Source organism: Microbispora sp. NBC_01389, from assembly GCF_045040095.1.
Lineage (GTDB): Bacteria > Actinomycetota > Actinomycetes > Streptosporangiales > Streptosporangiaceae > Microbispora.
In genome coordinates this window covers 1,615,858-1,672,202 of record NZ_CP109552.1, presented here as the reverse complement: position 1 = coordinate 1,672,202, position 56,345 = coordinate 1,615,858, and the positions used below count along the sequence as shown (strand labels likewise).

The following is a 56,345-nucleotide window of genomic DNA, read 5'->3' as shown; positions in this document are numbered from 1 at the left end:
CGGTGGCACCGACCTCAAGGCGTTCAGCCGCCTCGGGATCAGCGGGTACGGCTTCGCGCCGCTGCGGCTTCCCGAGGACTTGGACTTCTCCGGGATGTTCCATGGCATCGACGAGCGGGTTCCGGTGGATTCGCTCCAGTTTGGCGTCCGGGTCCTTGACCGTTTCCTCGAATACTGCTGAGAAAGCTGTTGCGATCACGTGCCGTGCCGCTACAGTAACTCTCCGTTGAGGGTTGATCCGCTCCGGGTCGAGTCGGCCGGATGTCGGCTCAGCGGTATGGGGAGGTCGCGTGACGAGCACGTCGCAGGAGCAGTGGGGGGCGTCTTCGCCCTTCGCCGTTCGCGGCGTGCTCGTCACGTCTCCCGGCCGCCACGAGCGGAGCCGGATGGCGCGGTTCGCGGCCGGCTCCCGTTCGGGCCGCCTTCTGGTCGTCGGCGGGCTGATCGCCGCCGCATGGCTGCTCGGTGTGCTTCTCGGCGTCTTCGGTACGGCGACCTCCGCCGCCGGGGCCGCACCCTCACCTGACGTCGCCGGGTCGGTTCTTCCCGACCGTCTCTCCGGTCCGGACCTCGGCCTGCCGCCCTCACCGGGTGCGGCGGGTGCGGCGAGGTCTCATGGGAAGAGTGCCGACGGTTTCCCCACGGCGGCTGACGACACCTCGGTGAACGCCGAGGCGATGGCGGGGCGCACGGTCGACGGGCTCACCAGCCAGTCGAAGCCCATGCTCCCTCCGCCGTCCACCGCGGACCACGCGCCCGCAGACCAGGGCCTGGTCCCGCAGACAAGCGGTGGAAGCATCCTGTTCGGGGATGTCGCGCGGCCTGTGTTCGAGCCGCGTCTCACCACCCTGCCCGCCCCACTGGCGGCGGTTGTCCCCCCGGTGGTCCGCACAGCGGCGGACGACCCGTCTTTCTCTCCTGACTGATCCCGCCTTCGCGCCGGTCCGTCTCCAGTACGGCGACCGGTGCCATCGTCTGCCCTGACCTGTGGTGCCCAGGCGGCAGGCTCCCGCGCGGGTGACGCGGAATCTCCCATCCTCGTGATCGTCCACTGCTCCGCTGTGCTCATTCGGCGTGGACAGAAGTCGCGAGCTGTCAGGTAACCCCCTATGAAGAACCACTAGGAGCATTCATTATGCGAACGTGGGCGAAGGGCTCGGCCTCGGCGGCGTTTCTCGCCGTCGGCGTCATGGCCCTTGGCAGTGGTACGGCTTTCGCCGACACCGACGGCAGCCACTCGGTCCTCGGCGGCAACCAGGTCGACATCCCGGTGACCCTGCCGATCGACATCAGCGGCAACGCGGTGGCGGTCGTGGGAGAGTCCCACGGCTCGTCCCTGGGCGGCGCGGCCGTGCAGGGCGCGGGCCAGGGAGCCGGGCGGAACCGCACCTCCGGTGCGGGGAGCATCCTCGGCGGCAACCAGGTGGTCGCTCCGATCACCGCCCCGATCGACGTCTGCGGCAACGCGGTCGCCGTCCTCGGCGAGGCCGACGCGGGCTGCCGCGGCGGTGCGGCCGTCAAGGGCTCGGGTCGTCGTGGCGGCGCGGGCGGCAACGTCACCAGCGGCGCGCACAGCGTCGGCGGCGGCAACCAGGTGGTCGCCCCGATCACCGCGCCGATCAACCTGTGCGGCAACGCCGTCGCCATCTTCGGCGACGCCACGGCGGGGTGCCGCGGCGGCGCCTACGTGGGTGGCGCCCGTCCGGCCGTCCGGGCCGGCGGCAACCGCACCAGCGGCCGTTCCTCGATCCTCGGCGGCAACCAGGTGGTCGCGCCGATCACCGCGCCGATCAACCTGTGCGGCAACTCCGTCGCCGTGCTGGGTGACGCGTTCTCGGGCTGCCGCGGCGGTTCGTCCGTGGGCGGCCCCGGCGGTCACGGCGGGTACGGCCACCACGGTCACGGGGACCACCACCGGCCCCGTCCCGGATCGGGTGGTCACGACACCGACGGGCGCTACTCCGTGGGCGGGGGCACCCAGGTGGTCGCGCCCATCACCGCACCGGTCGAGGTGTGCGGCAACGGCTCGGGCAGCTGCCACGGCGGGTCCACCCCGGGCCACGGCGGTCACGGTCACGGGGGCCACGGCGGATGGTCCGGCGGCGCGGGCGGCAACGTCACCAGCGGGTCGCACAGCGTCGGCGGCGGCAACCAGGTGGTCGCGCCGGTCACCGTGCCGGTCAACGTCTGCGGCAACGCCGTCGCGGTCATCGGCGACGCCTTCGCGGGCTGCCGCGGTGGCGCGAGCGTGATCGGCGGCGGGCACGGCGGCCGCTGGGCTGCCGGCGGCAACGTCACCTCCGGCCGTTCCTCGATCCTGGGCGGCAACCAGGTGGTCGCGCCGGTCACCGCGCCGGTCAATGTCTGCGGCAACTCCGTCGCCGTCCTCGGCAAGGCCCACGCGGGCTGCCGGGGCGGCGCCGCGGTCCTCGGCGGCGGCGCCGGTGCGGGCGGCAACGTCACCTCCGGCCGCCACGGAATCCTCGCGGGCAACCAGGTGGTCGCGCCGATCACCGCGCCGATCAACGTCTGCGGCAACTCCGTCGCCGTGCTGGGCGACGCCGCCGCGGGCTGCCTGGGCGGGGCCAGGGTGGGCGGCTGGGGCCACGGCTTCCGGCCGCACCCGCAGCACAGCGCCGCGCGTGGCGCCATGATGCCCGCCACACCCGGCGTGCCGGTGCTGTCGGGCGCGCACGCCATGCAGCCGATGAGCGCCCCCGCCGCGCCCTCGGGACCGGTCATCGGCAACCTGCCGAACATGCTCGGCCTCCCGGAGGCGCCGAGTCTGCCGGCCGCCCCGCCCGTCCCGGCAAGCAGGGCCGGGAAGGGCGTGGCCCCCGTCGGCAACCCCGCCGCCGTCGTGTCCAAGGCCACCGGCTCGCTGCCGGCCGCGGGCTCGCTCGACGACACGGCCCGCACGCTGCCCGCCAAGCGGACGCTGGACGACGCCACCGCCTCGCTTCCCGTGGCCGACACCACGCGGAACCTGCCCACCGGCGACCTCGGCAGGACCACCGAGGTGCTCCCGCTGGGCAAGCTCGGCCTCATGAGCGCGGAGCAGCCCGTCGGTCTGACCGGCATGAACGCCGGCTCGTTCGCCGCGCTGGTCCTCGGCGCCATGTTCGCCGCCTCGGCGAGCCTGTTCGCCGTCACCCGCCGCTTCCGCTTCGGCCGCAGGTAGCCGGACGGCCGGGCGCGTGAACAACCACGCGCCCGGCTGAGGACGCGAGGGATATCACGCTCGCGCCGAGTGCGACGGCGGCGAACCAGCCGCTCGTCGTACGGGCCCGGCGCGGGCCACCAGGACGCCGCCTCCCAGCCAGTGGAGGAGGGCATCGACGCTTTGCCCGTTCCGGGGGCGCGGCCCGGGGCGGGCAAAGCTCTTTTTGACCGTGGCGTCGCCGCCTCGGCGGCTCACATCGTCCGAGCGGCCCGTATGATCTTCCGACGCAGCCGGACGCGCCTGCTGCCGTCGGGATAGAGGCGCAGCCGCTCCAGTTCCCAGTCTCCGTGCTCGGCATGCTCCGTCAGCATCTGTCGCGCCACCTCCCGAGGGGTGCCGCGCGGCAGGTACAGGTCCAGATAGGAGTAGTCGAGCACAGCCATTGGTCTCCGGGGCGTGCTAGGGAACTCGATGGGCTCTATTCTGCGTCCTCGTGGATAACAGCGCCAGACGAGTTACATTCCCGGACAGAACCGGGTAGCCCGAGGGGGAGGAACGTGCGGCGGCAGGTACCTTCAAAGCGGTGCCTCCACGGCGCCCGGAGGGGGTAGGCTCCCCCGCCCCGGGCGGCGAGGGTGTCAGTGAGCCGGGGCGCATGAAACCCGGAAACACCCGAAACACCCGGAAATGCCCGGAAATACGGGGAACGACAGCGGACAGCGAGGTAGGAAGCAGCGTGCCAGCCAACAACGGCAACGCCGGCGGAACCCGCCTGGTGATCGTGGAATCGCCCGCGAAGGCGAAGACGATCGCCGGGTACCTCGGGCGCGGCTACATCGTCGAGTCGAGCATCGGCCACATCCGTGATCTCCCGGAGAAGGCCGACGACATCCCGGAGAAGTACAAGAGCGAGGCCTGGGCCCGCCTCGGGGTGAACGTCGACCACGAGTTCGAGCCACTCTATGTCGTCAACCCCGACAAGAAGGCACAGGTCTCCAAGCTCAAGCAGCTTCTCAAGGAGGCCGACGAGCTCTACCTCGCCACCGACGAGGACCGGGAGGGCGAGGCCATCGCCTGGCACCTGCGCGAGGTGCTGAAGCCCAAGATTCCGGTGCACCGCATGGTGTTCCACGAGATCACCCCGCACGCGATCCGGGACGCGGTGTCCAACCCCCGCGACCTCGACCTCCGCCTGGTCGACGCCCAGGAGACCCGGCGCATCCTCGACCGCCTGTACGGCTACGAGGTCAGCCCCGTCCTGTGGAAGAAGGTCAAGCCGCGGTTGTCGGCCGGGCGCGTGCAGTCGGTCGCGACCCGGCTGGTAGTGGAGCGCGAGCGGGAGCGCCTGGCGTTCACCGCGGCCGGCTACTGGGACCTCCAGGCGCTGTTCGACACCGGCCGGGCCGGGGACGACGCCCGGACGTTCTCCGCCACGCTGACCGGGGTGAACGGCAGGCGCGTGGCCCAGGGCCGCGACTTCGCCTCCACCGGGCGGCTCAAGAGCCCCGACATCCTGCACCTCGACGAGGCCGCCGCGACCGCCCTCGCCGGACGGCTCGCCGGCGCCTTGTACGCCGTGCGTTCGGTGGAGCGCAAGCCGTACACGCGCAAGCCGTATGCGCCGTTCCGGACGACCACCCTGCAGCAGGAGGCGAGCCGCAAGCTGGGCTTCTCCGCGAAGTACACGATGCAGGTGGCCCAGCGGCTCTACGAGAACGGCTTCATCACCTACATGCGTACCGACAGCGTCACGCTGTCGGAGACCGCCGTCGCCGCCGCCCGCAGCCAGGCGATCAAGCTGTACGGCGCGGCGTACGTGCCGGACAAGCCGCGCGCCTACACGAGCAAGGTCAAGAACGCCCAGGAGGCGCACGAGGCGATCCGGCCGTCGGGGGAGGAGTTCCGCACGCCGGGCGAGACCGGGCTCTCCGGGGACACGTTCCGGCTCTACGAGCTGATCTGGCAGCGTACGGTCGCCTCCCAGATGAAGGACGCGGTCGGCGAGTCGGTGTCGGTCAAGGTCGCCGGCACGTCCGGCGCGGCAGGCTCCGCTGGGACGGCCGAGGACGCGGTGGAGGTCGAGTTCAGCGCCACCGGCCGGACGATCACCTTCCACGGCTTCCTGAGGGCGTACGTCGAGGGCGCCGACGACCCCGCGACCGACCGGGACGACTCGGAGAAGCGCCTGCCCACGCTGAGCGAGGGCGACCGGCTCACCGCGGCCGAGTTGACCGCGCTCGGGCACTCGACCAAGCCGCCCGCGCGGTACACCGAGGCGTCGCTGGTCAAGGAGCTGGAGGACCGGGAGATCGGCCGCCCGTCGACGTACGCGTCGATCATCGGAACGATCCTGGACCGGGGCTACGTGTTCAAGAAGGGCACCGCCCTGGTGCCGTCGTTCCTCGCGTTCGCCGTGGTCAACCTGCTGGAGCAGCACTTCGGCAACCTGGTCGACTACGACTTCACGGCCGAGATGGAGAAGGTCCTCGACGACATCGCCAACGACCGCGCCGAGCGGGTGCCCGAGCTGCGCCGGTTCTACTTCGGCGCGGGGGACGGCGACGAGGGCCTGAAGGAGATGGTCACCGACCTCGGGGAGATCGACGCCAAGGAGATCAGCTCGTTCCCGATCAGGGGGACGGACATCGTGATCAGGGTGGGCCGCTACGGGCCGTACCTCGACCGCGACGGCGCCCGGGTGAACATCCCCGAGGACATGGCGCCCGACGACCTGACCGCGGAGAAGGCCGAGGAGCTGTTCTCGCGGCCGAGCGGCGACCGCGATCTCGGCGTCGATCCGGCCACCGGCCGGAGGATCGTCGCCAAGGACGGCCGGTTCGGCCCGTACGTCACGGAGATCCTGCCCGAGGAGCCGGCCCCGGCGGACGGCAGGAAGCGGACGAAGAAGGCCGACGCTCCCAAGCCGCGTACGAGCTCGCTGTTCAAGACGATGGACCTGGACACGGTCACGCTGGAGCAGGCGCTGATGCTGCTCCAGCTGCCGCGTGTGGTGGGCCGGATCGACGGCGAGGAGGTGACGGCGCAGAACGGCAAGTTCGGGCCGTACATCAAGAAGGGCACCGACTCGCGGTCGCTCGCGTCGGAGGATGACCTGCTCGCGGTCACGATCGAGCAGGCCAAGGAGTTGTTCGCCCAGCCGAAGCCGCGGGGACGCGGCCGCGCCGCGGCCGCCCCGCCGCTGCGGGAGCTGGGCGAGGACCCGAACTCCAAGAAGCCGGTGGTGGTGAAGGAGGGCCGCTTCGGCCCCTACGTCACCGACGGCGAGACCAACGCGTCGCTGCGCAAGGGCGACACGGTCGAGGAGATCACGCTGGAGCGGGCGGCGGAGCTGCTGGCCGACCGGCGGGAGCGGGCGCCCGCGCCCAAGCGGACCACGACCCGGGCCAGGACCACCACGAAGAAGCCCGCCGCCAAGTCCTGATCGCTTGACCCCGGCGGCGGCCTGTCCGCCACCGGGGTCCCCGGGACTGGGTCAGGCCTTGGCGCAGGGCGCGCCGTTGAGCGAGAAGCTGCCCGGCGGGTCGGAGACGCCGGTGTGGGAGGCGTTGAAACCGATGCTCACGGACGCGCCGGGAGCAATGGTGGAGTTCCAGGCCAGGTTGGAGGCGGCGACGGCGTTGTCCGTCCCCTGGCTCCAGTCGGCCGACCAGCCCTGGGTGATCCGCTCACCCGCCGACGGGAAGGCGAACCGCAGCGTCCAGCCCGAGATCGGCGTGCTGCCCGTGTTCGTGATCGACACGCTGGCGGTGAGGCCCGTGCCCCAGGTCGTCTGGGTGTAGGCGACCTTGCAGGATTTCGGCGTCGGGGAGGGGCTCGGGGAAGGGCTTCCAGGGGGGCTCACCGAGGGGCTCGGAGAGGGGGTCGGCGTGGGGAACCCCGGCAGGGCCGTGGTGGTGATCGGGTCGGACGGCACGCTGACGTTGCTGGACGTGTCGATGGCGACGACGATGTAGGTGTACTTGTTGTACGTCGTCAGGTTGCCCTCCATGAAGTAGGTGGAGCTCCGGGTTCCGACCGCCAGCCAGCCGGTGGAGGTCAGCCGGTAGACGGCGTAGCCGGCCACGCCGACGTCGTCGGTCGAGGCCGTCCAGCAGAACGCCGTGCCGGGCCAGTCGTACACGCAGCTGTCGTACAGCCCGGACGGCTTGCTGGGTGGGGTGGTGTCTCCGGGGACCGGGCTCGGGCTGACCACCATGCCGGTCACGGCCCGCGTGTTGATCAGCGCCGTCGGCGGGCTCGTGTGGCCGTCGGCGTCCTTGGCCACGATGTAGAAGGTGTAGACCTGACCGTAGGCCAGCCCGCCCATCACGACGGTGGTGCCGGTGGTGGTCGTCGCCCTGACGAAGCCGTTGGCCGTGAGCCGGTAGACCTCGTAACCGGTGACGCCGACGTCGTCGGTGGACGCGCTCCAGCACAGGCCGACGTACCCCTGGGTGGTGCCGGCAGGCACCGGCGGCGGGCACAGCTGCACGTTGGGCGGGGTCGTCGGCGCGCCGGGTTCGGCGCTCGGCGACGGGGCCGCGGACGGCCTCGGGCTCGGGGTGGGCGTGGCGGCCATCGCTCCGGCGGGCGCGCCGGAGAGCGCGATCGCCGCGGCGACCGCCGCCCCTGCGGCCAGCCAGGCCAGGTAGCGGGGACTTCTCATGTGTCACCTCGTTGTCGTTCGGTGGGTGTCGGCACCCGGGGGAGTCGCCGGGGCCGCGTCTGAGGGACGCTTCTGCCGCGATCGTCCGCTCGCTCCTGGTCAGCGGCAAAGATCGCCGATGGTGGTACGGCATCGGGCCGACTCGGAGGTGAAACTTTCACCGGACGGGCCCGCCGGTGATCGCCCGGTGATCGTCCTCGCCGCGGCTCCCGGGACGAGGCTGTCGGTGGCTCCTCGTAGCATCGTCGTCAGCCGGCCCCTGATCGTCAGCCGGTCGAGGAGAGTTCTCGTGGGGTTCCTGGTCATGATCCTGACGGCGGTGGTCGTCGTGCACGTCTATCTGTGGCGGCGGCTGGTCCGGGCGTCGACCACGCCGGGTTCGCGCCTCCGCCGGGTGCTGACGTGGACGCTCGTGGTCCTGGCCGCCCTGATGGTGGTGACCATGGCCGGGAGCCGGATCTCCGGCGTGGAGGTCGTGCGCGTCGTCGCCTGGCCCGGCTACCTGTGGCTGGCTCTGATGTTCTACCTGTTCGTGTTCGGCCTGGTCGCGGAGGTGCCCAGGGCGATCGCGGCGTTCGCCCTGGCGAGGGGCCGCCGCACCGCCGCGGGCACGCCCCCGGAGGACCGCGCGCAGGACGGCCCGGCGACCGGCGCGCAGGACGGCCCGGACGGTGGTCCGGGAACCGGCGCCGTGGACGCGGTTCCGATGGATGCCGTTCCGGTGGACGCGTCGGTGCTCGCCCGGACGGCGGCGGGGGAGTCCCCCGCCGTTTCGCACTCCGCTGTCTCCGGGCCGGCCGCCTCGAGTTCAGCAGCGTCGGGTTCCGCGGCGTCCGAGATCGCCTCCGCCGGCACCGCCGCTCGGGGCTCGGCTTCCGCGGGCGGGCCGGCCGGGGAAGGACCCGGCGCGGGCGCACCGGCGATGGACCGGCGGCTGTTCGTCTCGCGTACGGCCTCCGCGGTCGTGGCGGCGGGAGCGCTCGCGACCGTGGGCTACGGCGTGACCCGGGCTCTCGGCGATCCCGTGATCGAGCGGGTGCCGGTCCGCCTGCCGCGGCTCGATCCGCGGATGAGCGGGCTGCGTATCGCGGCCGTCAGCGACATCCACCTCGGCCCGCTCACCGGCCGGGGCCACACCGAGCGGATCGTCCGCATGATCAACGGCCTGCGGGCCGACGTGGTGACGATCGTGGGCGACCTGGTCGACGGCACGGTGGCCGAGCTCGGCCGTCTCGCCACGCCGCTCAGGTCGCTGGAATCCCGCTACGGGGCGTACTTCGTGACCGGCAACCATGAGTACTACACGGCCGAGGGCCCCCAGGAGTGGATCGAGGAGCTGCGCTCGCTCGGCGTCCGGCCGCTGCGCAACGAGCGGGTCGAGATCACGCACGGGGGAGCCGTGCTCGACCTCGCGGGCGTCAACGACCTGGGCGGCGTGCCTTCCGGCGACGGCCCGGACTTGGACAAGGCGCTCGGTGGCCGCGACGCGAACCGGCCCGTCGTGCTCCTCGCCCACCAGCCCGTCCAGGTGGCGCAGGCCGCCGCGCACGGCGTCGATCTCCAGCTCTCGGGGCACACCCACGGCGGCCAGATGGCGCCGTTCAACCTGCTCGTGACGTTGCAGCAGCCCGTGGTGGCGGGGCTCGCGAGCGTGCCGCGCGCGGGCGGCGGCGACACCCAGGTCTACGTCACCCGGGGCGCCGGCTTCTGGGGCCCGCCCGTCCGTGTGGGCGCCCCGCCCGAGATCACCCTCATCGAGCTGCGAGCCTGAGCCGTCCCCCATCGATCCCGCCCTCACACCCGTCCCCTGAGCCGCGCAGGCCTCCTGAGCCGCCTCGCCGGGCTCGCGGCGGGAATCGGCGCAGAGCATTGCCGCCATCATGAGAGCGAGGACGAGGCGGACGTAATACCCTCAGGCGACGAGCAGGCCCGAGCGGTCCGCTCCGTCTCCCAGCCCAGCGAGCACCCTGGATACGCTGACATCATGAGCACCCCTGCCCGGGCCGCCGCGCGACGCAAGCAGCCGCACGTGCTGGCGAACGCGCCGTTCCGCAGGCTCTGGACGGCCATGGCGACGTGCAGCCTCGGCGACTGGCTCAACATCATCGCGCTGACCGCCCTCGCCGGTAACCTCACCGCGTCGTCCGGCTTCCAGACGCAGAGTCTCGCCATCGGCGGCGTCTTCGTCGCCAAGATGCTGCCCGCGATCCTGCTCGGCCCGCTCGCGGGAGCGGTGGCCGACCGGTTCGACCGCAGGCTGACGATGGTCGTCGCCGACGTCCTCAGGTTCGCGGTGGTGCTGTCGATCCCGCTGGTCGGCGGCTACCGGTGGCTGCTCGTCGCGACGCTCCTGGTCGAGTGCGTGAACCTGTTCTGGGTGCCGGCCAAGGACGCGACCGTGCCCAACCTGGTGCCCAAGGAGCGACTGGAGGAGGCGAACCAGCTCAACCTCCTCGTGACGTACGGCACCGCTCCCGTCGCCGCGGCCCTGTTCGCGGTGCTGTCGGGAGTCATCACCACGATCTCGGCGGCCGTACCGGCGTTCACGGTCGCGGCGACCAGCGTGGCGCTCTATCTCAACGCGCTGGCCTACCTCGCCTCCGCCGTAATGATCTTCACGCTGCGGGCCATCCCGAAGGACCACGTGGGCCACGTGGCCGCGCCGTCGGTGCTCAGGCAGATCACCGAGGGCTGGCGGTACGTCGGCGGCAACCGGGTGGTGCGGGGGCTGATCATCGGCATGCTCGGCGCGTTCGCCGCCGGGGGCGCGGTCATCGGCGTCGCCAAGGCGTACGTGCAGGTGATGGGGGGCGGCGACGCGGGCTACGGCACGGTGTTCTGCGCCGTCTTCCTCGGCATGGCGTTCGGCATGTTCTTCGGCCCCCGGCTGCTGGGCGGCCTGTCGCGGCGGCGGATGTTCGGGCTGTCGATCCTGTGCGCGGGCGTGACGCTGGCCGCGATCGCGCTCATCCAGAACCTGGTCGTCGTCGTGGTGCTGACGGTGGTGCTGGGCGCCTGCGCCGGCATCGCCTGGATCATCGGTTACACCACGATCGGCCTGGAGGTCGAGGACGGGCTGCGCGGCCGTACGTTCGCCTTCCTGCAGTCACTGGGCCGGGTAGTGCTGCTCCTGGTCGTCGCGGTGGCCTCGGCGCTGGCCGCGCTCTTCGGCCGGCACTACCTGCGGATCTCCGAGCTGACCTACCGCTTCGACGGGGCCAACCTCGTGCTGCTCCTCGGCGCGCTGCTGGCGGTGGCCGTGGGCGTGCTGGCGCTGCGCCACATGGACGACCGGCCGGGCGTGCCGATCGGGGCCGACCTGCTGGCCGCCCTGCGGGGACGGCGGTTCGTCCCCGACGAGGCCGAGCCCGCGCGCGGGCTGTTCATCGCGTTCGAGGGCGGCGAGGGCTCGGGCAAGACGACCCAGTCGCGACTGCTCGCCATCTGGCTGCGCGACCAGGGTTTCGACGTCGTGCAGACCCGCGAGCCGGGCTCGACCAAGGTCGGCATGCGGCTGCGGGCGATCCTGCTCGACGCCGCCCACCAGGGACTCTCCGCCCGCGCCGAGGCGATGCTGTACGCCGCCGACCGGGCCGAGCACGTGGAGAAGGTGATCGTGCCCGCGCTGCGGCGGGGTTCGACCGTGATCACCGACAGGTACGTGGACTCGTCGCTGGCCTACCAGGGCGCGGGGCGGTCGCTCGACCCGGAGGACGTCGCGAAGATCAACAAGTGGGCGACGGGCGGGCTCGTCCCCGACCTCACCGTGCTCATCGACGTGCCGCCGTCGGTCGGGCTGCGGCGGATGGCCTCGCCGGCCGACCGCATCGAGGCCGAGCCGCTGGAGTTCCACGAGCGGGTGCGCCGGGAGTTCCGCGCGCTGGCCGCCGCCGACCCCGACCGGTATCTCCTGGTGGACGGCACGCTGGAGCAGCGCGAGGTGACGCTCCTGATCCAGGACCGGGTGCGGGACATCCTGCCCGATCCGGTGCCGTACGAGGCCGAGGAGGCCACCGGCACGATGCCCGCCATCCGCGACTTCGGATAGCGAATGACCGTCTACGGGGATCTGATCGGGCAGGACCGGGCGATCGGCGTGCTGCGGCGGGCGGCCTCCGCCGCCGCCGAGGCCGTCGCCGGGGGTCGCGGCGCGGGCATGACCCACGCCTGGCTGTTCACCGGCCCGCCCGGCTCCGGGCGGTCCACGGCCGCCAAAGCCTTCGCCGCCGCGCTGCTCTGCCCCGAGCAGGGCTGCGGCCACTGCGACGCCTGCCATCAGGTCGAGGTCGGCTCGCACCCGGACGTCACCTTCGTACGGCCCGAGGGCCTGTCGTACGGCGTGCGGCAGACGCGGGAGCTCGTGCTCAAGTCGGCGGGGGCGCCCACGCTCGGCCGCTGGCGGGTCGTGCTGTTCGAGGACGCCGACCGGGTCACGGAGCAGGCGGCCAACGCGCTGCTCAAGGCGATCGAGGAGCCGCCGCCGCGGACGGTGTGGCTGCTGTGCGCGCCGTCCGCGGACGACATGATCATCACGATCCGGTCGCGCTGCCGGGTCGTGACGCTCGGCACGCCCTCCACCGAGGCCGTGGCGAACGTGCTGGCGACCCGTGACGGGGTGCCCCACGACGTGGCGCTCGACGCCGCGCGGGCGGCGCAGGGGGACATCGGCCGGGCCCGCCGCCTCGCCCTGGACGAGGAGACGCGGCGCCGCCGCGCCGAGGTGCTGTCGATCCCCCGCTCGCTGACGGGCGTGGCGGAGTGCATCACCGCCGCCGAGCGCCTGGTGAAGACCTCCACCGAGGACGCCGACGCCGCCACGACCGCGCTGAACGAGGTCGAGACCGCCGAGTTGCGCAGGGTCTACGGCGAGGGATCCACCGGCAAGGGGCTCAACAAGGGCCTGGTGCGGGGTGGCGCGGGGGCGATCAAGGAACTCGAGACCATGCAGAAGTCACGCGCGACCCGTATCAAGCGCGACTCGCTCGACTTCGCGCTGCTCGAACTGATGGCGTTCTACCGCGACGTGCTGGCCGTGCAGTTCGGCGCCTCGGTGGAACTCGCCAACGAGGATCGCAGGCACGAGGTGGAGACCGTCGCGCGGGCGTCCTCGCCCGAGGACACGCTCCGCCGTACGGACGCGATCATGAAGTGCCGGGAGCGGCTCGCGGCCAACGTCCACCCGCAGATCGCGGTCGAGGCCATGACCCTCGCCCTCCGCTCACCCGGAGTTGTCCACAGGGGATGATTGCCGGTCCCGGACGGGACGTATGGTGGTTCCGGGCGCTCGGCGCGAGACTGCCGTAAACAACCGAGGAGGGCCGGCTCTTTGGGCATGATGATGGCCGTGAGCTTCACACGCTACGGACGGCTCTACTACCTCGATCCCGGTGCTCACTCGCCGAAGGTGGGTGACAAGGTCCTGGTGCCGACGGACTCCGGCCCGGAGGTCGCCGAGTGCGTGTGGGCGCCGCAGTACGTGAGCGAGGACGTCGAGGGACTGCCCGTGTGCGAGGGCGTCGCGGGCGACGAGCACCTGGCCAGGGACGAGGTCAACCGCCGCCGCCGGGCGGAGGCCCGCAGCGTCTCCAAACGCCTGATCAAGCGGCACGAGCTGCCGATGAAGGTGATCGGCGTCGACTACCTGGACGCCGAGAACGTCTACACCGTCTACTTCTCCGCCCCCCACCGGGTGGACTTCCGCGCGCTCGTGCGCGACCTCGCCCGCAACCTGCGGGCGCGGGTCGAGCTGCGGCAGATCGGCCCGCGCGACGAGGCCAGGATCCAGGGCGGCATCGGGCCCTGCGGCCGTGACCTGTGCTGCGCGACGTTCCTCAAGGACTTCGAGCCGGTCTCCGTCCGCATGGCCAAGGACCAGGACCTGCCGGTCAACCCGCTCAGGATCGCCGGCGCCTGCGGCCGGCTGATGTGCTGCCTCAAGTACGAGCACCCGCTCTACCAGGAGTTCCGGGCCTCGACGCCCCGATCCGGTCTCACCGTGGACACCCCCGAGGGTCCCGGCACGGTGGTCGGGCACAACGTGCCCTCCGACTCGGTCGTCGTCCGCCTCAACGATGGCGGCCGCCGCTGCTCCTGCTCCCGGGCCAGCGTGTGCGCCCCCCGCAAGGCCCACGACGCGGCGTACGGCGAGGAGCGGACGACGACGACCACCGCCGGCGACCCCGAATGAACCCGGTCAGAGGTGGTCGTGCAGGAAGGCGGCCGTCGCGCCGGCGGCCTGGGTGACGTAGGGCTCTACGTCGTAGAGGTCGATGTGCTCGCGGCAGTCCAGCCAGACCACCTCCTTCTCGCCCGGGCTCCGGCCGGCGAGTTCGGCCGCCAGTTCCGGCGCGCAGTAGGCGTCGGTGCGGCCGTGCACGACGAGCAGCGGCGTCGCGGCGAGAAGCGGGGCGGCCCCGAGCGCGTCGAAGGTCATCAGCGAGTGGAGCGACCCCCGGGTCACCTCGTTCACCCAGTGCGGCGACGCCGAGCGGGAGGTGCCGTAGTAGGCGTACGGCTCGGCGCCGGACATGGCGGCCTCGCCGTCGCCGGGCGTCACCGCGGGCAGGCGTTCGTCGTACCGGTCGAGGAAGCTCCCGAGCGCGCCCCTGTAGGCGTCGAGGCCCATGCGCTCGGCGAACCAGGCCGGGCTGTTGTACGCGCCGGCGATCCCGGCCACGGCCCGCACCCGGGGATCGGAGGCGGCGGCCCGCACCGCGTATCCGCCGCCGAGACACACGCCGACGAGCCCGATCCGGCCCGGGGCGACCTCCGCCCGGCCGCCGAGCAGGCTCACCGCGGCGCGGAGGTCGGCGAGTTTACCCCCGCTGTCCTCGTGGCCCCGCCGCCCGCCGCTCTCGCCGAACCCCCGGTGGTCGAAGGCCAGGGTGACCAGGCCCGCCCGCGCGAGACGGTCCGCGTACAGCCCGGTGACCTGCTCCTTCACTCCCGTGAACGGGCCGGTGAGCGCGACGGCGGGCGCGGGCAGGGGAAGATCCGGCAGCCGGAGATCCCCGGCGAGGTCGACACCGCCCGCGGAGAACGTGACTCGTTCGGTCCGTACGGCGGTCATCGGCGCGTCGGGCAGGCCCCGCTCGGCCGCCCTATATGGATGATTCTTGAGATCGCTCATGTCCGCGTCCCCGTCCTAGTGTGTGATCTCGCGGTGAGCGTGAGGCTAGGCGTGCCTGGGCCACGGCGCCAGAAGGCACTTCGCGGTGCCCATCCCACAGAGCAGGGAGGCGAGATGGACCCGGTGATCCCCGACGTGCTGGAGGAGTCCTGCGCGACGCGGCAGGCACTGGAGCGGTTCGCGGCGAAGTGGCGGGTGCTGGTGATCTACGCGCTGCTGGCCGGGCCCCAGCGGCACGGCCAGTTGCGCCGCCGGCTGCCGGGCATCACCCAGAAGGTGCTGACCGAGACGCTGCGCGGCATGGAGGCGGACGGGATGGTCGAACGCCGGGTCGTCAAGGACACCGCGCCCCAGCACGTCGAGTACGCGCTGACCGGCCTCGGCCGTACGCTGCGCGAACCGCTGGGCGCCATCTGCGCCTGGGCCGCGCAGCACGCGGGCTGAGGACATCCGGCGAAGGCCCGGCGGGTGGTGGAGCGCGGGTAGGGTGCCGTCGTGAGCACGCCCCGGCATCTGACCACGTGGTTGAGGACCAGGTCGCCCGACGAGCGGCGGCTGCTGCTCGCCCGGGTGGGGTTCGTCGTCGACGAGGACATCCCGCCACAGGACCTGGCCCGGCTGCTGCTCCGGCGGCAGGCGGTGGTGCCGCTCGTGAGTTCCTGCACGCTGCCCCAGCGTCAGGCGCTCTCGGCGGTCGCCTGGCTGGCGGCGCGGCGGCACGGGCCGCTGGCTTATCACCTGGAGGGGAACGATCCGGCCGGCCGCGCCGTGCCCCGCGCCGACGTGCTCGACCTGCTCGCCGGGCCCGACCTCGACCGGCGCAGGGCCGCCGACGCCGTCCTGGACCAACTGGCGGGCGTGGCGCTGGTGCTCCCGCCGCACGGCGACCAGGTGATCGTGCCCGGCACCGTCCACATGGACCTCGCCGGCGAGACGGGGCTCGGGCGTCCGGCCGCCGACCTCTTCGCCGCGCACTTCAACGCCCCCGAGGTTCACGCGATCGCCGACGCCCTGGGGTTCCCGAAGGCCCGCGTGCGGGAGGTCGCGGAACGGAACGTGCTCGGCCTGCTGGGCGATCCCGAGCGGGTGCGGGCCCTGGTCGCGGGCGCCCCCGCGTCCGTACGGGACTGGCTGCTGCGCCTCGTCGGGCACGGATCACGGCTGCGCACCCACGCCTACCAGTTCCACAGCGGCTACGGCTACGAGCACAACATCAGGTACGTCGTCCGTCCCGGAGGTTCCGGCGACCCGGGCACCGACTGGCTGGTGACGCACGGCCTGCTGCTCCCGGCGGGGCCGCCCGACGTGGCCGAGGTGCCGTTCGAGGTGGCCACGGCGGTCCTCGGCGGGCCGCGCGTGCCGTTCACCCCCGAACCCTCGCCGCCGCCGGACGACCTGCCCGGCTCGGAGGGAGCGGAGGGGACCGCGCAGGCGGCCGCCACCTCCGCGCTCTCCCAGATCGAACGCCTGCTCGCGGCGTGTGTCAGCCGGCCGCCCACCCTGCGCAAGGCCGGCGGGCTGGCGGTGCGGGACACCAAGCGCCTCGCCAAGGCCGTCGGCGTGACCGAGGACATCGCGAGGTTCTGGATCGACCTGGCCACCCAGGCGGAACTGCTCGGCCTGCACGCCGAGCCGGTGGTGCGCCCGAAGGGGCATCGCGGCAAGCTGCCCGAACCGGTGGTGAACCTGCTGCCGACCACCGAGTACGACACCTGGCTCAAGCGGCCGCCCGTCGAGCGGCTGGCCAGGATCATCGGGACCTGGGCGACCCTGGCCGCGACCTACACCTACTGGCCCGCGGAGGCCGGGACGCCCGTCGCCCTCACCGAGCCCACCGACCCGCACGCGGCCAGCCTCAGATACGCCCTGCTCGAAGCCCTCGCCGCCGTGCCGCCCGGGAAGAGCCTTCCGGCCGACAGTCTCCACTACCTGATGCTCCGCGCCGCCTGGCATCGTCCCCATCATGTCTCGGCCGCGCGTCTCGGCGCCGAGCAGGCGGGCGCCATCCTGCGTGAGGCCGGCCTGCTCGGCGTGGCCGCCGGGGGAGCCCTCACGGTCGTCGGGCACGCCGTACGGGACCTGCTGGTCAGCGGTGAGGCGTGGCGGTCACCGGAGGCCGCACTGACGGCGGCCCTGTCGGCCATGTTGCCGCCCGCCCGGGCCACCGCCCGGTTCCAGGCCGACCTGACGGCGGTGGTCCCCGGGATGCCCGACTCGTCCCTCGCCGAACTGCTGGACGACGTGGCCGAGCGCGAGTCGGAAGGGCACGCGGTGGTCTGGCGGCTGAGCGCGGCGACCGTGCGCCGCGCGTTCGACCAGGGCTATGAGGCCGGCGACCTGCTCGCGCGCCTGGCCGGGGCCGCGGAGGGGCCGCTGCCGCAGACGCTCGAATACCTGGTCAAGGACACGGCCCGCGTGCACGGCCGGGTCCGGGTGGTGCGGTCCGGGTGCTGCCTCCGCGCGGACGACGAGGCGCTGATCGAGGAACTCGCCCGCGCGCAGGCGCTGCGCGCGCTGGGCCTGCGCAAGATCGCGCCTACCGTGCTGATCAGCGCCGCCGATGAGGAGGAGACCCTCGCGCGGTTGCGGGCCGCGGGGTACGCCCCCGCGCTGGAGTCCGAGACCGGGGCGACGGTCGTCGAGCGGGCCGGCACGCGTCGCGTACCGGCCCGCTCGTGAACCGCTCAGCTCAGGTCGCCTTCGGGCAGACCGTGCCGTTCTTGGGCGCGCGCAGCGTGAGCAGGTAGTCGTCGACCGCGGTGTCCACGCAGGTGGAGCCGCTGCGGTAGGCCGTGTGGCCGTCGCCGTCGTAGCCCAGCAGCACGCCCGAGGTCAGCTCCTTCGCGAGCCCCTGCGCCCACTCGTACGGCGTGGCGGGGTCGCGCAGCGTGCCGACGACGAGGATGGGCGGCGCGCCCTCCCCCTTGATCGGCTTGTCGGCCTCGGCCGACTTCGCGGGCCAGTACGCGCAGGGCAGCGACCCCCACATCACGAACGGCCCGAAGTGCGGGGCCATCTTCCCGGCCGCGTCGGCTGCCTTGCCGTACGCGTCGAGCGACGTGGGATAGCGGTGGTCCACGCAGTTGACGGCCATGTTGGCCTCGGTCTGGTTCGAGTAGGTCCCGTCGGACCGGCGGTCGACCAGCAGGTCGGCCATCCGCAGCAGGGACGTGCCGTTGCCGTGGGTCATGGCCTGGCCCAGGGCCTGCCGAAGCTGGGGCCACGCCGTGCGCTCGTAGAGCGGGGTGGCGATGCCGAGCACCGTCCACGCCTCGTTGACGACCCGGCCGTCGCCGAGATCGTTCTTCAGCGGCTGCCGGTCGGCCCTCGCCAGCAGGTCGCTGATCTCCCTCATCGCGCCGTCCACCGTACGGCTGGTGAAGGGGCAGGCGCCGTCGAGGAAACAGTCTTCGGCGAACGCCTTCAGCGCCACCTCGAAGCCCTTGGCCTGCACCTCGTTGGACTTGATGGCCGACATGGCGGGGTCCACCGCGCCGTCGAGCACCAGCGCCCGCACGTTCTTGGGGAACAGCTCGGCGTACATCGCGCCGAGATAGGTGCCGTACGACTTGCCCAGGTAGGTGAGCCCGGCGTCGCCCAGGACGCCGCGCAGGACGTCGATGTCCCTGGCCGCGTCGGCCGTGCCCACGTGCGGCAGCAGGCGGGCCGACTGGGCCTCGCACCGCTCCGCGAACTGCTTGGACGCGTTGTCCAGCTCGGTGACCTCCGCCGGGGTGTCCGGGCTGGAGTCCATGCCGACGTACTTGTCGAGCTGGGCGCCGGTCATGCAGTGGACGGGAGTCGACTCGCCGACGCCGCGCGGGTCGAAGCCGACGACGTCGTACTGCTGGCGCACCCGCTCGCTGACCACGGACTTGGCGGCCCGCGCGTACTGGATGCCCGAACCCCCCGGCCCGCCGGGGTTGATGAGCAGCGAGCCGGCCCGCTTACCACTGGCCGGGAGGCGGATCGCGCTGATCTCGATGCGCTCGCCGGAGGGCTTGGTGTAGTCGAGAGGCACCTGGATCCTGGCGCACTGGAAGCCGTCGCCGCAGTCGCTCCAGTCGGGCCGCTGCTCGTAGAAGGCGCGCAGCTCCGACGCGGGCGTCCGCATCGCCGGGACCGCCTTGGTCACACTGGGCTGCTGGGACGTGGCCGGGGTGCGGGCGGAGCAGGCGCTGATCGGCAGCAGGGCGATCACCGCCGCGGCCGCCAGGCGCCGGCCCGGGCCATCGCTTCGCCGCTTCGTCCTACGTGTGACCTTGGCGGTCTGGCCGGCCAGTCGCATGCTCGTCGTTCCCCTGCCGTCGTCTGCGTGACGAGGACCAGCATGCCGCCTGCCAGGAGGAGCGGCCACCGGACGCGACCGGTTCCGGAGAATGTCATGCGGCGTCCGCCGGCCGGATGACCTGGCCAAGAGAGGCGGAGCGCTCCTCCTGTGACACCTGCGCCGGGCTTGTCCCGTTTCCCGGTAAAGGGACGACCCCGAGGTGGCGAGAGAGAATTTACCCGGCCCAGCCGATCTTCTCCGCTCACCGTACGAGTCGCCCCGTCTCCGCAGCACGGCGGCAGCTCCTGTGGACACGGCACACCGGACGGGCGACCGGTGCACGAGAGCCCGGCCGACCCTGTAGACTGTGCGAAGCCGTACGCGGCGTGCCGCCTTAGCTCAGTCGGCCAGAGCACTTCACTCGTAATGAAGGGGTCAAGGGTTCGATTCCCTTAGGCGGCTCCACCACAAAGGCCCTCCCGGTCCACCCGGGAGGGCCTTTGCGTGTCTATCTGCGTGACTACCGTTCCCGATCACTTCTTGAAGATGCGGTCCATGACAGACCGAGCGAGACGTGTTTCCTTGAACTCCTTCACCACACACAGAATCAGACCGTTACCCGAGCTGACCCTGGTGGACGTTGCGGTCACGGAGCTGCCGGCGCTCGGGGGCTCAGCGGGCGATATGTCAGTTTCCACTGGGCCGTCGGGCTTCGAGGCTGACTTCCCATAGCTGGTTCATGCTTCCCGCCAAAGGGGAGTAGTGAATTTTGGCGAAAACGGGGCGCTTCAGGCGCTTGAGAACCGCGGTCATCTGACGGGCGTTGCAGGCGATTGAGCCTACGCCCTCCTCGTCCGCGTTGCGCGAATCACCACCGGTGAGCCAGTCGGCGTTACATGCCTCAGTGATTCGAGTGAATCCAGCCATCCAGTCGTACCCGAGTTTCATCGGCTGACCGCCCTCCGGGGTGAAACTCACGATGCCGCTGATGCTGGGGCCCGGAGTTCCGTCTCCGAGGTACCGAAGGGTGCCAAAGGCGACCTTGCCCCTCTCGGTCGCGACACCGGCCCAGAACTGGTGGATCGTGGTGGCTCTGGTGCCGTCATAGACGATGCGGACCAGCGTGGGCCCGAGCGTGAAAACGAAAGCGAGGTCGCGGGGAGCACATGCGGTTGTGCCGAGACCCTTGGCGCTTACGGCGTATTTGCCTGCGTTGTCCTTGGCGTCGCATGTGACCGTTGTCCGATAGAAGGAGGCCGAGGAGTAGTCGAGCCGAATCTCTTTGGCTCCGGCCAGGGGCTTCAGCCGGAAACTCCTGATTCCGTAATGCATCGTGACCGGCTTGGCTGCGCGCGGCGTGATACGGAGTTTTCCCTTCCCGTCCGGCCAGGCCCAGCCGTACGCCACTTTGGCAGCGGAGGCTTGGGCCGGCACGGCGGTCAGACCAGTCGCGATGAGGCCGAGAATGGCAGCGGAGGCTAACAGTCGCACGAGGTTCTCCTGGGAAGACGGCACGGCGCTATACGGGACGCACAGCCTACTGACCCAGTACGACATTCACTGGGGTTCAGCCTGGTTCCGGGTTCCACCAGGAACACAGCGCCGGCGGTCCGGCAGCGCCCCCGGCCAGGTCCGGAGGCGCTCATTACGATGTGGACTGGGCCGCCTGCCAGGAGCGGCGTGGTTGCGTGGATGGCCGGAGGTCCTGCGATCGACTTCGTCGATCCATGAGGCGCTGGGCCCCGACGCGTGTACGGAGCGTGTATCTCCAATGAATCCCCGCTCTTTACGATCGGCGTCAATCACGTCCGGTGAAAGGAAGTGGTCATGAGAGCGCTGATCAGACGGGTCGCCGACAGGATGGTCGACAAGGTGGTCCCGCGTGCCGAAGCCCGCGCCTGCGGGTGGGGGGGCTACTGCAAGTGCGTCGGGGGCGACATCTACCTCTACTACTGCGGCAGCTGCAGGTACTACGCGCACGCCGGCTGCTGACGGGCGGCGCGTGACCGGGTGACCGAGCCGGACCCGGTGCGGCTGTCGGGTCCGGCGGCACAGGAGGGGGAGAGCGGTTGTCGCTGCTGTTCACCGTTCCGGCGATGGCGGCCCTCGCGCTGGCGGCGGTGACTTTGGGGATGCGCCGGGCCTTCGTCGTGGTGACCGTACGGGGCATCAGCATGCTGCCCACGCTCCAGGACGGTGACCGGGTGCTGGTGCGGCGACGCGGTGTGACGGCGGTCCGCCCCGACGACCTGGTCGTCTTCACCGACGTCATCGACGAGCCTCCCGTGCCGGTGCCCGCCTGGGCGGAGGAGGACGACGGTCCCCTCACGGTGCTGGTGGTGAAACGGGCGATAGCCGTTCCCGGAGACCCCGTCCCCGAGACGCGCGTGCCCGTGCTGGCCGGAGGGACCGCGTCCGTCCCCACCGGCCGGCTGGTGGTGCTCGGGGACAACCCGGCGGTGAGCCGGGACTCCCGCCTCTACGGGTACGTCGCAGAAGAGCGTCTGCTGGGGGTTGTAATCCGGCGAATGTGACCGTCTGATGGTGATTCATGCTGAGGCTGATGATCGGCCAGTTACGCCGCCAGTCGGTGCGCTCGATGACGATGCTGCTCGGCGTGCTGCTGGCCACGAGCGGGTTCACCCTGCTCACGGGCTCGGTGGAGACCTCACGCCTGCGCGTTACCGGGACCGTGGACGACAACTACCGGAGCACGTACGACGTGCTGGTGCGGCCCAGGGGGAGCCGGGACGCGCGGGAGCTCACGCACGGGCAGGTGCGCCCGAACTTCCTGTCCGGCCAGTTCGGCGGCATCACGCTCGACCAGTGGCGGCGGATACTCGCGCTGCCCGGCGTCGACGTGGCCGCTCCGGTGGCGATGGTGGGGTACGTCGACGTGACGGCGACCGCCGGGATCGACCTCACCGAGCAGCTCGACCGAGGGGCGCGACGGCAGTTGCTCAAGGTGGACAGGACCTGGACCAGCGACCGGGGGCTGTCGGCGATCGACGACCCGGGCGACAGGTACGTGTACGTGACCCGCAACCCCGTGCTCTGGCCGCGGTTCACCACGAACAAGGCGAACTTCGTGGAGTTCGCCGGCTACCGCTTCGAGGGCCGCAAGGCGCGGGTGGACGACGCGGTGTGTGACCGCCCGGGGATGTCGTCCGGCTATCCGGCGGCCGAAGTCCTCCCGGATGGACGGATCCAGCCGATCTGTCCCACCGCGCGCAAGCGGGAGCCCGGACGCACCTACCTCACGGCGGCGGACCGGTCCCGCGTGGACGTCTACCAGATGCTGCCGGACGGCGGTTTCCGCACCCAGCTCGGTGACGCGGGCGGTGGGATCATTCCCAGGCAGGTACGGCTGCCGCGCCTGACGCTCCCCGTCAGCTGGCCCGTGCCGCTGTTGCTGGCGGCCGTCGATCCCGTGCAGGAGGCGGAACTGGTCGGGCTGGATCGCGCCGTGGTCACCGGGCGTTACCTGCGCGCGACCGACGGGCCGACGCCGGCCAGGTGGACGCGGTTCGCCAGTGTTCCGATGCTGCTCTCGTCCGGCGCGCACATCGACGAGCAGCTGACCGCCGGAGTCTCCCGGCTGGACCGGCCGCCGGAGATCGCGAGCCTGCGCGGCGACGAGCTGTGGAAACGGCTACGGGCGGCGCCGGCCCGTCGCATGTCGACCGTGCGCGTCGACGCGGAGAGCGTCTACCGGCAGGTCGGCGAGCGCCCGATCATCGACCCCGGTGACACGTGGCTCCACGTGGACCGCGTCATCCAGTCCGGCCGTCCGCGCTATGGGGGCGGAGAGGGTGTACTGAGGCCGGATCCCGTCACCGTCGACCTCGACGAGGTGTGGCGGCAGGAGAACTCCCTCGTGGAGACCTCGGCCCCGTTGTTCGCGTACGACCGGGCGCTCCGGCCGTTGGCCAAACGCGAACTGGCCGGCCCCGGTGGCGTGTCCGAATACGCGTTCCCGCAGGTGGTGGGCAGGTTCGACCCGGCCGGGCTGGCCGGGTTCTCCGCGTTGTCCGCGGTGCCGCTGGAGACGTACCAGCCGGCGAGCGCGACCGGCGCGGACCAGGCCGCGCGGGCGGCGCTGGGGAACCGCCCGCTGCTGCCCAACGGCAACCCCGGCGGCTACCTGGCCACCCCGCCCCAGCTCCTGACGACGCTGACCGCGCTGCCCTTGCTCATCCGCGGCGACGACCCGGCGCAGGAGGCGCCGGTCTCCGCGATCCGGGTGCGGGTCGCCGGGGTCACCGGGCTGGACGATCTGTCCCAGGAACGGATCCGCGTGGTCGCCGAGAAGATCGCCACCACGACCGGGCTCGAGGTGGACATCACCATCGGCTCCTCTCCGGCCCCGCGCCCGGTCGAGCTGCCCGCCGGCCTGTTCGGCCGCCCCGAGCTGCGGCTGCTGGAGAACTGGACGACCAAGGGCGTGGCGGTCGCGCTCACCAGGGCCGTCGACCAGAAGAGCGCGCTGCTGTTCGGCCTCATCCTCGTGGTGTGCGTGCTGTTCCTGGGCAACGCGGTGGCCGCGTCGGTCCGGGTGCGGCGGCGCGAGCTGGCCGTCCTCGGCTGTCTGGGCTGGCCGGCCGGGCGGCTGGCCGCGCTGGTGCTGGGCGAGGTGGTGCTGGTCGGCCTGGTCGCCGGGATCCTGGGCGCCGCCGTGTCCCTGCCGCTGGCCGCCGCCACCGGCATCGAGGTGAGCCCCGGACACGCGCTGCTGGCCGTACCGGTCGCCTGCGGGATCGCCCTGCTCGGCGGGTTGGCGCCCGCGCTGCGCGCCGGGCGGGCGCACCCGATGGCGGCGATCCGTCCCCCCGTGGTCACCCGCGCGCGGGCACGCCGGGCCCGGACGGTGTACGGCATGGCGGTGGGCAACCTGGTCCGGGTCCCGACCCGCAGCCTGGTCGGCGTGCTGGCGCTCGCGGCCGGAGTGGCGGCGGTGTCCACCCTGCTGGTGATCACCTGGCGGTTCCACGGCGAGGCCCAGGGCACGCTGCTGGGCGACGCCGTCTCGCTCCAGGTGCGCGGGGTCGATCTGGCCGCCGCCGTCACCACGGTGGCGCTCGGCGTGTTCGCCATCGCGGACGCTCTCTACCTGAGCGTCCGGGAACGCAGCGGCGAGCTGGCCGCGCTGCGCGCGTGCGGGTGGTCCGACGGGGAGCTCGGCCGCCTGATCGTCACCGAGGGCGCGCTGCTCGGGCTGACCGGCGCGGTGCTCGGGGCGGGTCTCGGCCTCGGCGTGCTGGCCGCGTTCCTGGGCGGCCTCACCTGGGCGACCGTGAGTGCCACGCTTCCGGTCGCCGCGGCCGGAACCGCGTTCGCGGTGCTGGCCGCCGCCGTCCCCGCGCAGCTTATGCGCCGCCTGCCGCTCGCCGCCGTGCTGGCGGAGGATTGAGGAGAGGTGAAGATGGAGGCGCGTACGACCGGCACCCGGCGCGGTGTCGAGGTGACGATCAGAGGACTGACCAAGGGGTTCGGTCAGGGAGACGGCCGGATCGTCGCCGCCGACGACGTGTCGCTGCATGTCCCGGCGGGGCAGCGGGTCGCCGTGGTGGGTGCTTCGGGCTCCGGCAAGTCCACCCTGCTCCACCTGATCGGCGGCATGGAGCGAGTGGACGGCGGCACGATCACGGTCGGGGATCGGGAGGTGACCGCGCTCGGCCGCCGTGAGCTGTCGGTCTACCGCCGCAGCGTCGGCTTCGTCTTCCAGCGGTTCCACCTGCTGCCCGCGCTCACCGTCCTGGACAACGTCCTCGCCCCGGTGCTGCCCCGCCGGGTGGACTTCGACCGTACGGAACGGGCCCGGCGGCTGCTCGCCGCCGTGGGCCTGCTGGACCGCGCGCACGCCGTGCCGTCGCAGCTGTCCGGCGGGCAGCAGCAGCGGGTCGCGGTCGCGCGTGCGCTGATCGGCGACCCCCGGCTGATCCTGGCCGACGAGCCCACGGGCAACCTCGACTCGGCCACCGGCCGGGAGATGATGGAGCTGGTCGATCGCCTGGTCGCCGAGCAGGGGCTGACCCTGCTGGTCGCCACCCACGACGACGGGGTGGCCGCGCACTGCGATCGGATCATCCGCGTCCGGGACGGCCGGATCGTCGGCGACACCACGCGCTGACCGCTCGGAGGCTCGACGCCGGAGTGCGTCGCCTGTCCTGTTCCGGGCGCCCGGGCGGAGCAGGTCGGGGTCGCGCCGGAGGATGACGGCATGGGCTGATGACGGTCACAGCAACGAGCGGACCGCTGAAGCGAAAACGGGAGCTCCACAGTTCTCGAGCGATGCAAGCACGTCCCCAAGTGTCATCGACCGATGAGGTGGCTTGCCGGTCGCCGCGGCCTGCTCGCGCAGGACACGCACGATGGCATCGGGAGCCAACTCCAGTTCGTACAACAGAAACGTGTCCGGGTGCTGGACTTCGATATCCCACTGATCGCATGTAGTGCTGGGAAAATCGCGAAGATTCGAAGTGACGATCACGTCGGCGTGTCCGCGAACTGCCGCGGCGAGAACATGCCGGTCCTTGACATGATTGCCCATCGCATCCTCCAGCGGCTCCCAACCCTCCACAAATGCCTCAGGGAAGGCGGACTGGACAAACGACAAGGTGCGGTCCACGTTGCGTGCGGCAATCCCATTTCGGAGCAAAGCGCCTCGAACCTCCGCCAGTATGCGTCCGCTCCATAAGGGCTGGTACATGCCGGTCTCTGCAATCCTCAGCAGTGTGTCACGCAGCGCGTTCGGGTACAGCACGCAGGCGTCCAGTACGGCAGAGAATGGCACCAGGCCAGCATAGGCCGCTCAGAATTCGTTGGCGGGCTTGTCGTACATGCCCATGCCCACGGACTCTGCCGTCAGTTCGTCCAGCAGCCGGTGCCGCTCACCGCGTCGCTTCTCTTTGTACGCCAGGACGTCTTGGAGTTTCACCCGCCGGTGTGCTCCCGGCCGATCGGTCGCACGCTGGTAGGGGATTTCGCCGGTCTCAAGAAGCTTGACGAGAGTAGGCCGGGAAATCCCCAGCAGCTCGGCGGCCTCGTAGGTTGACATCGTCATGTGCTGCGGTGCGACAGTGACGGCCAAGCCCCGCGAGAGCGCCTCTGCCACCTGGAGAAGAGCCTCGTAGACCGGCAACGGCAAAGGCAGCTGAGGCGAATTGTCTGGGCCTGTCAGCAGGGCTGGGCGCTCGGCGACGGCGCGCCCTCTCTTGTGCAGCTCCGCAACCAGGTCGACTATGGCAGCTTGCGTCTGAGGGTCCTCCTCCGGCAGGAATGTCCTGGCATCCGCAGCGGCCAACGACGTCTCGCCCATCCGAGTCCTCCGTCACCACACGCATCCGTACCTGGACTGTACCTCGAAACGAAACTAACGAAAACCACCGTGGAGCAGTATCGCCATGATCAGGGCTTGCGTGCGGCTCCGCCGGTGCTGGACGACCGGGAGGGGGAGACCGGGCAGCCAGGGAGGTGGGCTGCGGTATGGAGTATGCGGCCCCGCCGGGACTACCGTCGGCACCGGTCGACGAACGCTCCCGGCGGAAAGGACAGTCATGGCGGGCCGTACCCTTCTGGACGAGTTGTACGAGGCCGAGCGGCGGTTGCAGAACGCCCAGCTCAACGGTGACGTGGAGGAGCTCGACCGGCTGCTCGACGAGCGGCTCGTCTTCACCGGGCCTCCCGACGGGCGGCTGTACCCCGAGGCCAAGGAGCTCGACCTGCACAACCACCGCTCGCGCACCCAGGTCATGACGAAGGTCGTCCAGGAGGACCTCACCGTCCTGGTCTCGGGGACGACCGGGGTGACCTGCTTCCTCGGCACGCTGGAGGGCGAGTTCGCGGGCGTGCCCTTCGGCGGCCGGTTGCGCTACACGCGCACGTGGGCGCACACCGAGGAGCACGGCTGGCGCATCCTGGCGGCCCATGCCAGCGAGGCCTGAGCCGGCAGGCGGCATGACACCTTTTCGTTCGAGCGGAGAGGGCCTCGTCCATCTGGAAGCAGCGGATGCGGGGGGCCGGGCGTTCACTGTGCATGGACCTTGAATCCCTGCGGTTGATGGCGCCCGCGCCACCGGCACCGCCTCCCGAGGCCGATCTGGTCGTCCTGTACCGCGAGCACCGGGTCAGCCTGGTGCGGCTCGCGGTGCTGCTCGTGGGCGATCTGGAGACGGCCGAGGACGTGGTGCAGGACGTGTTCGCCCGGCTGCACGGCCGGCGGACGTCGTGCGTCACGCTCGCCTATCTCCGAACCTGCGTGCTGAACGGCTCCCGTTCGGTGCTGCGCCGCCGAGCGGTCATGCTGCGCCGTACGCAGCGGAGCTCCGACCTGGCCGACTCGGCGGAGACCGCCGCACTCCTCGGGGAGTCGCGCAGGGAGGTGCTGCTGGCGCTGGCGCGGCTGCCCCGACGGCAGCGGGAGGCGCTCGTCCTGCGCTACTACCTCGACCTGGCCGAGCCCGAGATCGCCCAGGTCATGCGCATCGGACAGAGCACCGTCAGATCCACGACCGCAAGGGCACTTGCCAGACTCCTTCGCGAACTGGGAGAGGACGAATGAGCGAGCGTAGCGAGCGAATCAGGGAACACAGCGCCTGGCGAGGTGCTGAGTCGCGCGCCTCCGGCGCGACCGAACTCCGAGCCGAAGGCGAGGAGGTAGCATGAGCACCATCGAGGATCGGCTCCGTGACGCCATAGCGGCCCGCGCGCGTACGGTGCCGGACGACGGCCTCGACCACGCGCTGCCCACGCCACGCCGCACCCGGCCGCGCGGCCTCGCGATCGCCGCCGCGGCCCTCGCGGTGGCCGGCACGATCGTGGGCGTGGCGCGGTTCGCGGAGCCGTCTCCGAACCCTCGGGAGGCCGACCTCGCCGTGACGTCGCTGAGCGGCGGTGCGGCCTCGTCCGACATGGTCGACATCTCGGTCTACCTCTGTAAGGATCACTCCCCCTACGAGCGCTGCAGGGGCGGCGCGGTCACCGCCTGGGAGCGGGAGAACATCAGCCGAGCTCTCCGGGCCCGCCACGACGTGAAGATCGTGACGTTCGAGGACCGGCGGAAGGCGTTCGAGAACTTCCGCAGAAGCGAGACGAACCCCAGGCTGCTGAAGGTGGTCACGGTCGAGGACATGCCGGAGTCCTTCCGCCTGAAACTCGTCTCCGGCGCCGATCATGCGGCCGTGGCGCGGGCGGCGAGCCGGCTGCCCGGGGTGTCCAACGTCGTCGACGAGGTGTGCGTGAGAGACGACCTCGCCCGGTCGGGCTCGGACTGGACCGGTAAGTGCGGCTTCCCGGGCGACGGCGGCTGACAGGCGAGCCCGTACGAAGGTGGCACAGCGGGCTGTATGGACAACGTGGAAGGGCACGGGCGGCATGGCCCGTGCCCTTCGTTCACCCGGCCGGTGACGCGCCGGGTTCAGCTCTCACTCACGGGTCGCAGTCGTCACTGGACGAGCTGTGCGACGCGATCTGCCGGCTCTCGGTGACGTAGCGCGTCTCCGCGACCGGGCGCTGGAAGGTCTGCATCCGCGTGTAGCTGACCGGACGGCTCTCGCTGACCATGTGCGTGGTGGTCACCGGGTGCGTCTCCGGCACCATCCGGGTGTAGCTGACCGGGCGGCTCTCGGTGACGAACCGCGTCTCGGTGATCGGACGCTGGAAGCTGACCTGCCTGGTCACCGGGCGGCTCTCGGTGACGTACCGTGTCTCGCTGATCGGACGCTGGTAGGTCTGCTGCTCGGTTATCGCCTTCTTCTCGGTGACGTAGTGCACGACCGGCCGCTGGTAGCTGACGTACCGGGTGACCGGGCGGCTCTCGGTGACGTACCGCGTCTGCTTGATCGGCCGCTGGTAGGACACGTACTGCGTGACCGGGCGGCTCTCGGTGACGAACCGTGTCTGCTTGATCGGCCGCTGGAAGCTGACCTGGCGCGTCTCGGTGACCGGGCGCATCCGGGTGACCATGTGCGTCTCGGACACCGGACGCTGGAAGGTGACCTGACGCGTGTAGGTGACCGGGCGGCTCTCGGTAACCATGCGCATCTGGGTGACCGGCCGCTGGTAGGTGATCGTCCGGCTGTAGCTGAGCGGACGGCTGTAGGAGGCCTCGCGCATCGAGGAACTCCTGAGCGACGGGCTGCTGAGGGACGACTCACTCAGTGACGACTCACTCAGCGAGGACTCCCGCAGCGAGGACAGCGAGGGCCGTGAGTGGAGGGCGAGATTGCTCGCCGACTGGCCGGATTCCTCTGACTCCTCGGATGAACCGCTCGAACTGCTCGAACCGCTTTCCAGGGCGCTTTCGCTCTCCCGCCCGTACCCGCTCTCTTCGTACGCGCGTACGCTCTGCTGCGCCGCCTCCTCCGACTCCTCGCCGACGGTGCCCGGCTCCTCGGCCCGCGGCACGCTCAGCGCGGCGGCGGCCAGATGGCCGGACGGGTGGACGGTGGAGGCCGAGGCGATGGCCGGCCAGAGCGATACAGCGGTAAGGACTGCCGGACCCAGCAGTAACGAGAATCGAGTGCCGTGCATAGAGATACTCCTCTCCGATCAGCGATCGGGTTGCATCTCAATCCTTGGCACCTCAGCCGGAGCCCGTCCAGGTGAATTGACCCCTCCCGGGCCGTTACCGGCGGGACTCCGTATGACCTGATGGGCATCCGTGCCATTGAACAGCGGGATGACCGGCCCGCGTTTTGCCTCGCCCTGTCTGCTCCGATGCGTTCGGCAATTTCCGGCACGTTTACGTTTCTGGTGTTGCGAGTTTTCCACTCCCCGGTCAGCGGCGGGCGATGACGGCGTAGCGCTCGTCGTGGATCGTCTTGCCCCACAGCACGGGATCGGTCAGGGGCTCCGCCCGCACGCTCGCGGCGTACGGCCGGAGCACGTCCAGGAGCGGCCCCGCGCTCACTCCGCCGAGCCACGGCAGCGCCTGGGCTCCGGCGACGTACGGCGGGCCGTCGTCGGAGGCCTGCCAGTTGCCCTCGATCAGGACCAGCCGCCCGTGCGGGCGCAGCAGGCCCATCCAGGTGCGGAGCGCGCGTTCCGGCGCGGGCAGGGTCCACATCAGATGCCGGGCCACGATCACGTCGAAGGAGGCGCCTGCGGCGGGAGGGGCGCTCGCGTCCCCGACGAGGACGGTCGCCGCGAAGCCCGCCGAGGCGAGCTTGCGGCGGGCGGCCTCGGCCATCCTCGGTGAGAGGTCCAGCCCCACGGGCCGGTGTCCCTGCTCGGCCAGCAGCAGCGTCAGCGAGCCGGTGCCGCAGCCCAGATCGAGGACGTCGGACGGGGGCCGCGGCATCCAGGAGCGCAGCCGTCCCGCCCAGGCGGCGCGGACCCGGAGGTCGCGAAGCCCGTGGTCGGCTTCGTCGTCGAAGGTGTCCGCCGCCGCGTCCCAGTAGGAGGAGATCGACTCGAGATTCGGTTCGGGCATGAGCGCATCGTGGCACCCGCCACCGACAGTTCCGCGCCCCACGGGCGGCCCGACGGCTGACAGAGGCCCCGAACACGCCGGGACCCCGGCAGGAGGATCCTGCCGGGGTCCCGCACGTGTGGTGCCGGTGCCGGGTCGCCTCTCGGCGAAAGGCACAACGCGGCTCCAGCCGAACGGTAGTCCGCGAAGGCAAATTAGGTGAGGCCCGGGGACACCTGCACACCGGCCACGCTTCATCAAACCACGTGCCCGGGCCCGTTGTTCCCGGCCGCGCCGTCTTTTCCCGTACGTTCTCCCGGAGGACGCGGACGAAGAGGGCCTGCTCCGGAAAAAAGGGTTGCCGACCAGGGGATGCCGCGCGACCCTCTGCTCGTGCGACGAGTGACTCTGGCCGGGCCGGACGGTTCCCCGGCGCTCGGCTACACCGAGGGCGAGAGATACGGCCTGCCGTGCGCCGACCAGGTGGAGGTGCTGAGTCCGGAGGCGGCCGGCGTCATCCTGGAGCAGCTGCCCGGATGGGCCGTGGCGGGGCCGCCCGATCTCGGCCGGGAACTGCTCGCACACGGCGCCCGTCTGAGGCGGCACGCCCACCAGATGACCTGCGACCTGCGTACGGCGCCGCCGGCGGATTCGGCCGCACCCGAGGGCTTCCGGTTCGTCCCCTGTGACCGCGCGCCGGAGGACGTGTTCCCGGCCTGGTGGGCGGCGTATCCGCCGGGCCACGTGGACAATCGGCGGCGGGACGGGGCCACCGCGCTGCGCGAGGAGCTCGTCCCGCTGCTGGCGGGGGAGATGCTCGGTGAGCTCCTGCCCTGCAGCGTCCTGGCCGTGGACGAGAGCGACGCGGTGGCCGGCGGGGTCCTGGTCAACCGCTTCGGCGACCTGGCCTGGGTGACCGAGGTCTTCCGCCACCCCGGCCGTACGCCGTCCGGTCTCGGCGCCCGGATGCTGGCCGCGGTCCGCGAGAGGGCGTACGCCACGGGATGGGACCGGCTGGGCCTGGCCGTGACCGAGGGGAACCCGGCCAGGCGCGTGTACGAGCGACTCGGCTTCACCCTGGTCCACAGCTCGATGACCGTCGTGATCCCCGCCGTCACAGGGACGTGACGAACTCCTTGAGTTCCCGCTCGTAGCGGGCGGGATCGGCGTTCCACGATCCGGTGTGCCCGCCCCCGGCGGTCCGTACGAGCCTGACGATGCCGGGCCGGGCCTCGGCGAGACGCAGCGCCGGGCCCGGCGGCACCGTCGCGTCGTCGTCGTCCACGAAGACCAGCGTCGGGACCCGGAACTCGCGGGCGTGACGCAGGTGGTCCACGTCGTCGAACGACAGGCCGGTACGCCGCTCGACCACCCATTCGCCCACCGTCACGAGGAAGCCCGGGACGCCCATCTGCTCGGCCCCGAGCGCGATGGGCGACCGCCAGTCGATGACCGGGCTGTCGAGGATCATCGCCTTGACCGGCTCGCCGGGCAGCCTCCGTACGGTCATGGGCACGATGCCGCCGCCCATCGACCAGCCGTACAGCACGATCCCGGTCGCGCCCTGCGCCCGGGCGTAGGTGATCGCCGCGGCCACGTCGCGCCACTCGGTGGCGCCGAGGTGGAGCTTGCCGTCCGGGCTCGCCGGGGCGCCCTCGTCGTTGCGGTAGGTGATGCCCAGGACCGGCATCCCCAGGCTGTGGAAAACCGGCAGCACGCGCAGCGCCTCCCCGGGGCCGCCGTTGCGTCCGTGCACCGCGATCACCCAGGTCCGCGAGGTGCCCTCGGTGCGCCAGCCGGGGAATCCGCCGAGCGGCGAGGGGATGGTCACGTCCGTGTACGGCACGCCCGCGGCGGCCGGGGTCGCGTGCCCCCACAGCCATCGGTCGAGGTAGGCGCGCACTCCCGGGCGCAGGTCGCCGCGGACGACCCGGGTGACCTTCCTGGTCACCGCGCCGGCCCCGGCCGCGGTCGTCGGTCCCAGCAGCGCGTTGCCGTCCGCCCAGGTCAGGCCGTACGGTTTCCAGGATTTTAAGCGCGGATGACACCTTTTGTTCGCATGAGGAACTCGCCGAGATAGGCGTCGTGCGGCACCCACTGGGGCATCCAGAACGTCGGGGCGTCGCCCAGGTAGACGTTCCTGATCGACGGGTCGTCCACGAGGCGGTCGACCAGGTCGTCGTCCCGCGTCATGGCGGTCAGCACCAGCGTGTTCCTGAGCGGCCCGACGCCGTCGTCCGGGCTCCAGGGCGCGAACCACACGCACGGGAACGACAGCTCGATGCCCGTCTGCGGCGCGTCGGGGCGGTCCACCAGGAAGACCGCCGGGCGCAGCACCCCGCTGCCGTCGCCGAGGTCGTGCACGATCCCGTCCCCGCCGAGCAGCGGCGTCGCGCCGTCCACCTGGTCGAGCAGGTACTTCTCCACGGCCCGCGCGTCCGCGATCGGCTGGACGGGCAGCACCGCGGCGTCGTCCTCCGGCGGCAGGCTCGGGATCGCGGCCAGCCGCTCGGCGACGGCCGCGGCGACGGGCGCGGGATCACCGGCGACGAAGACGGCGGTGGTGTTCACGCAGGCCGTCCCGCCGAACGCGCTGACCGACTCGACGATCGTGCCGAGATGGCGCTCCCAGTCGTCCTCGGTCAGCAGGATCTTCGACCGTCCCGGGCCCTGCGGCAGCACCCGCACGTCGTCGCCGTACTTGTTCACGACCTCCTCGCCGCCGTACACCATCGCGAGGTCGGCGTCCCTGATGATGTCGTCGGCCACGCTGTAGTCGGTCGGCAGGAGCACGACCTGGTCCTCGCCGAAGCCCGACTCGCGCAGCGCCGTGATCAGGCGGTGCGGGGTGAACGGCTCACGGCGGGAGGGGCGCACCGCGACCCGGTAGCCCATCGCCAGGGCCTCCAGCCACAGGGTGTGCACACCCGGATGGTTGCCCGCCGCATGCACGGCGAAGACGTCCCCGCGCCGGGTCCAGACCGCCTGCCCGGTGCGGGTGAGCGGATCGCGCCAGTCGTCCACCGCGCCCCCGGGCCGGGCGTACCGGGTCGTGCGGTACGCCTCGCCCGCCCGGTGCGCGATGCCGGACGCCGCCGAGCGGACCACGGTGATCGGCATCCCCGAGACGCGGCTGACGATGTGCCGGTACTCCTCCGCGCCGAGGCCGCCGACGACGCCGGTCTCGAACAGCCGTCCCGCGCGGGCGAGGGCCGCCGCCCGCTCGTCGGCCGGTAGGGTCCGCGCCCGGTGCAGGGCCGCCATCGCCTGCTGCACGAACAGCCGCGGCACCAGGCTCAGCTCCGCGACCGGCAGCCCGCCCAATTCGCGGATGGGCAGCCGGCTTCGGCTGCGGTACGGCCCGCCCGCGCCGAGGGCGTCGAGCTGGATGGGCTCGTCCATCAGTACACCCCCTCGATGACCTGTTCGTCCTCGAACACGGGGAGCGGCCCGACGTCGGCCACGGAGTCGCCCGTCTGCCCCGGCGGCGCGGCCACGCGGGTGGCCAGGTCGCGCTCCAGATTGTTGGGCAGCAGGAAACTCTTGCTGACGTGGTGCATCACGACCTGGCCGCGGTCGCCGATCCGCACGCTCTTCCCGGTCCGCGGGTCCACCACCCCGAAGGCGATGTACGGCGAGAAGGAGTCGAAGACGATCATGTCCTGCTCCGGCGGGACGACCCGCTCGGGCACCCCGCCAAGGATCATCGTGCTGCCGTACATGCCGTACAGCTTCACGCCCGGGAAGACCTCCGTACGGAGCAGGTAGTGGGTGTCGGGATCCATGTGCGCGCCGCCCCAGCCGATCACGGAGACCTTCTCGTTGACCAGGCTGACCAGCGCGTCCCTGCGGGCCAGCCGGGTCAGCAGCGGAGGGGTGGTCACCATGACCCGCACGTCCTGGGTCCGGAGAAGGTGGGCGCACTGGTCGATCAGGTGCTCGGCGTACCGTTCCGCCTCCTCGGGGCGGCCTTCGGCGATGCTCCTCTTCACCCATCGCGGGTCCATGTCGACGGCGAGCCGGATGCCGCCGCGCCGCTCGGCCTGCCGGCGGACCAGTTCTCCGTAGATGTGCGGCCCCGTCGGGCCGAGCGACAGCCAGTTGCCGCTCTCGGGGTAGCCCCTGGCCGCCAGGTCCTGTTCGAGCCGGTGCAGCAGCCGGTCCAGCCAGTCGCGGAGGACGACGACCCGCTTGGGCGGGCCGGTGGTGCCGCCGCTCTCGTACACGCCGACCACCGCCGCGTCCGGGCCGTACCCCCTGGGGATGAGGTCCTCCACCCGGACCTCGCGCAGCTCGTTCGCGACGTTGGGGAACCGCCGCAGGTCCTCGAAGGAGCGCACGTCCGCACGCGGGTCGAAGCCGAGCGTGCTCGCCCGTTCCAGCCAGAACGGCGAGCCGGTCTCGGGGCTGAAATGCCAGCGCATGGCGGCCTCGACGAACTCCCGGCCGTCCGGGACCTGGTCGATCGGGCAGTCGAGGATGGGATCGGTGCGCGGTGACATGTCCACCCCTTCGGCGTGGCAATCCCTTGAAATGTCAGGCTATTTCCGGGTGATGCGCCGCCGAGTCAAGGCGTTTCGCGGTCGAGGAAAAGAATGCTCCTCGTCCTTCCGCCACGCCTCCGCCCCATCCTTCCCGTAGTCTCCGGCCTGGGGTACTCGGCTCCGTTCCGTCGGCGGCGCATGCGGTCGAAGGAGCGCAGCACGCGGCCGAGGGGCGGATCCAACTGCGCGGTCACCGCGTCGAGGACGGCGAGGTGTCCTCCCCTGCGGGTGGCGCGTAGGCCCTGGTTCTCCAGGATCGATGCCAGAGCTTTCCTGCTCGCGTCGTAAAGGAGTCGATACGCCCCGACGGGATCGGCGTGCATGCCGATTCTGGCGAGATCGATGTGTCGCTCTGCCTGCCCCGGCATCGCGTCCGAGTGTTCCCTGCTGGGAGGCACCCGTTCCAGTTGGCCCGCCGACAGCATCGTGTCGATGCGGTCACGACCCTGAGCCCATCTCATCGCGTGCTCCGCTCAGCCGGCAATGGAAAGAGGGGGTTGTCCTTCAGCGCGGCGACGAACGGATCGTTGTGATCCGCCCAGGAGTCCGCGGAGATCCTGCTGATGTTCACCTCGCGTCCGAGGACGCGTTCGGCCGTACGCGCCGCCTCGTACAGGTCGTCCAGGTCTGCGGTCCCGATCACGAGCACGTCAACGTCACGCGGGGGAGGACCGGCTCGGCCGGCGTACCGGGCCGCCCAGGATCCGTAGACGTAGGCCTCGTCTACGCCGGTGATGTCCTCAAGCAGCGGAGGCAATACGGCGGCCGGGCCGAAGGTGACCGCCAGTAGATCGATCAGCGGTCGCGCGACGATGGTTTCGGTGTTCGCCCGGATCAAGCGGAGATTGCCGTGACGTCGTTCCGAGGTCAGCCCGGCGGCGGCGAAGCGGTCCATCTCGCGGCTCACCGTTGACTGGGAGACCCCCGTCCGTTGAGCGAGGTCGGTGGTCGAGTACTCGTCCTCCGGATGGAGGAACAACCATGCGAGCAACTCTCCCACGGCCACACTGCGCAACAAGGGGAGGAGCAGAGGCGGGGGTTCTCGCATAGATGAATAGTAATATGCAGGAATCGCATACTGCTGGATGGCCCGGTGGGCTTGTCTTCTGGGGCGGATCAGGCACGACCCGGGACCGCCCCAACGAGGAACAGTCGCAGGAATGGCCGACGCAACGCTCTCATGAGCGGTAGGGGACCGGCCGTGCGGGGGCCGCCTGGCGGGTGTCACCAAGAGGGCTGGCGAGGGCTCGCTCGAATCCGGTGAGTGCGTTGATGAGATCGGGCACCTCGAATGCGCGATTGCGCCTTCCCAGAGTGGTCTGTTTGAGCACACCCGCTGCGGCGAGCTGGTTGACCGCGTCGTTGGCGCGCTGCGTAGATCGACCGATCAGGTCGGCGGCGGCGGCGACCGTGAGTACGGGAGCGGAGGGAAGTACTCGCAGGAGAAGATCGACGGATGAGTCCGTACGCACCATCCCCAGCTTCTTCCGCCATTCCGTCTCCATAGCGTCAAGCTCCGCGCCGAAGCGGTCCGTGTCGATGACCGCGCGAATGGTGTCCGCGGTGAATCGATCGATACAGGAGCCGATCGCTTCTTGGGCGGGGGGTGAGTCGGCGGATCCTTCGTAGCGGTACGCGGTGAGCGCGGAGACGTAGGCGTCGGCGTGTGACGCCAGAACCAGGCTGATCGGCGGGACGAAACGGGGTGCCAGCCCGCGCCTCCGAAGGATCAGATGGATGAGCGCTCGCCCAGTGCGCCCATTGCCGTCCACGAACGGGTGGATTGTCTCGAACTGGGCGTGATGCCACGTCTGCTTTGGCGAGTCGCCGGACGTTGATCTGTAGGCCCTCGATGAAGGAGCTCGCCACTGCTTCGGCTCTCAGAAGTAGCCTGGCCAGGGCTTCCAGGCTGACGAGGGCCCGTGAGGAAGCGCCCAGCTCGATGAGCCGCTGTTCCGCGTCGTTCACATCCGCCGCACGTTGCCCTGACAAGACCAAAGGGCGGCCCATCAGGGGATCCAGGCAGGTACGCCCGGTAACGGCAAGGTCGCCGCTCCGCCCGCGTCGTGCCGTTCGGAGCTCCCGACCACAACAGGGCGACGTACTCAGCCACGGGTGTTCTTCCCTCCAAGCCATATGAACACTTACAGGCTAACCGTTCGTATGGCTCTGCGGCTGGAACACTTCGAGGTGAGCCGGAGGTGGCTGGGCGGTGGAAAACGGGATGCCGTGGGTGAAAGGGATGGGTAGCCTGCGCGGGACGCGCACGAAGACATCCCGGCAGGAGATCCACGGTGGGACACGTTGAGGTCGGGCATCTGACGCATGTCCTGCCGGACGGCAGGATGCTGCTGAACGACGTCTCGTTCCGGGTCGGGGAGGGCGTCAAGGCCGCTCTGGTGGGCCCGAACGGCGCGGGCAAGACCACCCTGCTCCGGATGATCGCGGGAGACCTCCAGCCGGTCGAGGGCACGGTCTCCCATTCGGGCGGCCTCGGGGTGATGCGGCAGTTCGTCGGCAACATCCGGGACGGCAGCACGGTCCAGGACCTGCTGCTGAGCGTCGCGCCGGAACGCGTCAGGACGGCGGCGGAGCGGCTGCACGCCGCCGAGCTCGTGATGATGGAGCGGGACGACGAGAAGGCCCAGATGCGGTACGCCCAGGCGATCACCGACTACGGCGACGCCGGGGGCTACGACATCGAGGTCCTGTGGGACGCCTGCGCGATGGCCGCGCTCGGCGCGCCGTACGACAGGGTGAAGTACCGCGAGCTGGGCACGCTGTCCGGCGGCGAGCAGAAGCGGCTCGTCCTGGAGGCGCTGCTGCGCGGCCCCGACCAGGTGCTGCTGCTCGACGAGCCCGACAACTACCTCGACGTGCCCGGCAAGGTGTGGCTGGAGACGGCGCTGCGCGAGACGCCCAAGACCGTGCTGCTGGTCTCCCACGACCGCCAGCTTCTCGCCAACGCCGCCGACCGGATCGTCACGGTCGAGTCGGGCAACGTCTGGATCCACGGCGGCGGCTTCGGGACGTACGCGCAGGCCCGCAGGGAGCGGGGCGAGCGGCTCGACGAGCTGCGCCGGCGCTGGGACGAGGAGCACGCCAAGCTCAGGCGCCTGGTGGTCATGCTCAAGCAGAAGGCCACCTACCACGACGGCATGGCCCCGGCCTACCACGCTGCGCAGACCCGGCTGCGCCGGTTCGAGGAGGCCGGGCCGCCGGAGCTTGCGCCGAAGGACCAGCTCATCAGCATGCGCCTGCGCGGCGGCCGTACGGGCAAGCGGGCGGTGATCGCCGAGGGCCTGGAGCTGACCGGCCTGATGAAGCCGTTCGACCTGGAGGTCTGGTACGGCGAGCGGGTGGCCGTGCTCGGCTCGAACGGCTCGGGCAAGTCGCACTTCCTGCGGTTGCTGGCGGGCGAGGAGGTCCGCCACGCCGGGGTGGCCAGGCTCGGCGCGCGGGTCGTGCCCGGCCACTTCGCGCAGACCCACGCCCGCCCCGAACTGCTCGGCCGTGCGCCCTGCGAGATCGTCATGACCGAGCACGCCCGGCTGAAGAACGAGGCGATGAAGGCGCTGGCCCGCTACGAGCTGGCCGGGCGGATCGCCGAGCAGCGGTTCGAGACGCTCTCGGGCGGCCAGCAGGCGCGGCTGCAGATCCTGCTGCTCGAACTGTCGGGCGCCACGCTGCTGCTGCTCGACGAGCCCACCGACAACCTCGACCTGGCCAGTGCCGAGGCCCTGCAGCAGGGCCTGGACGCCTTCGACGGCACCGTGCTCGCGGTGACCCACGACCGCTGGTTCGCCGCCGACTTCGACCGCTACCTGGTCTTCGGCTCCGACGGGCGGGTGTACGAGTCTCCCGAGCCGGTATGGGACGAGACGCGGGTGGTCCGCCCGCGTTGAGCGGCCGGTAAAGATACCGGCGGGGGTGCGCGTGTCCGGGAGGGGACGTCCCTTTCAGTGGTTATGACGGCTGAGTGACGCGACGTTGCCGCATAACCGCCGCCCTCGCCCTCGCCGCACTGGCGACGGCGTCGTGCGCGAGCAAGCACAAGCAGGAGGGCCCGATGCCGCTGGCCCTCAAGGAGCAGGTGTCCTCCGTCGTCCGCTCCGGAGCCGGGTACGCGGTGACCTGGGCGGGGGTGCTGAGCAACCCCAACCGCGGGCACTTCGGGGAGAACGCCGTCGCGGTGGTCACGGCCGTCGACGCGGCGGGCAAGGAGGTCGTCCACCTGGAACAGCCGCTGAACGCCGCGCCTCCGGGCCGCCCGCTGGCGTTCGGCGGCCAGGTGCCGACCGGCGGGCAGCCGGTCCGTGTGAAGATCGACTACCGGCCCGCCTCATGGCGGGCGGCGTCGCGGCCCCCGTCGGCGTTCCTCAGATTCCCGATCTCCGACGTGCTCACCGAGAAGCAGCCGGACGGCTCCTACCTCGTCACGGGCTACGTGCTCGACCCGTTCCGCAGGCCCGCGGGCGCCCTCGCCGTGACGGCCCTGCTGCGCGACGACGCGGGCCGGCTGGTCGCCGGGGCCGCGTCGTACGTGGACGACGTGCGGCCGGGCACGAAGCGGAGGTTCGTCATCACGGTCGACGGCGTCCGCGGGGCCGTCGGCGCGACCGACGTGTACGCCACGACCTGGGGCTCCACCGCCCGGGCGTACGAGGATCTGGCGCGGGCCGGGGCGGTTCCGCTGCACACGATCCCGCCGACCACCGCGCCGTTCGCCAAGGACCGCGGCTATCCGCCGTACAACGATCGGCGCCAGTGAGCGGCCCACCGCCGATCACCACAGGAGGGGCGGGTTACCGTAGCGGAATGGCCAGGATCGTGCTCTTCGGAGCCACCGGTTTCACCGGAAGGCTCACCGCCGAGGCGCTCACCCGGCGCGGGGCCCGGCCGCTGCTGGCGGGCCGGGACCAGGCGCGGCTGACCGCCCTCGCCGACTCCCTGGGTGGTGACCCGCCGATCGCGGTGGCGGACGTCGGCCGACCGGAGTCCGTACGGGCTCTCGTCGCGCCGGGCGACGTGCTGATCTCGACCGTCGGGCCGTTCACCCGGTGGGGTGAGGCCGCGGTCGCCGCCGCGACCGAGGCGGGCGCCGTCTACCTCGACAGCACGGGCGAGCCCACGTTCATCAAACGGATCTTCCAGCGGTACGGCCCCGCCGCGGCGACCCGGGGCGCGGCCCTGATCACCGCCTTCGGTTATGACTACGTGCCCGGCAACCTCGCCGCGGCCCTGGCCCTCCGGAAGGCGGGCGCGGACGCCGTCCGCGTCGACGTCGGCTACTTCGTGGGCGGCGACATGGCGCGCCGCGCGAGCGCCGGGACCCGCGCCTCGATGCTGGGGATGCTCCTGGAGCCGATGTACGGCTTCCGGGAGGGCCGCATCGTCCCCGAGCACGGCCGCACCCGGCGTTTCCTGGTGGACGGCCGGCCGCGGCACGGCCTGTCCATCGGCGCCACCGAGCACTTCACGCTGCCGCCCGCGCACCCCGGCCTGCGGGAGGTCAACGTCTATCTCGGCTGGCTGGGCGGGCTGACCAAGGTCGCGGGCGTGCTGGCCCGGGCGACCCCGGTGATCGCCGCCCTGCCCGGCGCCAGGCGGGTCACCGAGGCGCTGGCCGACCGGGTGCTCCGTACGGGCGGCGGAGCGGCCGCCCCGGCGGCGGGTGTGTCCGGTGTGTCGTCCAGGATCGTCGCGGAGGCCTACGACGCGCGGGGGCGCCGCCTGTCCGCCGTCCACCTGTCGGGCGGGGACCCGTACGAGTTCACGGCCGGTGTGCTCGCCTGGGCCGCGATCACGGCCCTCGCGGAGGGCGTGCGCGGCACCGGCGCCCTCGGCCCCGTCGACGCGTTCGGCCTCGACGCGCTCACCCGGGGCTGCGCCACCGCCGGCCTGACCGTACGCGAACCGGCCTGACTCCGGCGGCGGGCACACGACTTCGGCCGAATGGGTGGAGCGGGTAGTTACCAATCATTTACTCTCCGTATATGAATGATGGCGTCCTGGTGGAGGCGTTGCGGGCCCGCGATCCGGGTGCGCTGGCCGCTCTCTACGACACCCACGCCGGAGGGCTCTACCGATACTGCAGAACGCTGCTGGCGGGGCCCGACGCCGCCCAGGTCGCTCTGCGCGACACGCTGATCGCCGCGGAGGCCCTCGTCGGGTCGCTCGCCGATCCGGGCATGCTGCGTCCCTGGTTGTACGCCCTGGCCAGAGGCGAGTGCATGCGCCGCCGCACGCCCGGAGAGGAGGGCGGGCCCGAGCCCGGACAGGCCCTCGTGCCGACCGCGCCCTTCCCCCGCACCGGGGGCGACGAGGCCGAGACCGACCTGCGCCTGGCCGCCGGCAGCGCCGTGGCCGCGCTGTCCGCGGAGGACCGCGAGGTGCTCGAACTGGTGGCTCGGCACGACATGGACACCGGCGACGTGGCCGCCGTGCTCGGGACCGGTGAACGGTACGCCCGGGCCCTCCTCGACGCCGCCACCGAACGCCTGCGCGAGGCGGTGACGGTCGAGATCATCGCCCGGCGCCCCTCGTACGACTGCGAGCGGGCGGCGGCGATCCTCCGGGGCTTCTCCGGTGAGCTCACCCCGCAGGAGCGCGGGCAGCTGACCCGCCACCTCGCCCGCTGCGAGACCTGCGCGGGACACCGGGTCCGGCAGGTCTCCCCGGCCAAGGTGTTCTCCCTGCTGCCCCGGGTCGCCCTGCCGGAGACGCTGCGGGTGCGGGTGCTCAGCAGCTTCATCGACCCCGAGCTCGTGCCCTACCGGCGGTACGTCGCCAAGCGCGTCGGCGGGCTCAGCGCGGCGGGCTTCCCCAGGGCGGGGGCGCGGCGCGAGGGGCGGCTCGCCCAGGCCGTGGCCGGCGCGGTGGCGGCGGTCGCGGCGGTGGCGACGATCGCGCTCGTGTTCGCCCAGTTCTCCGGTGACCTGCGTGAAGGGGCCGCCGACTCGATCGTCCGGCACCGGCCTCCGGCGGCCGAGGCCCCGGCCGCGACCGGGTCCGGCACGGCCGGCACGGCCTCCCCTGGATCTTCGGGTGACGACGCCGGCCGCTCGTCCGAGCCGCCCGCGGACACGGCCGAGCCCGGCGGCTCCGTACGGGCGGCCGACCCGGTCGTCCTGCCCCGCCCGGCGCCCCTGCCCGCTCCGGTGCCTCCGGCCACCGCCCGGCCCCCGCATCACCACGAGCCGACGCGGAGCCCGGCGGCGCCGCCCACGACTCCTCCCACGACCAAGCCCACGACCAAGCCCACGACCAAGCCCACAACCGGGCCCACGACCAAGCCCACGACGGGGCCCTCCGGCTCCGCGTCGCCCCCGTCCGGCGAGACGCCCACGCCGCCGGATCACGACCCCGGCTCCGGCGGCCCGGGTGGCTCGGACGGCCCCGGCGGTCCCGGCGGCCCCGGCGGCCCCGGCGACGACCCCGGCGGCCCACCCGAAGGTCCGCCCATCGGCGGTCCGCCGCGGGGCGGGCCGCCGCCGGCGCACTGGCCGGGACGCCGCCCGCCCCACCGCGAGCACCAGCGTCATCATGGAGGACGTCACCACTATCCGCACGCCCCCTGGGACTGCCCGCCCTCGCCCGGCCCTGCCACCCTCCCCCCTCCGCAAATAGGGCGACCTGACACATAGGCCGATTACTGGGCGTAGCTTAAATGTGTACGGAGAGTAGTCGCTGGGAACTGAGGGGAGTGGAGCAGGGAAGGGGAAGGAATGCCACTCCTCAGAGCGTCGGGGCTGGTCGCCGGGCTCGGTTCATGTCTGGCCCTGACCTTCGGAGCCCCGGCGGGGGCCGATCCGAAGCCGTCGTCGCAAGACGTCGCCAGGGCGCGGCAGCAGGTGCAGGAGCGGGCGCGTGAGCTGGGTAAGGCCTCGGCCGATCTCGCCACCGCCCAGGCCCGCCGGGACGCGCTGGACGCCGATGCCGAGCAACTGGTCGAGACGTACAACGGCGAGATCGTACGGCTGGAGCGGGCGCGCGCCGCCTACGAGCAGTCGGAGCGGCGGGCCGGTCAGGCGGCCGGCGAGTTCGACCGGTTGCGCAGCGTGGTGACCGCCCGCGTGGCCCAGGGGTACGGCCGGCTGCGGCTGGCGCCGTCCGCCGCGGCCATGCTCGGCGGCTGGGGCGACGCGGGCGAGTTCCTGCGAAGAGCCAGCGTGCTGACGCAACTCGGCGACGAACAGGACGCGACCCTCGCGGAGATGGACGACGCGCGGAAGATCTACGAGATCCTCCGAGAACAGGCGGCCCGCGCGTATGCCGAGCAGTCCCGCACCGCCGACGAGGTCCGGCAGGCGAGGGACGCGGCGCAGCGGGCCGTGGAGGACCAACTCGGACAGACCCAGCTGATCGAGCGGGAGAAAGAGGAGATCTCCGAACGTCTGGACGCCGCCCGCGCCCGCTTCGACGAGCTGAGACGGGCGAGGAGCGCGGCCAGGCAGAGATCCCGGCGGCAGGCTCCCGCCGCTCAGAGCAGCATGGCGATCCCGGCCTGGACGGCCGGACTCGCGTCCGGGCGCGGCGGGGAGGCCGCCCAATGGGCGCTCAAACAGATCGGCAAACCCTACGTGTGGGCCGCGGCCGGACCGTCGGGATTCGACTGCTCGGGACTGACGATGCGGGCCTGGCAGCGGGCGGGGGTCTCGCTCGATCACTGGACCGGCACCCAGTGGACCTCGGGACGGCACGTCCCGCTCAAGGAACTGCGCAGCGGCGACCTGCTGTTCTACGGCAGGCTGAGCCGCAGCCCCGGGACCATCCATCACGTGGGCCTCTACATCGGGCGCGGCATGATGGTCCACGCCCCCCAGACGGGGGACGTGGTCCGCATCGCACCCATCTGGCGCCATGACCTCGTCGGCGCCACCCGGCCCGCCTAGTGCCCCCTACGGCACCGGCTCAGTGGTCCTCGTCCTGGTGGTCGATCTCCTCGAACCGCTTGGTGCTCGCGACGATCTCGGCTTCGGCCTCGGTGCGGCCGACCCAGTTGGCGCCCTCGACCGACTTGCCCGGTTCGAGGTCCTTGTAGACCTCGAAGAAGTGCTGGATCTCCAGCCGGTCGAACTCGGCGACGTGGTGGATGTCGCGGATGTGCTCCATCCGCGGATCGGTGGCCGGGACGCACAGCACCTTGTCGTCACCACCCTTCTCGTCGGTCATCCGGAACATCCCGACCGCCCGGCACTTGATCAGGCAGCCGGGGAAGGTCGGCTCCTGGAGCAGCACCAGCGCGTCGAGCGGATCTCCGTCCTCGCCCAGCGTGTCCTCGATGAACCCGTAGTCAGCGGGGTACTGGGTCGACGTGAAGAGCATGCGGTCCAGGCGAATGCGGCCGGTCTTGTGGTCCACCTCGTACTTGTTCCGTTGTCCCTTGGGAATCTCAACGACAACGTCGAACTCCACTCGTTCCTCCGCATGAGTCCCCGGTCTCCCGGGCTGGCGTTAATGTCTCGTAAGCGTGTTCAAGGTCGGCGCGAAATGAGGGTGACGTGGTGCGACGTGAGCGCTGGGTGGTGGTGTCCACCCTCGCCCTGCTGCAGATCTTCGTCGTCCTCGCGGGCAGCTATCTGATCGCCCATGACGCCGACAGGACCCCGGCTCCGGTCGCGTCCCCGAAGCCGAACCCGATCCCCCTGGTGACCGCGGGTCCGGTTCTGGCCGCGGCGGGGGATGGGGCTCTCCCCGCCAAGGGTACTTTGACCACCCGGCTCACCGCTGCGATGGGTGACCCCGCCCTGGGGGGCAGCGTGGCCGGCATCGTCCTCGACGTGGCGACCGGCTCCACCGTTTTCGACGGCCGCTCGGGCACCCCCATCACCCCCGCCTCCACCACGAAGGTCGTCACCGCGCTGACGGTGCTGGCCTCGGTGGGCCCGGACGCCCGCCTGGCGACCCGGGTGGTCAGGGGCACCGCCCCGGGTTCGATCGTCCTGGTCGGCGGGGGCGACCCCACCCTGGCCGGCCCGGGGACGAGCGCCGCGGAGCGGAGGGACGCCTACCCGAGGCCGGCGACGCTCGACCTGCTCGCCTTCCGTACGGCGAAGGCGCTGAAGGCGGCCGGCGTCACCTCGGCCGGCCTGTCGTACGACGCCTCCCTGTTCGGCGGGCCGCGTACGGCGCCGGGCTGGAAGCCGACATACATCCCCGAGGGCAGCGTCGCCCCGGTGTCCGCGCTCATGATCGACGAGGGCCGGGCGGCGAACGGCGCGCGGGTGCCCGACCCGGCGCGCACCGCCGCCGACGCGTTCGCCGCGCTGCTCAGGAAGAACGGCGTCAAGGTGGGCGGGGACGTCGGCCCGGGCCGGGCCGGGGCAGGCGCCCAGGAGCTGGCGCGGGTGGAGTCGGGGCCGGTCTACGCGCTGGTGGAGCGGATGCTCACGCACAGCGACAACGACCTCGCCGAGGCGCTCGCCCGCCAGGCCGCCGTGAAGGAGGGGAAGCCGCACACGTTCGAGGGCGTGGCCGCGACGGTCCGCGGCGTGCTCACCCGGCTCGGCGTGGCCGAGGGCGTGGAGGTGCACGACGGCAGCGGCCTGTCCACCAGGAACCGGATCACGCCCGGCGGCCTCGCCCGGATCCTCGCCATGGCGGCGTCGCCGGCGCACCCCGGCCTGCACTCGCTGATCAGCGGGCTGCCGATCGCCGGTTTCACCGGGACCCTGCACAACCGGTACGGCAGGTCCGGCTCGGCGGCCGGCGCCGGATTGGTCCGCGCGAAGACGGGCACTTTGAACGGCGTGAACACCCTGGCGGGGATCGCGTACACGTCCGAGGGCCGGCTGCTGACCTTCGCGTTCATGGCCGATCAGGTGGCCGATCCGACGCGGGCCATAGCCGCCCTCGACAGGATGGCCACGATCGTCTCCCAGAGCTGAGATGCCGGACCACGCTCGGCCGCCCGCGCGGCGGGCATGCGGAGAACGTACGGTGGTGAGTATGCAGGTGATCGACTGGGATCTGGCCGTCACGACCGGAGTGCGCCTCGTGCGGCCGGGCCCGCAGGTGAGCCGCGAGGAGGCCAGGCAGGCCGTCCTCGAACTCCGGCGGCTGTCGCGGGACGCCGAGGGGCACGTGCGGGAGTTCACCCGCATCGACTCGGCCCCGCCCGAGGCGGCCACGGTGGTGGACCGCCCCGGCTGGATCCGCGCCAACGTCGACGGATTCCGGGTCGTGCTGGAGCCGCTGACGCAGAAGATGTCCAACATGCCGCCGATCGTCGGCGCCGTCGGCTCGCGCATCACGGGCCTGGAGGTCGGCGCGGTGCTGGCCTTCCTCGCCTCCCGGGTGCTCGGGCAGTACGAGCTGTTCCTCCCGCCGGACCCGTCCGGCGTCGCGCCGGCCGGCCGGCTCACCCTGGTCGCGCCGAACATCGTGCACGCCGAGCGCGAGCTCGGCGTCGACCCGCGCGACTTCCGCCTGTGGGTGTGCCTCCACGAGGAGACCCACCGGGTGCAGTTCACCGGCGTGCCCTGGCTGCGGGAGTACGTGCGCGGCCAGATGACCGAGTTCCTCCTCGCCTCCGAGATGGACCTCGCGACGCTGCTGGAGCGCCTGCGCGCCGCCTCCGACGCGGTGGCCGACGCCTTCAAGGGCGGCGAGGGCAATCTCATCGAGGCCATCCAGACGCCCGAGCAGAAGGCCGTGCTCGACCGGGTCACAGCCGTGATGACACTGGTCGAGGGGCACGGCGACTACGTCATGGACGCGGTCGGGCCCAGCGTGGTGCCGTCGGTCGCCGAGATCCGCGCCAGGTTCCAGCGCCGCCGCGAGGGCGGCTCCCGCGTCGACCAGCTGGTCCGCCGGCTGCTCGGCATCGAGCTGAAGATGAAGCAGTACGCCGAGGGCTCCCGATTCGTCCGCACGGTGGTGGACGAGGCCGGGATGGACGGGTTCAACAAGGTCTGGACCTCCCCGGAGACGCTGCCCGACCGCGACGAGATCGCCGACCCCCACGCCTGGATGTCCCGGGTGCTCACCGCCTCTTCCTGACCCGCGCTCCTCGGTGTCCCGCGCTCGCGCGGGACACCGCGAGAATGGGCCCATGGGCCCGCATCCCGCCGTCGCCGACGTCCGCCGTGCCGTACGGCTGTCGCTCGCGGACCTCACCGCGCGCGCGGAACCGGACGGGGGGCGAAGGCCGCTGGTCCTGGTGGCCTGCAGCGGCGGCGCCGACTCGCTGGCGCTGGCGGCGGCCACCGGGTTCGCGGCCCCGCGTCTCGGCCTGCGCGCCGGGCTGCTGACCGTCGACCACCGCCTGCAGGAGGGCTCGGCCGGGCGGGCCCGCGACGTCGTACGGCTCGCCCCGGCGCTCCGCCTCGACCCCGCCGAGGCGCTGACCGTCACTGTGGGGACGGCCGGCGGCCCCGAGGCCGCGGCGCGGGACGCGCGCTACGCCGCGCTGTCGGCCGCGGCCGGCCGGCTGGGGGCCGCCGCGGTCCTGCTCGGCCACACCCTCGACGACCAGGCGGAGACCGTGCTGCTGCGGCTGGCCCGGGGCAGCGGCTCCCGCTCCCTGTCCGGCATGGCGGAGGTCTCCGGGATCTATCGGCGGCCGCTGCTGGGGCTCGGCCGGGAGCGCACCCGGCAGGCCTGCGCCGCCCTCGGCCTGCGGCCGTGGGACGACCCCCACAACGACGACCGCGTCTACCGCAGGGTCCGCGTGCGGCACGACGTCCTGCCGGTGCTGGAGGACGCGCTGGGGCCCGGGATCGCCGAGTCGCTCGCCCGTACGGCGCGGCTGTGCCGGGACGACGCGGACGCCCTCGACGGGTGGGCCGCGGAGGTCCACGCGCGGTCGCGGGGACCGGCGGGGGAGCTCCGGGTGCCCGGCATCGCGGACGTGCCGGCGGCGGTGCGGCGGCGGGTGATCAGGCGCGCCGCCGTCGAGGCGGGGGCGCACGCCGCCGCGCTCGCCGCGGTGCACATCGAGGCGGTCGACCGGCTGGTGACCGGCTGGCACGGGCAGAAGGGGGTGGACCTACCCGGGGGGGTGGTTGTGGTCAGGCGCTGTGGCACCCTTGTCTTCGCCGTGGACAACGTCTCGCTCGCGTAAGGAATAACCCCAGGTGGATGCAGCAGACATGGGCAAGGACCTCTCCCGCGTCCTCATCTCGGAGCAGGAGCTGCAGACGAAGATCAAGGAGTTGGCCGGTCAGATCGACGCCGACTACGCCGGCACGGAACTGCTGATCGTCGGTGTGCTGAAGGGCGCGGTGATGGTCATGGCCGACCTCGCCCGTGCGCTGCACGTGCCCGTCCAGATGGACTGGATGGCCGTGTCGTCGTACGGCGCGGGGACCAAGTCGTCGGGCGTCGTGCGGGTGCTGAAGGACCTCGACACCGACATCGCCGGCCGGCACGTGCTCGTGGTCGAGGACATCATCGACTCGGGCCTGACCCTTTCGTGGCTGTTGAACAATCTGAGGTCGCGCAACCCGGCCTCCGTGGAGATCTGCACGCTGCTCCGCAAGCCGGACGCGGTGAAGGTCGAGCTGGACGTCCGATACGTCGGTTTCGACATCCCCAACGAGTTCGTCATCGGGTTCGGTCTCGATTACGCCGAGCGCTATCGCAACCTGCCCTTCATCGGGACTCTTGCGCCGCATGTGTACGGAGGGGAGTAAGCCCTTAGCGAAGTGACCCGTGGATCGTGCGTTATTGGGCGCCAGGTCGGGGAACACGGGGTTGGCTGACGTACGTTGGAAAGGCAAAGCCGGAGCCGCTCGGGCAGTTACCCGACGCGGCGGCCGGGTGTACCTTCGGATATCCGTGGGGGGCCGTGCGGCCGTCCCTCGGTAGCCAGAAGGAGCGGTAACGGATGCCGCGACCCCGGGTCCGCCCGGGGCAGGCCATGGTCAGGAAGGGACGGGCCCGCCGGGGTTCCGCAACGGATGGATCTCAAGCGATTTACACGTGGCCCACTCCTGTGGATCCTGGGCATCGTATTGCTTCTCCTGCTCGTCACCACGATGTTCGGCGGGGACGGCAACTACACCACCGCCGACACCTCGACGGTCGTCCAGCAGATCCAGCAGGGCAATGTCAAGAGTGCGACCGTGGTCGACAAGGACCAGCGGGTCGAGCTGACGCTCAAGCAGCCGATCACGGTGCAGAACAAGAGCGTCAGCCGCATCCAGGCGCCCTGGGTCGAAGGGCAGGGTGTCCAGCTCACCCAGGCGCTCGACACGTCCAAGCCGTCCGAGGGCTGGACCGTCGAGGTGCCGAGGGAGAACTTCCTCCTCAGCCTCCTCGCGAGCTTCCTGCCGATCATCGTGATCGTCCTGATCTTCCTGTTCATCATGAACCAGATGCAGGGCGGCGGCTCCCGGGTCATGAACTTCGGCAAGTCGCGGGCGAAGCTGATCACCAAGGACACCCCCAAGACCACCTTCGCGGACGTGGCGGGAGCCGACGAGGCCATCGAGGAGCTCCAGGAGATCAAGGAGTTCCTGCAGGCCCCGGCCAAGTTCCAGGCCATCGGCGCCAAGATCCCCAAGGGCGTCCTGCTGTACGGCCCCCCCGGCACCGGCAAGACCCTGCTCGCCCGGGCCGTGGCCGGCGAGGCGGGCGTGCCCTTCTACTCGATCTCCGGTTCCGACTTCGTCGAGATGTTCGTCGGCGTCGGCGCCTCCCGCGTCCGTGACCTGTTCGAGCAGGCCAAGGCGAACGCCCCCGCGATCGTCTTCATCGACGAGATCGACGCCGTCGGCCGGCACCGCGGCGCGGGCCTCGGCGGCGGCCACGACGAGCGTGAGCAGACGCTCAACCAGCTTCTCGTCGAGATGGACGGCTTCGACGTCAAGGGCGGCGTGATCCTCATCGCCGCGACCAACCGGCCCGACATCCTCGACCCCGCCCTGCTGCGTCCCGGCCGCTTCGACCGCCAGGTCGTCATCGACCGGCCCGACCTGGAGGGCCGCAAGGGCATCCTGCGCGTCCACGGTCGCGGCAAGCCGTTCGCGCAGGACGTCGACCTGGACGTGATCGCCCGCCGGACCCCCGGCTTCACCGGCGCCGACCTCGCCAACGTGATCAACGAGGCGGCGCTGCTGACCGCCCGGCAGGACCAGAAGCTCATCACGATGGCGACCCTCGAAGAGTCGATCGACCGCGTGATGGCCGGTCCGGAGCGCAAGTCGCGGGTCATGTCGGACCAGGAGAAGAAGATCATCGCCTACCACGAGGGCGGCCACGCCCTGGTGGCCCACGCGCTGCCCAACTCCGACCCGGTCCACAAGATCACGATCCTGTCGCGCGGCCGCGCCCTCGGTTACACGATGACGCTGCCGATGGAGGACAAGTTCCTCGCGACCCGGTCCGAGATGATGGACCAGCTCGCCATGCTGCTCGGCGGCCGCACCGCGGAGGAGCTCGTCTTCCACGAGCCCACCACCGGCGCGTCCAACGACATCGAGAAGGCGACCTCGATCGCCCGCCGCATGGTCACCGAGTACGGCATGAGCGAGCGGCTCGGCGCCCGCAAGTTCGGCAGCGGGAACGGCGAGGTCTTCCTCGGCCGCGAGATGGGTCACGAGCGCGACTACTCCGAGCAGATCGCCTCGGCGATCGACGAGGAGGTCCGCCGCCTCATCGAGAGCGGGCACGACCAGGCGTGGGAGATCCTCGTCCAGTACCGCGACGTGCTCGACAACCTGGTGCTGGAGCTCATGGAGAAGGAGACGCTCTCCCGGGAGCAGGTCCTCCAGATCTTCTCGCCCGTCGTGACCAGGGAGAAGCGCCCCTCCTACGCCGGGTACGGCAAGCGCCTGCCGTCGGACCGTCCTCCGGTCATCACGCCGAAGGAGCGGGCGAACGGCAACGGCTCGGCGCTCCCGGCCGGCGGCTCCGGCGCGGCCCCGTGGGCGAACGACCAGTCGACGCAGCGGGACGAGGCCTGACCGTGGCCGAGCCGCACCCGGCGGGCCCGCCTTCCGGATTCGACCACGGCCGGATCGAGAAGGCCGTACGCGAGATCCTGCTCGCGATCGGGGAGAACCCCGATCGCGACGGGCTCCGCGACACCCCCGCCCGGGTGGCGCGGGCGTACGCCGAGCAGTTCGCGGGTCTGGGGCAGCGTCCCGAGGACGCGCTGACCACGATGTTCGACGCGGACCACGACGAGATGGTGCTCGTCAAGGACATCGAGGTCATGTCCACCTGCGAGCACCATCTGCTGCCGTTCCAGGGCGTGGCCCACATCGGGTACACGCCGAACGAGAAGGGACGCATCACCGGCCTGTCGAAGCTCGCAAGGCTGGTGGACGTCTACGCCCGCAGGCCGCAGGTGCAGGAGCGGATGACCTCGCAGATCGCCGACGGCCTGATGCAGGTGCTGGAGCCGCGCGGGGTGATCGTGGTGATCGAGGCGGAGCACATGTGCATGACCATGCGCGGCGTGCGCAAGCCCGGCGCCAAGACGATCACCTCGGCCGTCCGCGGCGACTTCCGCAGCAGCGAGGCGACGCGGGCCGAGGCCATGTCGCTGATCCTGCGTGGTTGAGTGGGCGGGTGTGCTCCTGCCGGACGAGCCCTGCCGAACCGGGCACTTAGTGCCCCTCCCGCCAATTTTTGCCCCGTCGCGTCGCCCAGAGCAGCACCTCGCCGCGTTGTCGTCGTCGCTCGTAGGCTCCGCTACGAGCTCCTCCTCCGCCTTGCGATGCACCACTCTGGCCACCGCTCCGCCCGGGCAAACCTTGGCGGTCGCGGCACTAGGCTGGACTCCATGACCACTCCGAGCGTGCCCGGCACGCCCGAAGCCGAGCGCTGTCTGGTCATGGGTGTGGTCAACGTGACCCCCGACTCGTTCTCCGACGGCGGACAGTGGTTCGACCCCGACGTCGCGATCCGGCACGGTCTCGACCTGGTGGCCGAGGGCGCCGACATCGTGGACGTGGGCGGCGAGTCCACCCGCCCGGGAGCGGCCCGGGTCTCGCTGGAGGAGGAACTGCGCCGCGTCGAACCGGTGATCCGCGCCCTCACCCAGGAGGGCGTCACGGTCAGCGTCGACACCATGCGGGCGGAGGTCGCCGAGGCGGCCGTCGCGGCCGGGGCCAGGCTGGTCAACGACGTGAGCGGCGGCCTGGCCGACCCGGCGATGCCGCGCGTGGTGGCCGCGACCGGCGTGCCGTACGTCGTGATGCACTGGCGCGGGCACAGCCGCGACATGGACAACCGGGCCGTCTACGACGACGTGCTGACCGAGGTCGCGGAGGAACTGCGCAAGCGGGTCGACTCCGTGCTGGCCGAGGGCGTGCGGGAGGAGCAGATCGTGCTCGACCCCGGCCTCGGTTTCTCCAAGAACGCCGAGCACAACTGGGCCGTGCTGGCCGGTATCGCCGAGCTGAACCGGCTCGGCCATCCCCTGCTGGTCGGGGCGTCGCGCAAGCGGTTCCTCGGCCGCCTGCTGGCCGGGCCGGACGGCGAACCACGCCCCTTCGACGGCAGCGACGACGCGACCGTCGCCGTCACCGCGCTCGCGGCGGAGGCCGGGGCGTGGTGCGTCCGGGTCCACCGGGTGCGGCCGAACGCCGACGCGGTGCGCGTCGCCGCCACCTGGAGGGCAGCAGGCGTACGACACGCGGCAGGCGCGAGGGACGCAGTAGCCGCACGACACGCAGCCGCGCGACATGCCGACGAGAGCCGGTGAGGATATGCCGACAGGGACGCCCATGAAGGACATCGAGGAGCTCAACCAGGCGTTCTACAACGCCATCGAGGCGGGCGACCTCGACAGGATGTCGGAGATATGGATCGAGGACGTCCCGGGACGTCCCGCGTTGTGCGTCCACCCCGGCTGGCCCATGCTGAGCGGGCGGTCGGAGGTGCTGCGCTCGTGGGCGCTCATCATGGCGAACACGACGTACATCCAGTTCGTGCTGACCGACGTGCAGACCACCGTGCTCGGTGACGTCGCGGTCGTCACCTGCGCGGAGAACATCCTCACCGCCGCCGACAGCGACGAACCGGGTTTCGCCGCCGGCCGGGTCGTCGCCTCCAGCACCTACGTGCGGACCTCCGGGGGCTGGCGGTTGTGGCTCTACCACGGATCTCCGGTCCTGCAGAGCGACGACGACGACGAGGAGGAGGACCAGGAGCAGTGAGCCGCGACGCGGTGCGGTTGACGGGGTTGCGGGCGCGCGGCAGGCACGGGTGTCTGCCGGCCGAGCGCGAGCTCGGCCAGGAGTTCGTGATCGACGTCTGCCTGCGTCTCGACACCGCCCCGGCCGCCGCGGCCGACGACCTCACCCTGACGGTCGACTACGGCGCGCTGGCCCTGGAACTCGTCCGGATCGCGGAGGGCGAGCCGGTCAACCTCATCGAGACCCTCGCCGAGCGGCTGGCGGCGGCCTGCCTGGCCCACGAAATGGTCGAGGAGGCGGAGATCAGTGTGCACAAACCGGCGGCGCCCATCCCGCTGCCGTTCGACGACGTGGTGGTGACGATCAGAAGGGGGCGCGCATGAGGGTCGTCATCGCGCTCGGCAGCAACCTCGGCCGCCGCATCGAGAACCTGCAGGGCGCCGTCGACGCGCTGTTCGACGCGCCCGGGCTCAGGTTCGTGGCGGCGTCGCCGGTCTACGAGACCGAACCGGTCGGCGGGCCCACCCAGAGCGCGTACCTGAACGCGGTGGTCGTCGCCGAGAGCATGCTCGACCCCCGCACCCTGCTGGAGCGGGCGCACAGCGTCGAGAACGCCTTCGGCCGTGAGCGCGCGGAGCGGTGGGGTCCCCGGACCCTCGACGTGGACCTGATCGCGGTCGGCACGCTGATGTCGGACGACCCCGAGCTCACCCTCCCGCATCCCCGCGCGCACGAGCGGGCGTTCGTCCTGGTCCCGTGGGCCCAGGCGGACCCCGCGGCGGTGCTGCCCGGGCGCGGGTCCGTCGCGGCCCTGCTGGCCGACCTCGACCAGAGCGGGGTACGGCTGCGCACCGACCTCGTGCTCGAACCCCCGGCCTGACGAGGAGAGACCCCGAGTGAAGCCCAGCAACCCCGGCGTGCTCGTCGGTCTCGTGGTCGTGTTCGCCGTGCTCACCTGGGGCCTGCTGCGGCAGTCCTACTCCGTGGTGCCCACGCTGCCGTGGACCGCGGTGCCCACCGTGCTGCTGCTCGCGATCGGCGAGGCGTACACGGGCTGGCTGACCCGGGCGAGGATCCTGCGCCGCCCGGACACCAAGCCGGTCGAGCCGCTCGCCGTCGCGCGCCTGGCCGCGCTGGCCCAGGCCACCGCGTACGCGGGCGCGGCGTTCGCCGGGGTCTTCGCCGGTTTCGTCCTGCGCGTGCTGGACCTGCTCGACCTGGACAAGCCCCGTCAGGACGCCATCATCGGTGGCGGGTCGTTCGTGGCGTGCGTGGTCCTGATCTGCGCCGCGCTCTTCCTCGAACACTGCTGCCGGGTGCCCGGCAAGCCCGGCGGAGAGAGCTGAGTCCCTACTTGTCGATGTCGCCGACCACGAAGAACATCGACCCGAGGATCGCGATCAGGTCGGCGGCCGTGTGGCCGGGCAGCAGCTCGCGGAGCACCTGGACGTTGTTGTAGGAGGCGCTGCGCAGCTTGAGCCGCCAGGGGGTCTTCTCGCCGCGTGACACCAGGTAGTAGCCGTTGAGGCCGAGCGGGTTCTCCGTCCAGGCGTACGTGTGGCCCTCCGGCACCTTGAGCACCTTCGGCAGGCGCTGGTTGATCGGGCCGGGCGGCAGGTGGCGCAGCCGCTCCACGCAGGCGTCGGCGAGGTCGAGGGACACCTTGACCTGGTCGAGCAGCACCTGGAACCTGGCCTGGCAGTCACCCGCCGAGCGGGTCACGACCTTCACGGGCAGCTCGCCGTACGCGAGGTAGGGCTCGTCGCGCCGCAGGTCGAAGTCCACTCCCGAGGCCCGCGCGGCCGGGCCGCTCACGCCGTACTGCATGATCGTCTCATGGTCGAGCACGCCGACGCCGCGGGTGCGCGCCGTGAAGACCTCGTTGCCCGTGACCAGCTCCTCGATATCGGGCAGCCGCCGCCGCACGGCCGCCACGGCGGTGGTCACGCGGCCGAGCCAGCCCTCGGGCAGCTCCTCCTTCAGCCCGCCCACCCGGTTGAACATGTAGTGCATGCGGCCACCGGAGATCTCCTCCATGACGTACTGCAGCGTCTCCCGCTCGCGGAAGGCGGGGAAGACCGGCCCGGCCGCGCCCAGCTCCAGGGGATGGCCGCCGAGGAACATCAGGTGGTTGAGCACGCGGTTGAGCTCGGCCAGCAGGGTCCGGGCCCACACGGCCCGGGCCGGGGGCTGCATGCCGATCATCCGCTCGACCGCGAGCACGACGCCCAGCTCGTTGGCGAACGCCGACAGCCAGTCGTGCCGGTTGGCCAGCACGATGATCTGCCGGTAGTCGCGCACCTCGAAGAGCTTCTCCGCGCCGCGGTGCATGTAGCCGACGATCGGCTCGGCGGCCACGATCCGTTCGCCGTCCAGGACGAGCCGCAGCCGCAGCACCCCGTGCGTGGACGGATGCTGCGGCCCGATGTCGAGGACCAGGTCCTCGGTCGCGAGCTCCCTCGGCCGCACCGCGTCCGCCCCGGCGCCGATGCCCACCACCCGCTCGATCCGCGGGCCGCCCTGCTCGGTCATACCGTCCATGCTTTCACGCCCGTGGCGCCCGAACTCACCGAGCCGCAGCCCGGTGACGGCTATCCTGCCGTCCGTGGCGAGCCTGCCGAAGAGGACACCGGGGGACTGGGCCGACCTCGAGCAGGAACTGCACGAGGCCGGCGTCTCCCCTGCCGTGATCGAGGAAGGCGCGAGGAAGCTCCTCGCGGAGACGCGTTCCGTGGTCAGGCGGGGGCGATCTCGCGGAGGGCGGCGACGAGGCGGTCGACGTGTTCCTCGGTCGTGCCGATGCCGATCGAGGCGCGTACGGCGCTGACCGTGCCGTCGGCGCAGCCCTCGTCCTCCGCGCCGCCGAGGAGGTGGCGGACGAAGGGGTGGGCGCAGAACTTGCCGTCCCTGACGCCGATGCCGTGCTCGGCCGAGAGGATCTCGGCGACCTCCCGGGCCGGGCGGCCCTCCACGACGAACGACACGATCCCGACCCGCGGGTGGTCCGGGCCCCACAGCGACAGTTCGCGCACGCCGGGGATCGCGGCGAGCCCGGCGCGCAGGCGGGCGAG

Annotated in this window: 52 protein-coding genes, 1 tRNA gene and 1 pseudogene (2 of these 54 only partly in view); 35 read left to right on the top strand and 19 right to left on the bottom strand. The window is 71.7% G+C overall.

The window, feature by feature from the left end; genetic code table 11:
* The 3 genes from OG344_RS07440 to OG344_RS07430 form a co-directional block, all read left to right on the top strand.
* Positions 1-181, top strand: partial view of a M20/M25/M40 family metallo-hydrolase gene (locus OG344_RS07440; protein ID WP_405087558.1) — the end only. It extends 1,115 nt beyond the left edge of the window; only the last 181 of its 1,296 coding nucleotides appear in the window; the start codon falls outside the window, past its left edge; the stop codon is at positions 179-181.
* A gap of 109 nt (positions 182-290) precedes the next feature.
* Entirely contained in the window at positions 291-926 is a 636-nt protein-coding gene (locus OG344_RS07435) for a hypothetical protein (protein WP_405087557.1), read from the top strand.
* 209 nt (positions 927-1,135) lie between these two features.
* Positions 1,136-3,181: a chaplin family protein gene (locus tag OG344_RS07430; protein ID WP_405087556.1), complete on the top strand. Its 2,046-nt coding sequence runs from the start codon at positions 1,136-1,138 to the stop codon at positions 3,179-3,181.
* Between the two features lie 233 nt (positions 3,182-3,414).
* Here the strand turns inward: OG344_RS07430 and OG344_RS07425 are convergent, their stop codons facing one another.
* Complete coding sequence (locus OG344_RS07425; protein WP_220499497.1) at positions 3,415-3,606, bottom strand: DUF5703 family protein; 192 nt, start codon at positions 3,604-3,606, stop codon at positions 3,415-3,417.
* A gap of 293 nt (positions 3,607-3,899) precedes the next feature.
* Here OG344_RS07425 and topA point away from each other — a divergent pair, with 293 nt between their 5' ends.
* On the top strand, positions 3,900-6,605 hold the full coding sequence (topA, locus tag OG344_RS07420; RefSeq protein WP_405087554.1) for a type I DNA topoisomerase: 2,706 nt from the start codon (positions 3,900-3,902) through the stop codon (positions 6,603-6,605).
* A 51-nt stretch (positions 6,606-6,656) separates the two neighbouring features.
* Here the strand turns inward: topA and OG344_RS07415 are convergent, their stop codons facing one another.
* Complete coding sequence (locus OG344_RS07415) at positions 6,657-7,829, bottom strand: cellulose binding domain-containing protein (RefSeq protein ID WP_405087553.1); 1,173 nt, start codon at positions 7,827-7,829, stop codon at positions 6,657-6,659.
* 289 nt (positions 7,830-8,118) lie between these two features.
* Here OG344_RS07415 and OG344_RS07410 point away from each other — a divergent pair, with 289 nt between their 5' ends.
* The 4 genes from OG344_RS07410 to OG344_RS07395 all read left to right on the top strand — a co-directional run bounded on the left by OG344_RS07410 (position 8,119) and on the right by OG344_RS07395 (position 14,016).
* Positions 8,119-9,600: a metallophosphoesterase gene (locus tag OG344_RS07410; protein WP_405087552.1), complete on the top strand. Its 1,482-nt coding sequence runs from the start codon at positions 8,119-8,121 to the stop codon at positions 9,598-9,600.
* 213 nt (positions 9,601-9,813) lie between these two features.
* Positions 9,814-11,877: a dTMP kinase gene (gene tmk, locus OG344_RS07405; RefSeq protein ID WP_405087551.1), complete on the top strand. Its 2,064-nt coding sequence runs from the start codon at positions 9,814-9,816 to the stop codon at positions 11,875-11,877.
* A 3-nt stretch (positions 11,878-11,880) separates the two neighbouring features.
* Positions 11,881-13,074 carry a DNA polymerase III subunit delta' gene (locus OG344_RS07400; protein WP_327048550.1) on the top strand — a complete coding sequence of 398 codons (1,194 nt, stop codon included), beginning with the start codon at positions 11,881-11,883 and terminating at the stop codon, positions 13,072-13,074.
* A gap of 87 nt (positions 13,075-13,161) precedes the next feature.
* Positions 13,162-14,016 carry a stage 0 sporulation family protein gene (locus OG344_RS07395; RefSeq protein ID WP_405089055.1) on the top strand — a complete coding sequence of 285 codons (855 nt, stop codon included), beginning with the start codon at positions 13,162-13,164 and terminating at the stop codon, positions 14,014-14,016.
* Positions 14,017-14,022: 6 nt separating this feature from the next.
* Here OG344_RS07395 and OG344_RS07390 read toward each other — a convergent pair whose 3' ends face one another.
* Positions 14,023-14,958, bottom strand: coding sequence for an alpha/beta hydrolase (locus tag OG344_RS07390; RefSeq protein ID WP_405087550.1), 936 nt, complete (start codon positions 14,956-14,958; stop codon positions 14,023-14,025).
* Between the two features lie 114 nt (positions 14,959-15,072).
* On the opposite strand from OG344_RS07390, the gene OG344_RS07385 reads away from it, so the two are divergent.
* Both OG344_RS07385 and OG344_RS07380 read left to right on the top strand, forming a co-directional pair.
* Entirely contained in the window at positions 15,073-15,402 is a 330-nt protein-coding gene (locus tag OG344_RS07385; RefSeq protein WP_405087549.1) for a winged helix-turn-helix transcriptional regulator, read from the top strand.
* A 51-nt stretch (positions 15,403-15,453) separates the two neighbouring features.
* On the top strand, positions 15,454-17,637 hold the full coding sequence (locus tag OG344_RS07380; RefSeq protein ID WP_405087548.1) for a helicase-associated domain-containing protein: 2,184 nt from the start codon (positions 15,454-15,456) through the stop codon (positions 17,635-17,637).
* Between the two features lie 10 nt (positions 17,638-17,647).
* On the opposite strand, the gene OG344_RS07375 is transcribed toward OG344_RS07380, so the two are convergent.
* Complete coding sequence (locus tag OG344_RS07375) at positions 17,648-19,246, bottom strand: alpha/beta hydrolase (RefSeq protein WP_405087547.1); 1,599 nt, start codon at positions 19,244-19,246, stop codon at positions 17,648-17,650.
* A 370-nt stretch (positions 19,247-19,616) separates the two neighbouring features.
* Between OG344_RS07375 and OG344_RS07370 the strand changes: the two genes are divergently transcribed.
* Positions 19,617-19,693: transfer RNA gene (locus OG344_RS07370), tRNA-Thr, on the top strand.
* 222 nt (positions 19,694-19,915) lie between these two features.
* Here OG344_RS07370 and OG344_RS07365 read toward each other — a convergent pair.
* Positions 19,916-20,719, bottom strand: a complete 804-nt coding sequence (locus OG344_RS07365) for a hypothetical protein (protein WP_405087546.1) — start codon at positions 20,717-20,719, stop codon at positions 19,916-19,918.
* A gap of 336 nt (positions 20,720-21,055) precedes the next feature.
* On the opposite strand from OG344_RS07365, the gene OG344_RS07360 reads away from it, so the two are divergent.
* The 4 genes from OG344_RS07360 to OG344_RS07345 all read left to right on the top strand — a co-directional run bounded on the left by OG344_RS07360 (position 21,056) and on the right by OG344_RS07345 (position 25,358).
* Positions 21,056-21,220 (top strand): hypothetical protein, encoded by a 165-nt coding sequence (locus tag OG344_RS07360; protein ID WP_405087545.1) that lies wholly within the window; start codon positions 21,056-21,058, stop codon positions 21,218-21,220.
* 77 nt (positions 21,221-21,297) lie between these two features.
* Positions 21,298-21,762: a S26 family signal peptidase gene (locus tag OG344_RS07355; protein WP_405087544.1), complete on the top strand. Its 465-nt coding sequence runs from the start codon at positions 21,298-21,300 to the stop codon at positions 21,760-21,762.
* Between the two features lie 29 nt (positions 21,763-21,791).
* Positions 21,792-24,638 carry an FtsX-like permease family protein gene (locus OG344_RS07350; RefSeq protein WP_405087543.1) on the top strand — a complete coding sequence of 949 codons (2,847 nt, stop codon included), beginning with the start codon at positions 21,792-21,794 and terminating at the stop codon, positions 24,636-24,638.
* Positions 24,639-24,650: 12 nt separating this feature from the next.
* On the top strand, positions 24,651-25,358 hold the full coding sequence (locus OG344_RS07345; protein ID WP_327048540.1) for an ABC transporter ATP-binding protein: 708 nt from the start codon (positions 24,651-24,653) through the stop codon (positions 25,356-25,358).
* Positions 25,359-25,463: 105 nt separating this feature from the next.
* Here OG344_RS07345 and OG344_RS07340 read toward each other — a convergent pair whose 3' ends face one another.
* Positions 25,464-26,021 (bottom strand): PIN domain-containing protein, encoded by a 558-nt coding sequence (locus OG344_RS07340; protein ID WP_405087542.1) that lies wholly within the window; start codon positions 26,019-26,021, stop codon positions 25,464-25,466.
* A gap of 18 nt (positions 26,022-26,039) precedes the next feature.
* Complete coding sequence (locus OG344_RS07335) at positions 26,040-26,546, bottom strand: excisionase family DNA-binding protein (RefSeq protein WP_405087541.1); 507 nt, start codon at positions 26,544-26,546, stop codon at positions 26,040-26,042.
* A gap of 238 nt (positions 26,547-26,784) precedes the next feature.
* On the opposite strand from OG344_RS07335, the gene OG344_RS07330 reads away from it, so the two are divergent.
* The 3 genes from OG344_RS07330 (at position 26,785) to OG344_RS07320 (ending at position 28,536) form a co-directional block, all read left to right on the top strand.
* Complete coding sequence (locus OG344_RS07330) at positions 26,785-27,171, top strand: nuclear transport factor 2 family protein (RefSeq protein WP_405087540.1); 387 nt, start codon at positions 26,785-26,787, stop codon at positions 27,169-27,171.
* 92 nt (positions 27,172-27,263) lie between these two features.
* Complete coding sequence (locus OG344_RS07325; RefSeq protein ID WP_405087539.1) at positions 27,264-27,788, top strand: sigma-70 family RNA polymerase sigma factor; 525 nt, start codon at positions 27,264-27,266, stop codon at positions 27,786-27,788.
* A 100-nt stretch (positions 27,789-27,888) separates the two neighbouring features.
* Complete coding sequence (locus tag OG344_RS07320; protein ID WP_405087538.1) at positions 27,889-28,536, top strand: permease-like cell division protein FtsX; 648 nt, start codon at positions 27,889-27,891, stop codon at positions 28,534-28,536.
* 118 nt (positions 28,537-28,654) lie between these two features.
* On the opposite strand, the gene OG344_RS07315 is transcribed toward OG344_RS07320, so the two are convergent.
* Both OG344_RS07315 and OG344_RS07310 read right to left on the bottom strand, forming a co-directional pair.
* The gene (locus OG344_RS07315) at positions 28,655-29,758 is read right to left on the bottom strand and encodes a hypothetical protein (protein ID WP_405087537.1); all 1,104 of its coding nucleotides are present in this window, start codon (positions 29,756-29,758) and stop codon (positions 28,655-28,657) included.
* Positions 29,759-30,005: 247 nt separating this feature from the next.
* Positions 30,006-30,659 (bottom strand): class I SAM-dependent methyltransferase, encoded by a 654-nt coding sequence (locus tag OG344_RS07310; RefSeq protein ID WP_405087536.1) that lies wholly within the window; start codon positions 30,657-30,659, stop codon positions 30,006-30,008.
* A gap of 372 nt (positions 30,660-31,031) precedes the next feature.
* Here OG344_RS07310 and OG344_RS07305 point away from each other — a divergent pair, with 372 nt between their 5' ends.
* Positions 31,032-31,766, top strand: a complete 735-nt coding sequence (locus OG344_RS07305; RefSeq protein WP_405087535.1) for a GNAT family N-acetyltransferase — start codon at positions 31,032-31,034, stop codon at positions 31,764-31,766.
* Here the strand turns inward: OG344_RS07305 and OG344_RS07300 are convergent.
* The 7 genes and pseudogenes from OG344_RS07300 to OG344_RS07270 all read right to left on the bottom strand — a co-directional run.
* The gene (locus OG344_RS07300; RefSeq protein WP_405087534.1) at positions 31,753-32,589 is read right to left on the bottom strand and encodes an alpha/beta hydrolase family protein; all 837 of its coding nucleotides are present in this window, start codon (positions 32,587-32,589) and stop codon (positions 31,753-31,755) included. The two genes, OG344_RS07305 and OG344_RS07300, sit on opposite strands and share 14 nt — an antisense overlap.
* A gap of 80 nt (positions 32,590-32,669) precedes the next feature.
* On the bottom strand, positions 32,670-34,040 hold the full coding sequence (locus OG344_RS07295; RefSeq protein ID WP_405087533.1) for an aldehyde dehydrogenase family protein: 1,371 nt from the start codon (positions 34,038-34,040) through the stop codon (positions 32,670-32,672).
* Entirely contained in the window at positions 34,040-35,140 is a 1,101-nt protein-coding gene (locus OG344_RS07290) for a phenazine antibiotic biosynthesis protein (RefSeq protein ID WP_405087532.1), read from the bottom strand. Before OG344_RS07290 ends, OG344_RS07295 begins: the two co-directional genes overlap by 1 nt.
* Before the next feature lie 65 nt (positions 35,141-35,205).
* Positions 35,206-35,643, bottom strand: coding sequence for a hypothetical protein (locus OG344_RS07285; RefSeq protein ID WP_405087531.1), 438 nt, complete (start codon positions 35,641-35,643; stop codon positions 35,206-35,208).
* Positions 35,640-36,230, bottom strand: a complete 591-nt coding sequence (locus tag OG344_RS07280; RefSeq protein WP_405087530.1) for a hypothetical protein — start codon at positions 36,228-36,230, stop codon at positions 35,640-35,642. The genes OG344_RS07285 and OG344_RS07280 overlap by 4 nt, the downstream gene beginning before the upstream one ends.
* Positions 36,231-36,360: 130 nt before the next feature.
* The gene (locus OG344_RS07275) at positions 36,361-36,954 is read right to left on the bottom strand and encodes a hypothetical protein (protein WP_405087529.1); all 594 of its coding nucleotides are present in this window, start codon (positions 36,952-36,954) and stop codon (positions 36,361-36,363) included.
* A gap of 82 nt (positions 36,955-37,036) precedes the next feature.
* Positions 37,037-37,192, bottom strand: a pseudogene (locus OG344_RS07270) (hypothetical protein); the annotation flags it as partial.
* 284 nt (positions 37,193-37,476) lie between these two features.
* Between OG344_RS07270 and OG344_RS07265 the strand changes: the two are divergent.
* From OG344_RS07265 to OG344_RS07245, 5 genes are all read left to right on the top strand, one after another.
* Positions 37,477-39,087, top strand: coding sequence for an ABC-F family ATP-binding cassette domain-containing protein (locus OG344_RS07265; protein ID WP_405087528.1), 1,611 nt, complete (start codon positions 37,477-37,479; stop codon positions 39,085-39,087).
* A gap of 74 nt (positions 39,088-39,161) precedes the next feature.
* Positions 39,162-39,953 (top strand): hypothetical protein, encoded by a 792-nt coding sequence (locus OG344_RS07260; RefSeq protein WP_405087527.1) that lies wholly within the window; start codon positions 39,162-39,164, stop codon positions 39,951-39,953.
* 47 nt (positions 39,954-40,000) lie between these two features.
* The gene (locus tag OG344_RS07255; protein WP_405087526.1) at positions 40,001-41,107 is read left to right on the top strand and encodes a saccharopine dehydrogenase family protein; all 1,107 of its coding nucleotides are present in this window, start codon (positions 40,001-40,003) and stop codon (positions 41,105-41,107) included.
* Between the two features lie 71 nt (positions 41,108-41,178).
* The gene (locus tag OG344_RS07250; RefSeq protein WP_405087525.1) at positions 41,179-42,828 is read left to right on the top strand and encodes a hypothetical protein; all 1,650 of its coding nucleotides are present in this window, start codon (positions 41,179-41,181) and stop codon (positions 42,826-42,828) included.
* 81 nt (positions 42,829-42,909) lie between these two features.
* The gene (locus tag OG344_RS07245) at positions 42,910-44,076 is read left to right on the top strand and encodes an NlpC/P60 family protein (RefSeq protein WP_405087524.1); all 1,167 of its coding nucleotides are present in this window, start codon (positions 42,910-42,912) and stop codon (positions 44,074-44,076) included.
* A 19-nt stretch (positions 44,077-44,095) separates the two neighbouring features.
* Here the strand turns inward: OG344_RS07245 and OG344_RS07240 are convergent, their stop codons facing one another.
* A complete protein-coding gene (locus OG344_RS07240; protein WP_405087523.1) occupies positions 44,096-44,599 on the bottom strand; it encodes an inorganic diphosphatase in 504 nt (167 codons plus the stop codon).
* Positions 44,600-44,685: 86 nt separating this feature from the next.
* On the opposite strand from OG344_RS07240, the gene dacB reads away from it, so the two are divergent.
* The 11 genes from dacB (at position 44,686) to OG344_RS07185 (ending at position 54,620) form a co-directional block, all read left to right on the top strand.
* Entirely contained in the window at positions 44,686-46,071 is a 1,386-nt protein-coding gene (dacB, locus tag OG344_RS07235; protein WP_405087522.1) for a D-alanyl-D-alanine carboxypeptidase/D-alanyl-D-alanine-endopeptidase, read from the top strand.
* A 61-nt stretch (positions 46,072-46,132) separates the two neighbouring features.
* Positions 46,133-47,185, top strand: coding sequence for a zinc-dependent metalloprotease (locus tag OG344_RS07230; RefSeq protein ID WP_327049468.1), 1,053 nt, complete (start codon positions 46,133-46,135; stop codon positions 47,183-47,185).
* 52 nt (positions 47,186-47,237) lie between these two features.
* Positions 47,238-48,248, top strand: coding sequence for a tRNA lysidine(34) synthetase TilS (gene tilS, locus OG344_RS07225; RefSeq protein WP_405087521.1), 1,011 nt, complete (start codon positions 47,238-47,240; stop codon positions 48,246-48,248).
* A gap of 13 nt (positions 48,249-48,261) precedes the next feature.
* Positions 48,262-48,819 carry a hypoxanthine phosphoribosyltransferase gene (hpt, locus tag OG344_RS07220; protein WP_405087520.1) on the top strand — a complete coding sequence of 186 codons (558 nt, stop codon included), beginning with the start codon at positions 48,262-48,264 and terminating at the stop codon, positions 48,817-48,819.
* Between the two features lie 267 nt (positions 48,820-49,086).
* On the top strand, positions 49,087-51,093 hold the full coding sequence (ftsH, locus tag OG344_RS07215; protein WP_327048519.1) for an ATP-dependent zinc metalloprotease FtsH: 2,007 nt from the start codon (positions 49,087-49,089) through the stop codon (positions 51,091-51,093).
* 2 nt (positions 51,094-51,095) lie between these two features.
* Complete coding sequence (gene folE, locus OG344_RS07210; RefSeq protein WP_405087519.1) at positions 51,096-51,695, top strand: GTP cyclohydrolase I FolE; 600 nt, start codon at positions 51,096-51,098, stop codon at positions 51,693-51,695.
* Between the two features lie 222 nt (positions 51,696-51,917).
* Positions 51,918-52,841 (top strand): dihydropteroate synthase, encoded by a 924-nt coding sequence (gene folP / locus OG344_RS07205; RefSeq protein WP_405087518.1) that lies wholly within the window; start codon positions 51,918-51,920, stop codon positions 52,839-52,841.
* A 4-nt stretch (positions 52,842-52,845) separates the two neighbouring features.
* Positions 52,846-53,295, top strand: a complete 450-nt coding sequence (locus OG344_RS07200; RefSeq protein WP_405087517.1) for a nuclear transport factor 2 family protein — start codon at positions 52,846-52,848, stop codon at positions 53,293-53,295.
* Positions 53,292-53,657 carry a dihydroneopterin aldolase gene (gene folB, locus OG344_RS07195; RefSeq protein WP_327048516.1) on the top strand — a complete coding sequence of 122 codons (366 nt, stop codon included), beginning with the start codon at positions 53,292-53,294 and terminating at the stop codon, positions 53,655-53,657. Before OG344_RS07200 ends, folB begins: the two co-directional genes overlap by 4 nt.
* Entirely contained in the window at positions 53,654-54,154 is a 501-nt protein-coding gene (gene folK, locus OG344_RS07190; RefSeq protein WP_405087516.1) for a 2-amino-4-hydroxy-6-hydroxymethyldihydropteridine diphosphokinase, read from the top strand. Before folB ends, folK begins: the two co-directional genes overlap by 4 nt.
* 16 nt (positions 54,155-54,170) lie before the next feature.
* Positions 54,171-54,620, top strand: coding sequence for a DUF3180 domain-containing protein (locus OG344_RS07185; protein WP_327048514.1), 450 nt, complete (start codon positions 54,171-54,173; stop codon positions 54,618-54,620).
* Positions 54,621-54,624: 4 nt separating this feature from the next.
* Here OG344_RS07185 and OG344_RS07180 read toward each other — a convergent pair whose 3' ends face one another.
* Both OG344_RS07180 and OG344_RS07175 read right to left on the bottom strand, forming a co-directional pair.
* Positions 54,625-55,806, bottom strand: coding sequence for an NADH-quinone oxidoreductase subunit D (locus OG344_RS07180; protein WP_405087514.1), 1,182 nt, complete (start codon positions 55,804-55,806; stop codon positions 54,625-54,627).
* 203 nt (positions 55,807-56,009) lie between these two features.
* Positions 56,010-56,345 carry the end of an aminotransferase class V-fold PLP-dependent enzyme gene (locus OG344_RS07175; protein ID WP_405087513.1) on the bottom strand. It continues 897 nt past the right edge of the window, so 336 of the gene's 1,233 nt are visible here — the last part of the coding sequence; its start codon lies beyond the right edge, outside the window; the stop codon is at positions 56,010-56,012.

What these genes read in the sequence shown, in the direction of transcription:
- OG344_RS07385 (WP_405087549.1), top strand. Translation starts at nt 15,073, where the DNA reads ATGGACCCGGTGATCCCCGACGTGCTGGAGGAGTCCTGCGCGACGCGG.
- OG344_RS07335 (WP_405087541.1), bottom strand. Translation starts at nt 26,546, where the DNA reads ATGGGCGAGACGTCGTTGGCCGCTGCGGATGCCAGGACATTCCTGCCG.
- OG344_RS07415 (WP_405087553.1), bottom strand. Translation starts at nt 7,829, where the DNA reads ATGAGAAGTCCCCGCTACCTGGCCTGGCTGGCCGCAGGGGCGGCGGTC.
- OG344_RS07330 (WP_405087540.1), top strand. Translation starts at nt 26,785, where the DNA reads ATGGCGGGCCGTACCCTTCTGGACGAGTTGTACGAGGCCGAGCGGCGG.
- ftsH (WP_327048519.1), top strand. Translation starts at nt 49,087, where the DNA reads ATGGATCTCAAGCGATTTACACGTGGCCCACTCCTGTGGATCCTGGGC.
- OG344_RS07290 (WP_405087532.1), bottom strand. Translation starts at nt 35,140, where the DNA reads ATGTCACCGCGCACCGATCCCATCCTCGACTGCCCGATCGACCAGGTC.
- OG344_RS07400 (WP_327048550.1), top strand. Translation starts at nt 11,881, where the DNA reads ATGACCGTCTACGGGGATCTGATCGGGCAGGACCGGGCGATCGGCGTG.
- tilS (WP_405087521.1), top strand. Translation starts at nt 47,238, where the DNA reads ATGGGCCCGCATCCCGCCGTCGCCGACGTCCGCCGTGCCGTACGGCTG.
- OG344_RS07430 (WP_405087556.1), top strand. Translation starts at nt 1,136, where the DNA reads ATGCGAACGTGGGCGAAGGGCTCGGCCTCGGCGGCGTTTCTCGCCGTC.
- OG344_RS07425 (WP_220499497.1), bottom strand. Translation starts at nt 3,606, where the DNA reads ATGGCTGTGCTCGACTACTCCTATCTGGACCTGTACCTGCCGCGCGGC.
- OG344_RS07315 (WP_405087537.1), bottom strand. Translation starts at nt 29,758, where the DNA reads ATGCACGGCACTCGATTCTCGTTACTGCTGGGTCCGGCAGTCCTTACC.
- OG344_RS07230 (WP_327049468.1), top strand. Translation starts at nt 46,133, where the DNA reads ATGCAGGTGATCGACTGGGATCTGGCCGTCACGACCGGAGTGCGCCTC.
- OG344_RS07350 (WP_405087543.1), top strand. Translation starts at nt 21,792, where the DNA reads ATGATCGGCCAGTTACGCCGCCAGTCGGTGCGCTCGATGACGATGCTG.
- folK (WP_405087516.1), top strand. Translation starts at nt 53,654, where the DNA reads ATGAGGGTCGTCATCGCGCTCGGCAGCAACCTCGGCCGCCGCATCGAG.
- OG344_RS07390 (WP_405087550.1), bottom strand. Translation starts at nt 14,958, where the DNA reads ATGAGCGATCTCAAGAATCATCCATATAGGGCGGCCGAGCGGGGCCTG.
- OG344_RS07325 (WP_405087539.1), top strand. Translation starts at nt 27,264, where the DNA reads ATGGACCTTGAATCCCTGCGGTTGATGGCGCCCGCGCCACCGGCACCG.
- folP (WP_405087518.1), top strand. Translation starts at nt 51,918, where the DNA reads ATGACCACTCCGAGCGTGCCCGGCACGCCCGAAGCCGAGCGCTGTCTG.
- OG344_RS07280 (WP_405087530.1), bottom strand. Translation starts at nt 36,230, where the DNA reads ATGCGAGAACCCCCGCCTCTGCTCCTCCCCTTGTTGCGCAGTGTGGCC.
- OG344_RS07255 (WP_405087526.1), top strand. Translation starts at nt 40,001, where the DNA reads ATGGCCAGGATCGTGCTCTTCGGAGCCACCGGTTTCACCGGAAGGCTC.
- OG344_RS07320 (WP_405087538.1), top strand. Translation starts at nt 27,889, where the DNA reads ATGAGCACCATCGAGGATCGGCTCCGTGACGCCATAGCGGCCCGCGCG.
- tmk (WP_405087551.1), top strand. Translation starts at nt 9,814, where the DNA reads ATGAGCACCCCTGCCCGGGCCGCCGCGCGACGCAAGCAGCCGCACGTG.
- OG344_RS07250 (WP_405087525.1), top strand. Translation starts at nt 41,179, where the DNA reads ATGAATGATGGCGTCCTGGTGGAGGCGTTGCGGGCCCGCGATCCGGGT.
- OG344_RS07180 (WP_405087514.1), bottom strand. Translation starts at nt 55,806, where the DNA reads ATGACCGAGCAGGGCGGCCCGCGGATCGAGCGGGTGGTGGGCATCGGC.
- OG344_RS07285 (WP_405087531.1), bottom strand. Translation starts at nt 35,643, where the DNA reads ATGAGATGGGCTCAGGGTCGTGACCGCATCGACACGATGCTGTCGGCG.
- OG344_RS07395 (WP_405089055.1), top strand. Translation starts at nt 13,162, where the DNA reads ATGATGATGGCCGTGAGCTTCACACGCTACGGACGGCTCTACTACCTC.
- OG344_RS07200 (WP_405087517.1), top strand. Translation starts at nt 52,846, where the DNA reads ATGCCGACAGGGACGCCCATGAAGGACATCGAGGAGCTCAACCAGGCG.
- OG344_RS07375 (WP_405087547.1), bottom strand. Translation starts at nt 19,246, where the DNA reads ATGCGACTGGCCGGCCAGACCGCCAAGGTCACACGTAGGACGAAGCGG.
- OG344_RS07245 (WP_405087524.1), top strand. Translation starts at nt 42,910, where the DNA reads ATGCCACTCCTCAGAGCGTCGGGGCTGGTCGCCGGGCTCGGTTCATGT.
- OG344_RS07345 (WP_327048540.1), top strand. Translation starts at nt 24,651, where the DNA reads ATGGAGGCGCGTACGACCGGCACCCGGCGCGGTGTCGAGGTGACGATC.
- OG344_RS07360 (WP_405087545.1), top strand. Translation starts at nt 21,056, where the DNA reads ATGAGAGCGCTGATCAGACGGGTCGCCGACAGGATGGTCGACAAGGTG.
- OG344_RS07310 (WP_405087536.1), bottom strand. Translation starts at nt 30,659, where the DNA reads ATGCCCGAACCGAATCTCGAGTCGATCTCCTCCTACTGGGACGCGGCG.
- OG344_RS07295 (WP_405087533.1), bottom strand. Translation starts at nt 34,040, where the DNA reads ATGGACGAGCCCATCCAGCTCGACGCCCTCGGCGCGGGCGGGCCGTAC.